Origin of the sequence: Paraburkholderia sp. EG304, assembly GCF_046543485.1 — a bacterium.
Classification (GTDB): Bacteria; Pseudomonadota; Gammaproteobacteria; order Burkholderiales; family Burkholderiaceae; genus Paraburkholderia; species Paraburkholderia youngii.
This window is the reverse complement of the sequence record NZ_JBKGUA010000020.1, coordinates 1-55143: the sequence shown is the minus strand read 5'-3', so window position 1 is coordinate 55143 and position 55143 is coordinate 1. Positions and strand designations below refer to the sequence as shown.

Sequence of the window (55143 nt, the reverse complement as noted above, 5' to 3'; positions counted from 1 at the left end):
CCGCTCGACGCTCGCGGGCTCCGTGCTGTCGACGTGATATTGCCCGCGCGTCGCGCCCACTTCGATCACCTCGTGACGCGCCTTCAACTCCGCGCTGACGGCCTGGCCCAGCGTGCCCGTGGCACCGATGACGACGATCCTTTTCATCCGCAACTCCGTTAAACGAACCAACGTTAAACAAAGCAAAGCACGCACCAGAATAAAACGGTGCGTGCTACGTGAATGCCTGATTTAATCGGAATAAACGCGGTAATTCAAACGCGCGCGTATAAAGGGATGATACGCGCGTCCGCCTATTTCACGCGGTGTAATTCGATAACGCGCGCGGGTCGCAAATGATTGAGCGCGTAGTGAATGCGCCCGCGCTCCTGGCGCTGTCCGACCGGACGCGGGTCGTTGTACTGGTTGTCGGCCGAGTAGACGGCGAGCGGTTCGACCATGCCCTTGTCGATTACCGCATAGCCGGGCTCGAGCGCGAGCAGCAGATGGTTGCCGCCGAGCCGGCTGTCGAAGCCGGCCATGCCGTCGAGCGCCTCGGGCACGCTGTTCTCGAGCGTTGCATTGCTGGTTGTGATTTCGTCGGGCGAGATCGCGCCGTGGCCCGCCAGACGGGCCGCTTCGTGGTTCTTGCCGTCGGTGTCGACGGTGCTGTCATGCGTGCGATCGTTGTGCAGGTCCGTGGTTGGCGGGTCCTTCGGGTCTGGTTTCGTGCCGGCGTTTTCGGGTTTGCTGATCGCGCTGTTCATCGTGCATCTCCTGAAGAGGACATTCGAAGAAAAGAGCAAAAGCCGTTCCGACAGACACGGCGCCGCTGTGCGCGGGAGTCGCGATGCGTTGTCCGCCAAGATTCGATGCGAGTGGCGTTGCCTCGCGATTGAATGGCGATGACGTGCGCGATTCATTTCATTTTTTTTAATGGACGCGTATTTCCTACAGAGTATGATTCTACTCCTGCGACCGACGCGCGGATAAATTGGCGGCATGCTCCGGCTGTTCAGCATGGTCGGAAAAAATTAACAAACAAATGGCCGCGCGACTGAGAAAATGTTACGGGGCTTCAGGGGCGGGTGACTCATGCACTTCGATGCTGCATTCACACATCGCGGCTATCTATTGAATTGCGAACCGGCGCGCTCGGGCGACGGCTCCTGGCAACCGTATGTGGTGATCTCGCGCTCGAGCGACGGCGAACTGGTCGCCAACCGTTTCTTCCCCACGGAACTGCGCTTCTCCGACGAAGCCGCCGCGATCGCGCATGCGCGCGATTGGGCAGTGCGCTGGATCGACGCGAGCAGTCTGACAATCTGAAGTCAGGGAACGATGCGCGCGTGCCGACGCGCGCCGACGCATTGAATCCGGGCCGGTCTGCGCGCTGCCGGGCGGGCAGCGTTAAAACGCGGTAATCTCTGCTGGATAACCACTTTGAACCGTGCACGCTGCACGACGCCGTCCCTTATGCCCAACGAGCCTTCCCCGAACTGGGGCCTTGAACAGATCGTCGCCGACCTGCGCGCCTCGCGCGAGCAATTGCATCGCACGCGGCATCCGCTCGGCATTCGCGAATTGCCGTCGCGCGAAGCGGTGGTCAGTATCGTGACCGGTTTGCGCGCCGCGATGTTTCCGACGCACTACGGCGCGCCCGATCTAACCGACGAGACGGTCGACTACTACGTCGGCCATACGCTCGAAAGCACGTTGCGGCTGCTCGCCGAACAGATTCGCCGCGCGCTGCGCTTCCTGCCCGAGTTCGGCGCGACGCCCGACGCCGAGTTGCGCGAGCGCGCGTTCGCAGTGGCGCGCGAGTTCGCGACGCAGCTGGCGGGCATCCGCGCGCTGCTCGTCAGCGACATCCAGGCTGCGTACACCGGCGACCCCGCCGCGCAGCACATCACCGAAATCCTGCTGTGCTATCCGGGCGTGTGGGCGATGACGCATCACCGGCTCGCGCATGCGCTGCATCGGCTCGGCGTGCCGCTGCTCGCGCGCTTCATCAACGAGATCGCGCACTCGGCGACCGGCATCGACATTCACCCGGGCGCGACGATCGGGCCGAGCTTCTTCATCGATCACGGCACCGGCGTGGTGATCGGCGAGACCGCGATCATCGGCGAGCGCGTGCGCTTGTACCAGGCGGTCACGCTCGGCGCGAAGAGTTTCGCGGCCGACGAGGACGGCACGCTGATCAAGGGCAACGCGCGGCATCCGATCGTCGAGGACGACGTCGTGATCTACGCGGGCGCGACGATTCTCGGACGCGTGACGATCGGGCGCGGATCGGTGATCGGCGGCAACGTGTGGCTCACGCATAGCGTGCCGCCGGGCAGCAGCGTATCGCAAGGCAAGATCCGCGAAGGAGAGCGCACCGACAACGGGCGGCAGTGATGCCCGCCCGGCCGCGGCCGGCTGCATCGCTGAGCTAGCTGATCGGCCAATGGCGTATCCACGGCAACGCATGCATGCCATGCGGCCACACATGCTCGCCGATGAACCACGCGGCCACCCACGACGCGGCGACGACGATCAGATCGCAGTGCCCGCTATTCCATAGATTCAACGAATGTCGCCCGGCGATCCACGGCACGCCGAGCGGATTCGGCCAGTCGGCGAGCAGATGCATCAGGCCGCCGCATGCGAAGCCGAACGCGGGCGCCGCGTAGATCGAATGTCCGAGCATGTGATACGACGCCGCGAGCAGCGCGAGCCAGCCGATGCCCCAATGCGTCAGCGTGCGATGCGCGTGATCCACAGCCGCCGCGCGCGCGACCACCATGCAACTTCGAGCCAGTCCGGCGCGGTGCTGCCGGCCACGCCGGCGATGAAGCTCAGCAGCACGCCAGCGTGAAACGGACCGCCGCCGCTGCGCGCGACGATCGCCGCCGCGATGATGCCGGCTGCGAAACCGGTCGCATGATGCGCTTTGCTGGATGCCATCGACACTCGCGGCACAGGTGCCGCGCCAAAAACAAAGGGCGGCTATGTTCGCAGATGAGCGCGTAAAAAAATAGCCGATGCGCGAGATAAAAAAATCGCGCATCGGCCTTCCGTGAATCGTGCGCACGGCGTTCAGTTGGGCCGCGCCGCTCAGGTCGCGCAGCGCGCGATATCGAAGCGCATTTCCTCTTCGGGCGGATCGTCGGGCGCATTGGCCGGATGCATGACCTTGATGACCGTGCTGCCGTTGAGCGGGGTCAGCGTGACGAAGTACGAGTTGTGCGAATCGGTGCCGACCGCGAGTTCGGTCGCGGCGCCGGTGTGCGAGGTACGCACGCGCGGCAGACGGTCTTCGAGACAGGCAGCGATGGACGCAGGCGTGCGTGAGGACGACACGTACACGAGCGGCGCGGACGCATCGCGCGCGGGGCCGCCCGACGAACCGCAAGCGGCGAGGGTGGCAGTGAGGGCGACAGTGGGGACAAGCAGGAGAAGTCTTTTCATGATCCGATCGTCGGCGTTCCCGGTCATGCATGGGAAGGTGAGGCGCGGGCGAAGCGCGTGCGCTGGCGGACAGCGCGATGCTTCGCGACGAAGCTACCGTGCCGGCGGCGCGCTTTCGCGGCGTCGCACGGCGGCCGGGGCAGTATACCGAGCATGCGTCGAGGTCGTCACTAGCGCGGCGAAGGGTTTATTGGTCTGACGGCAAACCGTAAGGCCCATGAAAAAACCCGCGACGTGATCGTGTCACGCGCAGGTTCGACCGCGGCGCGGAGGGATGGCCGCGCGCCGCAATGCCTGCACGCAGAGCGGGCGAAGAACCGCCGTCAGAAGCGATGCCGCACACCGACTGCCGCGGCCACCTGATTGCCGGTCGACGACGGCGCAAGCGTATTGATCGCCGCGACGTTCGCGCCGAAGTTGCCGAGTGCGCCCGACGCATGCTGGTACACGCCTTCGATATACACGTCGGTGCGCCTGCTCAGCGAGTAATCGCCTTGCAATGACACGGTGTGCCACTTCGGATCGCCCGAGCCGTTGGAGCCGCTCACCTTGCCGTCGGTGAACGTGTACGACGCGGCGAGGTTCACTGCCGGCGTCAGCGCATACCGGCCGTTCACTTCATAGTTGTCCAGATGCAGGTTGGTGCCCGCAATGCCAGGCAGCGTCGCGCCGCCGACGTTCACGCCGGTGATGCCGTCGAGTTGCGTATGTGTATAGACGAAGCCCGCGGTGGCCGGCCCGTAAGAGTAGTTGATGCCCGCGCCGAACGTGCGTTGCAGATCGGCCGCGATTGCCGCGGTGCCGTTTCCTTGCGACACGGCGCCGTTCAGATTCGAGCTGCCCGAGTTGTTCAACTGCAGATAGGCAGCGGCCAGGCTCAACGGACCGTTGTCGTACGAAGCACCCGCGCTCTCCATGCTCGATTGTTGGCGAACTGGCCGGCCGCGTTGCTGAAACCGTACAGGCCGCCGAACTTCAGGCCCGCGTAGTTCGCGCTCGAGTACTTGACGGCATTCCTGATCGAGAACGAGCCGGAAAGATTGTCGTTGTCGAACGGGTGGGCCGCGAGATTATTGCCGTAGCCCCCGCCCGCATCCGATAGCGGCGCCAGGTAGTCGCTGACCGAGTCGTACTGGCGGCCGAGCGTCAGCGTGCCGAACTGATCGCTCTTCAGGCCGACGAACGTCTGGCGATTGAACATCGTACTGCTTTCGGTGTTCTGGCCATTGTTCAACGGCGTGCGGCAAGCCTGCCGTGATGAGAGTTCTTTGCATGTTCGGGATTCACTCAGGGATGACTCGGCATGTTGACTGACGATTTCCGGTGAAGTGTAATTGCCGCTATGCAGATATTTAATTACGCGATTTACAACCGTTTATTTTCGAAGCCGGGATTTATGTGAATTAATCGTGTAAGTGCAGGTCGCCAAAAGCAAATCATTTTTAATGACGAATGGGCGGCTGCGATGTGAAGCCACGATGTTGCCGGACGGTTACGACGCAAAGGCTTCCCGGCGCGCACCGGATGCGCGCATTGGCACCGATTCCCACCATTTTGTGCAACGCAGTCTTACGTAGAAAGCGTTAAATCGCGATGGGATGCCACTTATAATTTCCATAGACCCCTTCGACCAAAGGGTGTCTTTTTCATTTTTACACGCGGCTTTCGGGCCGCGTTTTTTTATCTGACGTTTAAAGCGGTTTTATACATTGTCGCGTAAGGGTAAATAGAATTTTTCACCGCTCGAGCGGCTTCGCCGTTCCGAACGCGCCTTGTCCGTTCGTCAGAGCGAGCGGGGCGAAGCGGGCCGGGCAGGTAGAATCGCGGGTTCGTAATCTGATTGTGCGCCCTGCGAAGTGAGTGAACCTGTGATGAACGACACGCCCTTTCCCTCGACCGACACGAATGCCGGGTCCTTGGCCGACGACTCGTCCGGACCGGACGAAAGCGTGCATGAAGAGCGTCTGTGGCGCGATAACGGCTGGACCGCGCGCATCATCAAGAACGAAGACGACGAAGGCTGGGCCGTCGAAATGATCAAGGACGGCGAGGCGGAGCCCGCGCTCGTCGGACCTTGGACGATGGGTCGCAACAAGAAGGATCCGAAGCCGCTCGACGTATCGGCGTTCAACACGCTGGTGAAAACCGCGGCGGAAGTGCTGCGTCGCCACGAGCAGCAACTGCGCGCGCAACTGCACAAGGCGGTGCGCGTGCCGAGCGCGGACGGCAACGACGAACTCGACATCACGCTCGACATCGTTCCGGACGAGGACGAGCCGTACGCGCTGTTGAGCGCGCTCGATATTTTCGGCGAGCAGATCGCGCAGGTGCAGGTTGCGCCGACCTTCAAGCTCAGCAAGGCGAGCGCCGCCGCGTGGGTGGCGAACGAGTTTCGCCGGCCGGGGTAAGCGGCGGTTGTAGGCGCGGTTGCGTCGTGATCGGATCGTCTTAGGCCATCCGGCTGAGGAGCCAGCGAACGGGAATCTCGCGATAATTTGCGGTCTCCTTTGGCGGCCTCGCGAGGTGGACTTGAAATGGATTTTGATGTTGCGACGAGGGTTTTATCGACGTGGCGAACGTTCGCTATGACCTCGCTCATCTGCTTGCCAGCGCGTTCACTTTCGCGATTCCCGCCTCGCAGCGATTTCCTGCAGTGACGGCAACGGTCCACGTCGAATACACGTCACATTGCGTGTCGTTTGGGAGCGGGCGCGACCGGGCCACTCGATTTCGAAGTGCTCGGCGACGCGCGCACAATATTCGATCATCGCAATGTGGCGCGCGCGTTTTGCCCCGACCGACACCGCTGGTCGCTCAAGCTGCCGGCGATCATCGCGCAGTTGGCAGAACGGCGGTGCTATTTCACTGGCCGCTCCAACTGGCTCGTGATCGAAGATATCGATGATCGTGGCGAAACGGTCGAGTACGAGGTGTTTTTCCGTTTGCGCAGGGCGGCGGCAGCGCAACTGCGGCTCGTGATCGAGAGCGCGTATGTGCGCACCCCGGGCAGCCCGCAAGCGGCAGGCAAGCCGGATATTCCTCGCAACCGCCGGAGCATCGTGCGATTTCGCGTGATGGCGGCCGAGATTTTGAGAGGCGAATCGATCCGCGACCCGAGCCTGAGTCGGCACTAGAAAAGAACTGGATGTGTGAGAGTGGCCTGGCCAGAAACAGGTGAGGTCCCGCGCGGGGGCCTCATGACTTCGCGGGAGCGCTTGATCGGTGCGACCGACGTAACCAGCACGGCTGGACCCTGTTGACCAGGAGGCAGATAGACGCCCTTGCGGAGCCCCGAAAAATCTATCTGCGGCAATTGTACCGTGCCAACCCCTGCTCGGAGCCATCTCAATACCGATGGCCGCAGCCAGCGCGTGCCGCCACCGCCTAGTTGCGCTTGCAAAAAATCGCGGTTATCAGTGGCGCGACGTGATGCACGATCGCCGTGCTGCCGGCGTTCTCGAGTGCGCTTTTAACCTTGTCGTCGCCGCCGAACACGACGGCGCCATACGCGGACTGCGCGACCGGTTCGCCGTCGCCGACCCGGAACATCGGGTCGTCTTTTTCGAAGCCCACCACCGCGAATACGCGGAAACCGAACGCGGTCAGATGCGCACCCGGCATCGGCGAGAACGCGTTGATCGAGTTGCTTTCGACGTGACTTGGCTTCGGGTTGATCAGTTGCTGCTGCATCAGATCAGCAATGAACTGGTGGCCGCTCTCATTGCATACCAGTGGCGCGTCGAGCTCCACGGCGAACGAGGACAGCGGCAGCGCGGCGGCTGCGGCAAACAGCAGAGGGGCAAGAAAACGGTTCATGAGTGTAGGCGGGCGTCCACAGTCGATGTCGTGGATTAGCAACCACTGCGCCATCCCCCGGAGGGAGCTAGCGGTGCTGCACATCGAACAGATTCCACGTGACTGGCACAACTGGATTCGCACTTTACAGCGATTCGGCGAATTCCGCTTTGTGGCGAACACACGAACGGTATCTGCGAAATTGCGGGGAAACATACGACAGAACAGCAAGCTTTCAGAATCCCGTATATATTTCCGCCTTATGACTTCGCAACCCCGACCTCCAATAAACGTCCCGCCTCCACGTACGTGGGACGCCCGGCTCGCCCGCCGGCTCGTGACACCGCTAATCGATACCTGGGTCACCCCGAATCATTTGACCACGCTGCGCCTGCTGATCGGCGTCGCAGGCGCGCTGTGCCTTGCGCATGGGGGATTCGCGTGGGCCAATGCGGGCGCACTTCTGATCGTTCTGTCCAATTTCGTCGATCACACGGACGGCGAACTCGCGCGCGTCGGCGGCAAGTCGAGCCGTATCGGTCATTTTTACGACCTCGCCTGCGATGCGCTCGTGACCGTGATGCTGTTCGTCGGCATGGGTATCGGTGTCGGCGGTGCGCAGATCGATGCTTTGAAGTTCGCTCCCGGCGCGCTCGGCGCGGTTGCGGGTGTCGCGGTTGCCCTGATCTTCTTTTTGCGCATGCGGATCGAGGAAATGGTCGGCAAGGCCGGCACGAAGCAGGCGTCGGTGGGGGGCTTCGAAACCGAGGACGTGCTCTACCTGTTGCCCATCGTCACGCTGACGAATGTCGTCGCGCCGTTCGTGGTGGTCGCGTCGATCGGCGCGCCGCTGTTCGCCGCCTGGGTGGTGATCGACTACTGGCGCGTCGCGCGCCGCAGCGCTCGCCCGACGGCCAAGGCCCCCAGCGCTTCCGAAACCAGTCAACAGTGGGCCGTCAAATGAATCTGCACGCCGAAGACGACGTGATCGCGCCCGTGTCGACAGGCACGCCCGTCGCGGCGCTCACGCCCGCGCCCGATGCCGACCGCGCGGTCGCGAGCCGTACCCGCACGTTCGACAACGCGCGTCTGCGCAAAGACTTCGCCGCGCAGGACGCGTTTCTGTATCTGGAAGATTTCCTCGCGCCGGAAGTCACCGCGCAACTGGTTCAAAGCGCGCGCTCGCTGCTCGACGAGGTGAACCGCAACTATCTGCCGGGCCACAAACAGGGCGGCAGTGTCAGCCGCCATACGATCGACCGTCTCGCGCCGTTCATCGCCGAGCTGTATCGCTCGAAGGAGTTGATCGGCTGGCTCGAGCAGCTGAGCGGCGACCAGTTGCAGGTGTCGCCCGCCGACGATCCGCACGCGTACGCGCTCTACTACTACACGCGCCCCGGCGACCATATCGGCTGGCACTACGATACTTCGTATTACGACGGGCGCCGCTACACGCTGCTGCTCGGCGTGATCGACGAATCGTCGTGCCGGCTCGACTACGAACTGCATACCCGCAATCCGCAGGTGCCGGACCAGCCGGGCTCGGTGCAGATTCCACCGGGCGGCCTCGTGTTTTTCGATGGCGACAAGCTGCGGCATCGCATTACGCCGGCCGGCCCGAACGAGATGCGCGTGTCGCTGACGTTCGAATACGTCACCGATCCCAATATGCGGCCGTGGCGCCGCTTCGTTTCGAACATGAAGGACGCAATCGCGTACTTCGGTTTCCGTCAGGTGTTCCGTCAGATGGCCTCGCGCGGCAAGGACGCCGCATGAGTCGCGCCGCGCTGCTTCTGCTGTCGATCGGCTCGGCGCTGTTCGTCGGCCTGCTCGCGTGGCAGGGCTTCGGCTCGGTGGCGTCGACCTTGCTCGCAGCCGGCTGGGGGCTCGCGGTCGTCGCCGCGTTCCACGTGGTGCCGCTCCTGATCGATGCGGCCGCGATCGCGGTGCTGTTCAAGCGCGCCCACCCGTCCCATGACGGCGCGCATGAAGGTCCGGCAAGCCGCGCGCGAGCCGGACTCTCGCTGCGCGATGCGCTGTCCGCGCGCTGGGTCGGCGAATCGGTGAATAGCCTGCTGCCCGCTGGACAGATCGGCGGTCCGGTGGTGATGGTGCGGCAACTGTCGCAGCGCGGCATGCTGCTGCGCGACGCGGCCGCCGCGATCACAGTCAGCACGACCTGGCAGGCGCTCGCGCAAATCGTGTTCGCGCTCGGCGGCCTCGCGATGTTCGGCGCCTACGCCGCGCACGGCACGCTGCACGACCTGCGCACCGCGACGCTGATCGCGACCTGCGTGCTCGGCGCGCTGATCGCCGGGTTTTATTTCGCGCAGCGGCGCGGCCTGTTCGGCCGTCTGCTCGCCGTGGTGTCGAAGGTGTTCGGCAAGCGCGACTGGTCGTCTCTGATGACGCGCGCGGAAGCCGTCGATGCCGCCGTGCAGTCGCTGTACCGCGAGCGCGGCCGCGTGGCGGCGAGCTTTGCGCTGAGCCTCGTCGGCTGGGTCGTCGGCACGGTCGAGGTTTGGCTCGCGCTGCGTTTTCTCGGCCATCCGGTCGGCTGGATCGACGCGCTGCTGCTGGAAAGCATCGGCCAGGCGATTCGCGGCGCGGCCTTCATGATTCCGGGCTCGCTCGGCGTGCAGGAGGGCGGCTATCTGCTGCTCGCGCCGCTGGTGGGTTTGCCGCCCGACGCGGCGCTGGCGTTGTCGCTCGCCAAGCGTGCGCGTGAAATCCTGCTGGGCCTGCCGGGCCTGCTGGTATTGCACTTCAGCGAACGAAGCTGGCAACGTCGGCGCGCCCCGCGGCGTGTGCCGGTTGCCGATTGACCTCCGTACTTTTTTCAAAGGACCGCGCATGCGCGCCATCATTCTCGCAGCGGGCCTCGGCCTGCGTCTCCAGCAGCCGCCGCAAGCCCAGTTTCCGAAATGCCTGTTGCAGTTCGACGGCATGAGCCTGCTCGAACGGCATCTGCAGATGCTCGAAACCGCCGGCGTGACCGACGTCGTGCTGGCGCTTGGTTTCCAGCCGGAATCCGTGCAGGCGGAACTCGCGCGCATCAACTGGCCGCATAAGGTCGAGACCGTGCTCAATCCGCGTTTCGATCTGGGCAGCGTGCTGACCGTGCATACGGTTGCCGACGCGTTGACGCGCGGCGGCGACGTGCTGCTGATGGACGCCGACGTGCTGTACGACGAGCGCATCCTGAACGCGCTGGTGGCGGGGGAGTCGGTCAACCGTCTGCTGATCGACCGCGATTTCGAAGCGGGCGACGAGCCGGTCAAGCTGTGCCTGAAGGACGGCGTGCCGGTCGAATTGCGCAAGCAGCTCGCGGTCAATCTGGAGTTCGACACGATCGGCGAATCGGTCGGCTTCTTCCGCTTCCGCGAGGAAACCGCGCGACGCTTTACGCAGATCGTCGCCGGCTATATCGACAGCGGCCGCGCGAACATGCCGCACGAAGAGGCGGTGCGCGACCTGCTGCTCGAGCGCAGCCAGGTATTCGACACGGCCGACGTGACCGGCGCGCCGTGGATCGAGATCGACTTCCCGAACGACGTCGCGCGCGCGGCCGACGAAATCCTGCCGCAGTTGCAGCCGCTCGTCAGCGCATCGCGCTAAAGCTTCCGCCGCGCGCCAGCGCGCCTCACGGCGCGCGGCAATCCCCTCGCGCGACAACATTTGTTGCCGCCGCAATGCCATAATCGGCACTTTCCATTGATGGCGGGCCGCCCGTCGCCATGACAATGCTGCTCGCTTTAGGCGCTTTCATCGTTCCGCTGATCGTCGCGTGCGCGATGTTCATGGAAAACGTGGACGGCACGGTCATCGTGACGTCGCTGCCTGTTCTGGCGCGCGACCTCGGTCATGATCGATCACGCTGAAGCTTGCGGTTACCGCGTATGTGATCGGCCTCGGCGTTTTTATCCCGATCTGCGGCTGGGTCGCCGACCGCTTCGGTTCGCGCACCGTGTTCCGAACCGCGATCGGCATCTTCATGGCGGGCTCGCTGCTGTGCGCGGCGTCCACTTCGCTCGATACCTTCGTGCTTGCGCGCTTCGTGCAGGGCATCGGCGGCGCGCTGATGGTGCCGGTGGGGCGCATCATCATCTTCCGTTCGCTGCGGAAGTCGGAGTTCATTCGCGCGATGAACTATCTGTCGGTGCCGGCGTTGCTCGGTCCGGTGGTCGGGCCGCCGCTTGGCGGCTTTATCACGACCTATCTGCACTGGCGTCTGATTTTCGTGATCAATGTGCCGATCGGGCTGCTCGGCATCTGGCTCACCAACAAGTACATCGCCAATACGCGCGAGCCGCATCCAGGCCGGCTCGACTGGTTCGGCTTCTTGCTGTCGGCAAGTGGCGCTTCGCTGTTCATGCTCGGGCTCTCGCTCGTCGGCGGCGAACTGGTGTCGACAGGAGAATCGGTGGGCATGTGCATGACCGGTATCGTGCTGCTGCTGGTTTATGTGCTGTACGCGAGCCGCGTCGCGTTGCCGGTGCTCGATCTGCGTTTGCTGCGCATTCCGAGTTTTCATGCGAGCGTGATCGGCGGTTCGCTGTTTCGTATTGGTCTTGGCGCGGTGCCGTTCCTGTTGCCACTCGCGTTGCAGGAAGGGCTCGGCATGACCGCGTTCAGAGCCGGCGCGATCACATGCGCGTCCGCGTTCGGCTCGATCTTCATGAAGACGGTGGCGTCGCGCATTCTAGAACGCTTCGGCTTTCGCACCGTGCTGATGGTCAACGCCGCGTGTGCGGGTCTGGCGATCGCCGTGTACGGGTTGTTCTTTCCCGGCACGCCGCATTGGGTGATCTGGTGCATCGTGCTGGTGGGCGGCTTCTTTCCCTCGCTGCAATTCACGTCGCTCAATACGCTGGCCTATGCGGATATTCCGAGCAGCGAGGTCGGCCGCGCAACGAGTGTTGCGAGCGTGATCCAGCAGATGTCGCTCGGCCTCGGCGTGACGATCTCGGGCATCGTGCTGCTGATTTCGCATCGTCTGCAAGGGCATCCGAACATCGTGTTCTCCGATTTCTGGCCGGCGTTTCTGGTCGTCGGTCTGTTCTCGTGCCTGTCGATTCCGATTACGCGGCGGCTGCCGCGAGACGCGGGTGATGAGATCGCGCGCGGCAGCCGCGGGCGCGCGTAAGTCAAGATACGGGCGCAGTCTTCTTAGCCCGCCTGCTCCACCGGCGTCACCGTCAACTCCAGCCGCTGCGCGCCGCGCAACACCGTCACGCTGACCGGCTTGTCGATACGCGAAGCGTCGAGCGTGCGTTGCAGACCATCCACATCCTGCACCGGCTGTGCGTCGATCGCGACGATCGTGTCGTCGGTGCGCAAGCCGCCGAGCGCGGCCGGACTGCCTTTGACGATCTCCATGACGTGCACGCCGCTTTGCGTGCCGAGCCCAAAGTAACGCTGCACACGCCGCGACAGCGGCGTCGTCGTGCCGGCCACGCCGATATACGCGCGTCGCACGCGGCCATGCGCGAAGATCTGCATGATGACCCACTTCGCGGTATCGATCGCGGTCGCGAAACAGATGGCCTGCGCGCCAGGAATGATCGCGGTATTCACGCCGATCACCTGACCCGCCGAATTGATCAATGGTCCGCCCGAGTTGCCCGGATTCAACGCCGCGTCGGTCTGGATCACGTCGTAGATCATGCGGCCGGAGTTCGAGCGCAGCGACCGGCCCAGCGCCGAAACGACACCGGCCGTCACGGTCTGCTGCAGCCCCAGCGGGCTGCCGACCGCAATGGCGATCTGCCCGACGCGCAGCTTCGACGATTCGCCGAGTTCGACGTGCGGCAGCGGCTCCGGCGAACCGATGCGCAGCACCGCGAGATCGCTGCCGGGATCGTCGCCGACCAGATCGGCGTCGAACTTCGCGCCGTCGGCCAGCGTCACCTGGATATGCGTCGCGCCATGCACGACGTGGCTATTGGTCAGCAGGTAGCCGTCGGGCGTGAACAGAAAGCCCGAGCCGGTGCCGCCGCGCGCGCCGCGCCCATGCGCGGACGCGTCGCCGGGCAGCCGGCGTTCGACGGCGATAAACGCGACCGCCTGCTGCACGCGCTCCAGTGCGCCGATCACGGTGCGGGAGTAGGCGTCGAGCAGCGCGTCGTCGCCGTTGGTCAAAAGGTCGGTGGATTGGGGCCCGGGGGCGTCGGATGCGGCGCTCGACAGGTCATCGATGAAGCGTGGACGGCTTCCCATAACGATGCTCCGGATAGACGGGCTGCGAGATGCGGGGCGTCGCGCGCGTTTTCAAGGGCGTCTGGGGCGGGGCGCCCGGGGCCGTCGCCGCGGGCCGCACTGGCGGCCATCGCGTGTGAGACACTTTCCGGGGCGGGCCGTCGCTCGCCGCTCGCTCGCGCCACGGAGAACTACTTCATGTCCGCATCTACCGCCTCAGCGCCGCAACCTCCGCAGCCGGATCCACGCATCGAGTCTCTGAGCGCGATCACGCTCGCTACCAGCGACATGCAGCGCGCCGTCGCGTTCTACGAAGCGCTCGGCTTTCCGCTCAAGTACGGCGGTCCGCGCGAGGCGTTCACGTCGTTCGCGTTCGGCAGCTCGTATCTGAACCTGATCGCCGATGCGCGTGCGCCGGTCAACTGGTGGGGGCGCGTGATCATCTACGTGTCGGACGTCGACGCGATCTATGCCAAGGCGCTGGCGGCGGGCTTGCAGCCGTCGTCCGCGCCGGCGGATGCGCCGTGGGGCGAGCGCTATTTTCATATCACCGATCCGGACGGCCACGAATTGAGCTTCGCGCGGCCGCTGCACTAGCGGAGGAGGCCCAGGCAAAACTCGCTATCATGGGTGTTACCACACCTCCGCAGCGGCCGCCCACGCGGTAACACGGCTGACACCTCGCGCTTCGATAATCGAACGCGACCGCGTCGCGCTAGCCGCCGCGCGCCATCCCATTCCTGTTGCGAGGAGAGCCGCAATGAAAGAGCCGGACCCGAGACCCGATTTCGAATTGATGGCGGAGCGGCAACGCCGTTTCGAGGAAGACCTCATCGATGCCTATGACGAAGAACTCGAAATGGAGGTCGACGACCGCATCATCGACGGCCCGGCCGGCTTTACGCCCGAGCATCGCGAGGCGCGCAAGCAGTACTTCCGTGAACTGTTCCGGCTGCAGGGGGAACTGGTCAAGCTGCAGGACTGGATCGTCGCGACCGGACATCGGCTCGTCGTGATCTTCGAAGGGCGCGACGCGGCCGGCAAGGGCGGCGCGATCAAGCGCATCACGCAGCGACTCAATCCGCGCGTTTGCCGCGTGGCCGCATTGCCCGCGCCGAACAATCGCGAGCGCACGCAATGGTATTTCCAGCGCTATGTATCGCATCTGCCGGCGGGCGGCGAAATGGTGCTGTTCGATCGCAGCTGGTACAACCGCGCGGGCGTCGAGCGCGTGATGAACTTCTGCACCGACGAGGAATACGAAGAGTTTTTCCGCTCGGTGCCTGAGTTCGAGAAGATGCTCGTGCGCAGCGGCGTGCAGATCCTCAAGTACTGGTTTTCGATCACCGACGAAGAGCAGGAAATCCGCTTCCAGAACCGCATTCACGATCCGCTGAAGCAGTGGAAGCTGAGCCCGATGGATCTGGAAAGCCGGCGCCGCTGGGAGGCGTATACGCTGGCGAAAGAAGTGATGCTGCAGCGCTCGCATATTCCCGAGGCGCCGTGGTGGGTCGTGCAGGCCGTCGACAAGAAGCGCGCGCGCCTGAACTGCATTCACCATCTGCTGAGCCAGGTGCCGTATCACGACATCGAGCATCCGCACATCGAATTGCCGTCGCGTGTCTATCACGAGGACTATAGCCGCCAGCCGGTGCCTGAGGCGATGATCGTGCCCGAGGTGTACTAAAGCCGGATCGCATGAACGAGCTTGCCAACAAAAAAGCGCGGTACGTATAGAACGTACCGCGCTTTTTTTCGTGCTGCATTCAGCTGGAGCGGCGAACTTAGAACACCGATCGGAACACCCAGTACAACCCGCCCGCGAGCGCGATCGACGCGGGCAGCGTCAACACCCATGCAAGGATCAGGCTGCGCACGGTGGCCCATTGCAGGCCCGAGCCGTTGGCCGCCATCGTGCCGGCCACGCCGGAAGAGAGCACGTGGGTCGTCGACACCGGCAGACCGTAGACGTCGGCGGCACCGATCGTGACCATCGCGACGAGTTCAGCCGACGCGCCCTGGCCATACGTCAGATGCTGTTTGCCGATCTTCTCGCCCACCGTGACGACGATGCGCTTCCAGCCGACCATCGTGCCGAGACCCAGCGCGATCGCGACCGCCACCTTGACCCACGGCGGAATGAACTTGGTCGCGTGATCGATCTGCGTTCTGAAGTTGGCGATGACCTTTGCGTCCTCGGCCGAGAACTGCGGCTGATTGGCCTTCTACATCAGACGGATCGCCTCGGACGTGACATACATGTTGTTGCGCACGTTATCGACGATGCCTTGCGGCACCGCCGCCATCGAGCCGAATTCGCCGACCTGGCGGCCGATCTGCTCGGTCAATTGCCGCAGCGCCGGCAGTGTGGCGGGTGTCAACTGACGGGTGCGCACGAAGGCCTCGACGTCGGCGCGCGGATCTGCGGACGGCCCCGCGCCCTGCGTGTAGCGCGCTAGCGTCGCCGCGGTTTGATGCGCGACCGCGACGAAGTTCTGCGTTTGCTCCGGCGTGACCGCTCGATTCAGTGCGTACGCAGTGGGCACCGTACCGATCAGGATCAGCATGATCAGCGCCCCATGCCTTTCTGGCCATCGTTCGAGCCGTGCGCGAACGACACGCCCGTGCAGGTCAGAATCAGCAGACAGCGAATCCAGAACGGCGGCGGCTCTTTGCCCTTCGGCTCGGCATACAGCGCGGGCACGCGCACGACGGCCTTCAGGATCAGCAGCAGCAAGCCCGCGAGCAGAAAGCCCACGATCGGCGAAAACAGCAGCGACTTGCCGACGCCGAGCGCCTGAGTCCAGTCGACGCCGCTGGTGCCATTCGCACCATGCATCATCTGATTCATCAGGCCCACGCCGATGATCGAGCCGATCAGCGTGTGCGAGCTCGAAGAAGGCAGGCCCAGGGACCACGTGCCGAGGTTCCAGATGATCGCGGCGATCAGCAGCGCGAATACCATCGAGAACCCGGCGCTGCTGCCAACCTGCAGGATCAGCTCGACAGGCAGCAGTTGCAGCACGCCGAAGGCGACCGCACCGCTCGACAACAGCACGCCGAGGAAATTCCACGCGCCGGACCAGACGACCGCGATATTCGGCGTCAGCGAGTGGGTATAGATGACGGTGGCGACCGCATTGGCCGTATCGTGAAACCCGTTGACGAACTCGAAGCCGAGCGCGATCAGCAGCGCGACGCCGAGCAACAGATAGGGCAGCACCGAGCTTTCGCGCACGGGCTGCAGATCGTCTATCAGATGAACGCCGCAGTACACGACGCCCGCGATGAGCAGGCCGGCGAAAATAACCAGGCCTGCGCTACGGCCCTTGCCGCTGGCGGCGCCTGGTTGCGGATACGAAAGTTCCGGCATGACGTGAGCCCCAAAATTGTGGTCGCAGAGTATTCGATGCTGCTTTCGCTGCGTGTCGCAATGATGACAACTGCGTGACGGCAATGGGAGGCAGGAAAATAGACGCGGCGCGGATCATGCCGCGCCGCGCATCCGACTAAGCAAGTGATGAATAAAACCAGACGGTGAGCGCACTACGGTAGCGCCTACGATGCGCTGATGACCTCGCCGCTTGCACTACCACCGAGGGCGCGTTTATAGGCTTGCGCGACGATTTCCGCCGGCACCCCTTGCGACGGATCGCGGCCCATCGATTCGAGCGTTTCGGCGACCCACCCCGGGCTCACCACATTGACGCGGGCTTTGCCGCGCAACTCGAGCGCGGCCGAGCGCGCGAACGCTTCGACACCCGCATTGACGATGCTGACCGCGGCGCTGCCTTCCATCGGCTGTTGCGCGAGCACGCCGCTCGTCAGCGTGAACGAGCCGCCTTGGGACACATGGTCCACGCCGCAGCGCACAACATTGACCTGCCCCATCAGTTTATTGGCAAGACTAAAAGAAAAGTCTTCGTCGCCAAGCGCCGCGAGCGGCGCGAACTTCGCCGAGCCGGCCGCGCAGATGATCGCGTCGAAGCTGCCGGCTTGCGCATACATCGCTTCGATGCTGCGTTTGTCGGACAGGTCGACGTGCAGATCGGAGCCCTTGCGGCTTGCGCCGACCACGTCATGCTCGGTGGCGAGCAGCTTCACGATGTGCGAGCCGAGCAGGCCGGTCGCACCGACAACGAGTATTCGCATACATCCTCCTGGGGGTCTGTTTGGCGGCATTTGCCGCGCTGCACACTGCATCGTCAAATCGGAGCATTCGCCGGACCGCGCGATAAGCGCCCCATCGGTCGAGCATAGGCGCTGTCGACACGACGCGCCAACGCGCAACTGGAAAACCCGCTGATATGCGCGGTGATTCCCTCGTGAGCATCAATTTTGCTACGCTGGAAATACGGTCATGTTTCCGGGAGCATCGATGAAGCAAGACAGCGAAACAGCCAACGAGCCGGTACCGGAAGAATCGGCGCAGCGGGCCTTTGCTTCCTACGCCGAGCCACTCGTCGATGAGGCGATCAGACTCGCCAAAGGCATACACGACGACCCGTCACCCGAAGCGCTGCACAAACTGCGTGTGTCACTGCGGCGTTTGCGTTCGTTGTGGTGGGCGTTCGCACCGCTGCTCGACAAGGGCGAGAATTCTCGCCAGCGCGCGGTGTACAAGTTCCTCGCCACCGCGGCCGGTAAAACGCGCGATTGGGACATCCTGATCGAGTTGCTCAAGCAGGAAGGCGGTGACGCACAAGCGTTGATGCCTAAGCTCGAGCAGACGCGCCGCGATACGCTGGCGACCAGCCGCGAGACGTTGTTGAATGCCGACGTCAAACATCTGTTGCGCGATGCATTAGCCACCACTTCCGGGGAACTGCACGCCACCCACGATGCGGATATTGCGTTGCGCAAATTTGCCGCTCGACGCATCCGGGCGTCGGAGCGCTCATTGAAAAAGCGCATCAAACGCGCGCGCCATGCCAAACGCTCGAATTACGCCGCCTTCCACGATGTCAGAAAAGCGGGCAAGAAACTGCGCTATCTGTTCGAGTTTTTCGGGCCGGTGCTTAAAATCAGCCATAAGCGCACGCTCAAGCGGCTGAAAAAGCTTCAGAAGCGCTTCGGCTTGCTCAACGATACCGTCGCCAGCGAAGCGCTGTTGCGCGACAATGCGGCGTCGCTTGCCGACGCGGATCACACCGAAACCGCGTTGGCCTGGCTCGACAGGAAACGCAAACGCCGCTTGCGCGCGGCGTCGGAGCTACTGGGCTGAGCGAACGCTCTCGTCTCGCTGGCGCGGAGGACCCGCGGCCCAACATGCACGGCGCACCGCGCTGCCGGTCCAAAAGAATCGTCCGCGAAAGGAGGCGAGGAGCGTGGCACAGCATGGGCTTTCGCTGCGTCATCGGTTGCGCCTGACGTTGCATGCCGTTCGAACCGGGATGACCCGCTATGTGGGCAACCGCCCGTGGGTGGCCGGCGTCGCCGGCACGCTCGTCGCGTTGGCGATGTCGATCCTGACCGCGGTGGAGGTCGGCGAAGGTCGCCGTGAAATGCTCGCTCATGCGCGCCAGACCTCGCAAAACCTCGTGTCGATCATTTCCGCGGATCTCGCCCGTAACGTCGAAATCTATAGTCTGTCGTTGCAATCGATGGTGGATGCCGCGCGCGATCCGGATACCTGGACGCTGCCGGTCCCGGCACGCCAGGCGAGGCTGTTCGATCGCGCGACCACCGCCGCCTTTCTCGGCGGTGCGTATGTCGTCGGCGCCGACGGCGAAGTGGCGGCCGCACAGTACGACGACGCGAACACCACCGTCCATCTCGACGACCGCGAATACTTTCAGGTACAGCAGCGCAATCCGGCGGCCGGCCTGTATTTCTCGCATCCGTTCATGTCGCGGCTGCGCGGCGGCAAGCCGTCGATCGCGCTGACGCGGCGCATCGACGATGCGCAGGGCAACTTCGCCGGCATCGCGCTGCTCGCTATTCGCATCGAGTACTTCCAGCACCTGCTCGACCGGATCGACACCGGCGAGCAGGGTTCGGTTTTCATCGTGATGACGGACGGCACGCTGCTCGCGCGCAAGCCCATCGAAGGGCGCGATATCGGCGGGAGCGTCGCAAAGTCGCCGACCTTCTTACCGATGACCGCGCACGACTCCGGCAGCTTCGTAGCGGTCTCGCCGGTCGACGGTGTGCGTCGCATCTTCACATACGCGCACGTGCCCGGCACGCCGCTGATCGTGGCGATCGCGCCCGCCGTCGACGACGTGCTCGCGCCGTGGCAGCATCGCAGCCACGTGGCTGCTGCGCTGACCATCGCGTTCGGTGCGGTGTTCGTGGTCGTGTCGTGGCTGCTCACGTTCGCGCTGCGCGACAAGCAGCGCGCGCAGGCTGCGCTGATGCGTCTCGCGTCGACCGATCCGCTGACCGGGCTCAGCAATCGCCGCGTGCTCGACAAGCGGCTCGACGACGAATGGAAGCGCGCGCGGCGCGACAACAAGCCGCTGTCGGTGCTGTTCATCGATATCGATCACTTCAAGCGTTTCAACGACACCTACGGCCATGAGAGCGGCGACGAGGTGTTGGTCGCGGTGGCGGATTGCATCGCGTCCGTGGCGCGGCGCTCTGTCGATCTGGTCGCGCGCTACGGCGGCGAAGAGTTCGCGGTGGTGCTGCCGGATACCCCGGCGCAGGGCGCGTTCACGGTCGCGGAGCAGATTCGCCGCAAGGTGGAAAACCGCGTCATCGTGCGTGGACACGATGCGCCGCAGGCGGTGACGGTAAGCGTCGGCTGCGCCACGGCGCTGCCGAGCGCCACGGATTTCGCCAATGGAGTCGAGCTGCTGGCCGCCGCTGACGGATAGCTGTACGTGGCGAAGACCGAAGGGCGCAATCGCACCCGGTCGGCACAGTGGGCCGAGTATTCGGCGGCGCAGGGGGCGTCGAGTACAGGCGCGGCGCTCTGACGCCCAGGTATCCGTTCACGTGAGCGCGAGCGCTTTCCCGGCCTGCGTGGGTCGCGACGCAGCGCGAATCAGGCACGCTCCACGCTGCGCGGCGCGAAACCGCGCAACGTCACTGCAGCTGCCGTTTCACCCCACGCCGAACGTGGCTGAGCGGGCGCCGTGCCGGCCGCGTAAGCCAGCGAGCCCACCGGGAAGCCGCGCCGCTGCCATGCATCGAGCCCGCCGCGCAGTGCGCGAATCCGCGTGTAGCCATTGCGGCGCATATGTTGCGAGACTTCGAGCGCGGTCGCGCTGTCCGGACAGATGCAGTAGATGACCACGTCGTGCGCGCGCAGCGCACCGTCGATCAGTTCGGGCGAATGCGGATCGAGCGCGAGGGCGTCGGGAATCTGGCCTCGCAGATCGAGCAGCGGTGCGCCGGGCCGCGCATCGAGCACGCGGGACGGCGCCGTGCGACTCAGGCGACCGGAGTGCCGCCAGCTCCACGGCAGTCTCGATGCGACGCTCGCCGCCGAGGCATGCGTCGGCGCGGCCAGCATCGGCGTGGCCGGGGCCGACGCGGCTCGCGTGAACCGGCGTCGTTCGTCATATCGCAGATACAGCCGGTAGAGCAGATAGGCCAGCGCCACCACCAGAAGAATGTCGGCGAGTGTGCCGCCGCGCCGTTCGACGAATGCGCGCAGCATATGCACCTCGCGCTCCACAGCCGCGCCGCCAAGCAACCAGAAAGTCGCCCACGTGATCACGCTCGCCAGATCCCATAGCGCGTAGAGGCGGATGTCGACAGCGGTCGTGCCCATCAACGGTGGCGTGATCAGGCCGAGCCCAGGCACGAACTTCGAGATCGACACGAGCGGCATGCCATACCGTTCGAATAGCGAGCGCGCCATTTCGAGCCTCGTATCGACGACTGGCGACAGGCTGCCGAGCCATGCGAGTACCTTGCGGCCATACAGCCGGCCGGCCGCGAACCACGTGCCGTCGCCGATCAATGCGCCAAGCACCGCCGCGCCGAGCGTCGGCCAGAACGACAGGTTGCCCGCGGCGATCGCCGAGCCCGCGAACAGCAGCATCGGCACGGCCGGAATCGGTACGCCGAGGCGCGTCAGCAGGACGTTGACGAATACGATCGCGCTGCCCCAGGTTGAAATCGCCGACAACGGAAACTCGACCAATTGACCCGCTCCTGTTGCTGCGGTGAGCTGGCATGCGCACCGTGGATTCAGCATAGCCGATGGCTTGTGGGCGGTGCGGGTGGGGAGGGGGATTGGGCGGCGCGGTGATCAATTAGGGAAGAAGCTTGCGTCGACGGCCGCTGTTGAGCATTGGCCTGTATCGTCAAGACGCAACTAACTGTCAACCCCGCCTGCACCCCACGACATTGCCGGCGAGCGCGAAGAGCATGCGCGCGAGGCCGCACGCCGGATTCGCAGAGGCGGGGGCTGCATCGGCAGCGAACCCTTAACAGCCCCTGCGTTCACCGCATCAGGCATTCGGCATGGCCACCACGCCCGGATTTCCGACGATCGCCAGAAACTCCCGCCGTGTCGACGGATCGGTGCGAAACGTGCCGAGCATGCGCGAGGTGACCATCGTGACGCCCGCCTTATGCACGCCACGCGTCGACATGCACTGATGCGCGGCTTCGAGAATCACGCCGACGCCGGCCGGTTGCAGCACGTCGTTCAGCGTATCGGCGATCTGCACCGTCATCTTTTCCTGGATCTGCAGCCGCTTCGCGAACGCATCGACGAGACGCGCGAGCTTCGAAATGCCGACCACGCGATGATTCGGCAGATACGCGACGTGTGCGCGTCCGATGATCGGCACCATATGGTGCTCGCAGTAGCTTTCGAAGCGGATGTCCTTCAGCACGATCATTTCGTCGTAGCCGTCCACTTCGGAGAAGGTGCGCGCGAGGATTTCGCGCGGATCGACCTGATAGCCCGCGAAGAACTCCTCGTAAGCGCGCGTCACGCGCGCCGGCGTGTCGATCAGGCCTTCGCGTTGCGGATCGTCGCCGGCCCAGCGCAGCAGCACGCGCACGGCTGCCTCAGCTTCTTCGCGGCTCGGGCGTTCGACGGCCGCTGCGGGTTTGGTTTTCTTTGCCTTGCTGCTGGTCATGCGTCGTCCTCCTGGATCGCGTGTCGATGCTGCGCTGCGCGCGGGGTCAGTAACTGAGATCATTGTTCCATGTTTTGCGCCCGAAGGTGCCGATGCCCCTCTCGCTGCCGGGGCGGTCGCGGACTTGCTTCGAGCGGCTACTTCGGCCATTCGTCCATCGCATCGTTGAACAGTTCGGCGACCACGCCGCGCAGCCAGCTGAGGCGCGGATCGTTATGAAACTTGCGATGCCAGTGCTGACGCAGGTCGAAGCGCGGCAACGGCAGCGGCGGCTCGACGAGCATGATCGACGCATGCTCCGACACGTACGCGAAGCCGATCGCGTGCGGGACGGTCGCGAGCAGATCAGTGCGTGCGAGGATGAAAGGCAGGCTCATGAAGTGCGGCGTTTCGAGCACCGCGCGCCGCTTGATGCGCTTCTTTTCGAGGTACTGCTCGAGCACTTCCTGGCTGCGTCCCTCGGCGCGCACGACCGCATGCCCCGACGCCACGTATTGCTCGAGCGTGAGCGGCCCTTTCGACAGCGGGTGTCCGCTGCGCATCAGGCAGATGAAGCGGTGCGTGAAGAGCCGCTGCTGAAAGAAGTTGTTGCCCGCCAGGTCCGGAAAATAGCCGACGGCGAGATCGACATCGCCCGATTCGAGCCCGCGTTCCACCTGCGACGGCGACAGCGTTACCGAGCGCAGATTCGCGGACGGCGCGCGCTCGGCGAACAACTGCAAAAGACGCGGCAGAAACACGATCTCGCCGACGTCGGACAGCGCGATCGAGAACGTGTGCGTGCTCGTCGCCGGATCGAAGTCCTGCACGTCGAGCATGCCTTTCTCGATGCGCAGCAGCGCGTCGCGCGCGGCGGGCAGGATCGCGAGCGCGCGCGGTGTCGGCTCCATGCCTTTCGAGGTGCGCACGAACAGCGGATCGTCGAAGTATTCGCGCAGACGGCCAAGCGCGGTGCTCACGCGCGGCTGGCTCACGCCGAGCTGCTCGGCGGCGCGGCTCACGTTGCGCGTGTCTTCCATCGCGACCAGGTAGGGGATCAGATTCAGATCCAGATGTGTCTCGGACATGCTAGTTATGGCTCGCGGGGCGGGCGAGGCAACGCGGTGCCTATGCCGTATCGCTATAGAGCCTAGTTGATAAATCGCCCATAAGCATAGTGGGATTTCGCGCGGCCGGCTTTTTCGCGCGCAGGGCGAGCACTGGACGAGTGCAACCCGGACCTTCGCCGCCGCGAGCGGCGACCTATGATGAAGGGGGTTTCCCTGCCTTGACAATCCGCCCACAGGACAACCATAATCGCCGAGGCGTTCGCTAAACGAATCACTGTTCATGTAACGAACAAATTCAGAGGCGAATCAATCGAAGGCGCCAGCCCGCTCTCTCCCTCGCGAGCCGTCGCCAGCATGCCCGGAGACTGTTTCCGCGCGAGCTTTGCCGCGACCCTTGTCGGCGAGGGCTGTCAGCCCAGCGGCACGTAGCGCCCCCAAAGGAATTTTCGACATGATCAACAAGATTTTCGAGACACTTCAATCGGCTGTCGCCGATGTCCACGACGGCGCGACCGTCATGATCGGCGGCTTCGGCACGGCCGGCATGCCGTCCGAACTGATCGACGTGCTGATCGAGCAGGGCGCGCGCGAGCTGACCATCGTCAACAACAACGCAGGTAACGGCGACATCGGCCTCGCGGCGTTGCTGAAGGCAAAGCGCGTGCGCAAGATCATCTGCTCGTTCCCGCGCCAGACCGACTCTTATGTGTTCGACGCACTCTATCGCGCCGGCGAAATCGAACTCGAACTCGTGCCGCAAGGCAACCTCGCCGAGCGCATCCGCGCGGCGGGCGCGGGCATCGGCGGCTTCTTCACGCCGACCGCGTACGGCACCAAGCTTGCCGAAGGCAAGGAAACGCGCCTGATCGACGGCCGTCACTACGTGCTCGAAGCGCCGCTGCATGCGGATTTCGCGCTGATCAAGGCGTACAAGGGCGACCGCTGGGGCAACCTGATCTATCGCAAGACCGCGCGTAACTTCGGGCCGATCATGGCGAGCGCCGCGAAGACCGCAATCGTGCAGGTGTCGGAAGTGGTGCCGCTCGGCGGCCTCGACCCGGAAGAAATCGTCACGCCCGGCATTTTCGTGCAACGCGTGATCGAAGTGCCGCAAGCGGCGCATCTCCCCACGCCCAATCCTCACGACGCTGCTGCCTGACCCGGAGACCAACATGAAGAAACTGACCCGCGATGAAATGGCCAAGCGCGTTGCCCAGGACATCCCCGAAGGCGCTTACGTGAACCTCGGCATCGGCGTGCCGACGCTGGTGGCGAACCACCTCGCCGCCGACAAGGAAATCTTCCTGCACAGCGAAAACGGTCTGCTCGGCATGGGCCCGGCACCGGCGAAGGGCGAAGAAGACGACGAACTGATCAACGCCGGCAAGCAGCACGTCACGCTGCTCACGGGCGGCGCCTACTTCCATCACGCGGATTCGTTCGCGATGATGCGCGGCGGCCATCTGGACTTCTGTGTGCTCGGCGCGTTCCAGGTGTCGGCGAAGGGCGACCTTGCGAACTGGCACACCGGCGCGCCCGACGCGATTCCGGCGGTCGGCGGCGCGATGGACCTCGCGATCGGCGCGAAGCAGGTCTACGTGATGATGGAGCACCTGACCAAGCAAGGCGAAAGCAAGATCACCGCCGAGTGCTCGTATCCGGTCACCGGTATCGGCTGCGTGACCCGTATCTATACGGACCTCGCGATGATCGACGTGACGAAGGAAGGCCTCGTCGTGCGCGAGATTTTCACGGACATCGGCTTCGACGAACTGCTGAAGCTGACCGGCGTGCCGATGACCGACGGCACGCAGGCCGCGCGCGCGGCCTGATGCCTGGCTGAGGCGTCGCGGCGGCGGCCTGTTTTGCGGCCGCATCGATGGCGCCTCGTCTGAGGGCAGCATTGCACGAACGGGCCAGCGTTGACGAGGCAAATTCTTCGTCAGCGCTGGCCTGGCAACTTGAGCGACAGCCTGCCCGCGTTTGGCGCACAATACGCAGCACAAAGTGCGGCATACGTACGGCACGAACGCGCTATGAGCGCTGGTTCACCGCGGTGTCTGCTTCGAACCGCCGCGCGCCGCGCCGCTTCTTCACTTCCGATTTCCTCAACATCGTCGTCACCATGCTCGACTCCAGCGCCCGTCTGACTGGCCTTCTTTGCGGCACACAGCCGATGAACGACATCTGGGCGCCGCGTGCCACGCTGCAGCGAATGCTCGACGTCGAAGCCGCGCTCGCGCGTGCCTCTGCCGCGCACAAAGTCATTCCCGAATCCGCCGTTCCCGCGATCGAAGCAGCGTGCCGGGCCGACCAGCTCGACGCCGACGCGCTCGCACGCGACGCCGCGCTCGGCGGCAACCTCGCGATTCCGCTCGTCAAGCAACTGACCGCACGCGTCAAAGCCGCGGACGCCGAAGCGGCCAAATACGTGCATTGGGGCGCGACGAGCCAGGACATCATCGACACCGCGACGGTGCTGCAACTTCGCGACACCTTCGACCTGCTCGACAGCGGCCTGCAAGCCACCTGCGACGCGATCGCGAAACTCGCGGCCACCCATCGCGGGACGCCGATGACCGGCCGCACATGGCTGCAACAGGCGCTGCCGATCACGCTGGGTCTGAAGTTCGCGCAATGGCTAGACGCGCTGCTGCGACATCGCGATAGGCTCGATGCGCTGCGCGAGCGCGTGCTGGTCCTGCAATTCGGCGGCGCGGCAGGCACGCTCGCGAGTCTGCGCGAGGCGGCGCCGCAGGTCACGCAGTCGCTTGCCAGGGAACTCGGGCTCGCGGTGCCGACCCTGCCGTGGCATACGCAGCGCGATCGCATCGCCGAGACGGCGTCGCTGTTCGGCATGCTGATCGGCACGCTCGGCAAGATCGCGCGCGATGTCTCGCTGCAGATGCAAACCGAAATCGACGAACTCGCCGAGCCGGCCGCGGCCGGCAAGGGCGGATCGTCGACGATGCCGCACAAGCGCAACCCGGTCGGTTGCGCGGCAGTGCTGACGGCCGCGACGCGCGCGCCCGGCCTGGTCGCAACCGTGTTCGCCGGTATGGTGCAGGAGCATGAACGCGCGCTCGGCGGCTGGCAAGCCGAATGGGACGCGCTGCCGGATCTCGCACGACTCGCGGGCGGCGCGCTCGCGAACATCGAACAGATCGCGTCCGGCCTGAACGTGAACGTGCCGCGACTCGCGAAGAATCTCGACGTCACACACGGCCTGATCCTCGGCGAAGCGGTGATGCTCGCGCTCGGCGATGCGATCGGCCGGCTCGACGCGCATCATCAGGTGGAGCGCGCGTCGAAGGCGGCGATCCGCGACGGCAAGACGCTGTACGACGTGCTTGCCGCCGACGCGGCCGTGACCGAACATCTTTCGATCGAGCGCTTGAAGCAGCTGCTCGATCCCGCTCAATACGTCGGCCAGGCGCACGCATATGTCGACGCTGCGCTGGCGCTTCACACCACGCGCGCGCAGCGCGCCCATTCCAAGGAGTAACCGGCATGCCCTACGCCGCAGTCAACGGCACCGAGCTTCACTATCGCATCGACGGCGACCGTCACGGCCACGCGCCGTGGCTCGTGCTGTCGAATTCGCTCGGCTGCGATATGTCCATGTGGACGCCGCAGGTCGCGGCGTTGTCGAAGCACTTCCGCGTGCTGCGCTACGATACGCGCGGTCACGGCCATTCAGAAGCGCCGAAGGGGCCGTACACGATCGAGCAACTGACCGGCGACGTGCTCGGTCTGATGGATACGCTGAAGATCGCGCGCGCGAATTTCTGCGGCATTTCGATGGGCGGCCTGACCGGCATCGGGCTCGCGGCGCGTCACGGCGACCGCTTCGAGCGCGTCGTGCTGTGCAATACGGCCGCGCGCATCGGCTCGCCGGAAGTCTGGGTGCCGCGCGCTGCGAAGGCACGCTCGGAAGGCATGCTCGCACTCGCCGACGCGGTGCTGCCGCGCTGGTTCACGGCAGACTTCATCGAGCGCGAGCCGGTCGTGCTGGCGATGATCCGCGACGTGTTCGTGCACACCGACAAGGAAGGCTACGCATCGAACTGCGACGCGATCGACGCGGCCGACCTGCGTCCCGAAACGCCGGGCATCAAGCTGCCGACGCTCGTGATCAGCGGCACGCACGACCTCGCCGCCACGCCCGCGCAGGGCCGCGAACTCGCACAGTCGATTCCGGGCGCACGCTACGTCGAGCTCGACGCTTCGCATATTTCCAACATCGAGAAGGTCGACGAGTTCACGAAGACCGTGCTCGACTTCCTGACGGAGGCAAAATGAACGATGAAGACCGTTACGAAGCCGGAATGGGCGTACGTCGCGCGGTGCTGGGCAACGCGCACGTCGACCGTTCGCTCGCGAACCGCACCGAGCTGACCGAGGAGTTCCAGAACCTGATCACGCGCTATGCGTGGGGCGAGATCTGGACGCGTGAAGGTCTGCCGCGTCATACGCGCAGCTTGCTGACGATCGCGATGATGGTTGCGTTGAATCGCAGCGAAGAACTCGCGCTGCACCTGCGCGCCGCGAAGAACAACGGCGTGACGCGCGAACAGATCAAGGAAGTGCTGCTGCAGACCGCGATTTATGTCGGTGTGCCGGCGGCCAACTCCGCGTTCCACCTGGCCGACAAGCTGTTCCGCGAGGACGATGCGGCGGCCGCGGCGGCGAAGTCGTAAAGACCGCGCGCTCGTAGTTTTCGGAGCCAATCAGCAAACGCGCGACGGATGTTTCCGTCGCGCGTTTTTTTATGCGGCGATCGTCGCTACAACGCTTGCCGGCACCTGCACGCACACCCGGCACAATACAGTCTTCTTGATCACCTCCCGTCAATGCGCGAGCGCCGCGGCGCGCCGGATCAGGTCGAAGCTGACGGCAGGCGTGCTCACGGTAGGAACGCTTGCGGTAGGGGGCGGCCATTTCAGTTCGTCCGTTCAGACCGGACGCGAAAGGTCAGGACTGTCTTGAGTTCAATGCAGGCCAGTGGGCCAGTGCAATGAACCACAGCAGAACGACGTTCACCACCGGAATGAAGGTAAGCAGCGGCCAGGCTCCCGCATATCCCGCCTTCTTCAGGATCAGCCATAGCGGGATTATCTCCGCGATAACGACAACAAGAACGAACACCAGCCAGTGCCAAATGGAAAGAGCGGCCACGCCTACCTCCATCTTTAAAATTGACGGGCAGAGCTAAGTATAACGACGCAAGGCCGAATCCTTGCTCAATGTAAAAAAGACCCACGCGAAGCGGGTCCGCGTCTGACCCGGCGCGAGTCACTCGATCTGCCTGTACCGAGTGTCCCCGCTGACACGCTGCAACTGTTTCGAAACGATAAGAAACTGTTCGTCGCTAATCGTGCACTCCAGTTCGCCTATCTCATACACAGCAACCAGCTTGATCTTATTTCCATTTCGCTCCTCAAAGGTGATCTGATAGACCCCGCGCCACTTTTGTTCGCCATCTTCGTATTTGCCGATCTTCTCGGACGCCAGTCGCACGGCTTTTGTTTTCGTAGCATCGAAATCCAAGGAGAGGATGTCTGTTTTTCTCACCGCCATCTGGGCCACATAGGCCGGAAATCGGTCGCCGCATGGGGGGTATGGGCCGGTTTCCGCCAAGCATAGCGCGGGAAAAGATAGCAGTAGGACTGCAAAAGCGTGTTTCATGGATTCAAAGGGCCTCACTCTATCTGCTTGAACATTCGGTCGTTCTCGACTCTCGGCAACAAATGCTTCGAAACGACAAAGACCTCTACGGAACTCATCGAGCATTCAAATTCGCCAGCGTCGTCCACAGTAATCACCTTGACCTTGTTTCCGTTTTTTTCGTGGAAGGTGATGTGATAGACCTCACGCCACAACTGTTCGCCATCCTCCGATTTTCCAATTTTCTCGGACGCCAGTTGCACGGCTTGGGTTTTCGTATAGTCGATGCTGCCAATCATGCCTGCGTCTTTCAGGCTGTTTTCGGCGATGTTGGTCGGCCACCTGTCGCATGGCGGGTTCGGTCTGGCTTGCGCCAGGCACAGCGCGGGAAGGGATAGCAGCAGGACTGCAAAAATGCGTTTCATGAATGTTCCACCCTAAGCATTCTGTCGCCACTGTTCCAGATCTGCTTGCGATATGGGAGGTGCAGAACGATACATCCATTTGACGCGTTGCCGGGTTCCTTCATGCTGTCGCCGTGGATCATGAAGCCGTCGCGCCCGCCCAGGCTGGTTCCCGCAACGGGGTTGAGCCGCATGGAATGCGGTCCAGTTTTAGGGTGCGGAAATGGTGCGGTAATTTCATACAGGCCAACGGGAATTGGTCCCTGGTCACGGACATACTGGCTACTGTGCTTATTCTTGTGCTCTCCCTTGCCGGAATATCCCTTATCTGTGATTAATTTGTCGTTGTGATACAACAAGTGGCTCTCATGCTTGTAAATCCAAACCATCGTCTTTTTCTCATTGGTTGTACGAACCAACGATTAAACCAGACCGACTGGTTGCACACAATTTTTAAGATATGCGTCAGTTTGATCTGCATCCCGATATGGAGATCGTCTACATCTTCGAGATGAGCACGGGCAGCGCGTGCATGCGCGGGTGGGCGGCCTCGCGAAGGGGGCGGTCGTCGGCAAGGATGGCTTGCGCTGAAACTGAAGCGGTGCGCACCAACTCACGGTAAACGGCAATGCAACGAACCTCGCAGAGCGGAGATGGCGATCAGGCTTCGCAAGCTGTTCGTGCACGCAGACCGTCGAGCCGCCCGCGTGCCGTGCGGTCGCGATTGCGGTGATCGATAATGCGTATGCGGGCCGCTACGAGGGCGAAGCTCGACGCGCTGATCGAAGCCCGCGAGGAACCCGGCGCGCTGCTCGGCAAGCGCTGCGTCGAAGCGATCGGCATCGCGCCCGGCGAAGCGCAAAGCTACGGCAAGGGCGGCGATCGTCGGCGAGGCGGGCGAGCTCGAACGTGCGGTCGCGATCCCGCATCCGAAGCTCGGCGCGCCGCTGCGCGCGGCGGTCGCGAGAGGCGCCGCTCCGTTGCCGTCGGCTAAAGAGATCAGCACGCTCGGCACCGCGACCGACGTGCCGCGCGGCCACAAGGACGCCCTTGGCTTGTTGCCCGGGTGATTTCGCTGGTAGTGTCCTGCCTTTGACGCGGGCGCGCATGGTGCCGCCCGCGCTGCCGAGGGTCACGATGCTTTCGAATCTGCTGGTACAACTGGTCAATGGACTCGCCGACGCGTCGACGCTGTTTCTGGTCGCCGCCGGTTTGTCGTTGATCTTCGGCGTGACGCGCATCGTCAACTTTGCGCATGGCTCGTTCTATATGTTCGGCATCTACGTCGCGTACAGCATCGCGAGCCGCTTTGGCCATACCGCGGGCGGCTTCTGGCTGTCGGTGCTGGCCGCCGCGCTCGCGGTCGGGATGCTGGGCGCGCTCGTCGAAATCGTCGTGCTGCGGCGGATCTATCAGGCGCCCGAGCTGTTCCATTTGCTCGCCACCTTTGCGCTCGTGCTGATCTTTCGCGACGCCGCGCTCTGGCTTTGGGGCCCCGACGATCGGTTCGGCCCCCGCGCGCCCCATCTCGCGGGCGCGGTCGACTTTCTCGGGCATCCGCTGCCCACTTACGACATCGCACTGATCGTGATCGGCCCCATCCTATTGCTGCTGCTGTGGTACGCGTTGACGCGCACGCGTTGGGGCACGCTGGTGCGCGCCGCGACGCAGGATCGCGAGATGCTCGGCGCGCTCGGCATCAATCAGGCGTGGCTGTTTACCGGCGTGTTTTTCGTCGGCGCGTTTCTCGCAGGGCTCGGCGGCGCGCTGCAAGGGCCGCGCATATCGGCGAACCTGTCGCTCGACCTGGAGACGATCGGCAACGCGTTCGTGGTCGTCGTGGTCGGCGGCATGGGTTCGATTCCGGGCGCGTTCATCGCGGCGTTGCTGATCGCCGAAATCAAGGCGCTGTGCATCGGCATCGGCCATGTGACGTTCTTCGGCATCGGTTTGTCGCTAAGCCGCTTTACATTGGTGGCCGAATTCGTCGTGATGGCGGTCGTGCTGGTAGTGCGGCCTTGGGGTCTGCTGGGCCGCGTGAGTGCCGCGGTGCGCGCGATGGGTGCGCCGGAAGCGCCATTGCGTCCCGCGGGCAAGCGTCTGAAGTGGCTCGCCGCCGTCGTGTTGCTGGTGCTCGTCCTGGCGCCGCTCGCGGCCAACGCGTTTCCGTATATGCCGGTGCTGCTCGTCGAAATCCTGATCGCGGTGCTGTTCGCGACGAGCCTGCATTTCATCATGGGCCCGGGCGGTCTGCATTCGTTCGGCCACGCAGCGTACTTCGGACTCGGTGCGTACGGCGCGGCGCTGTTCCTCAAAGTGCTGAATCTGCCGATGGAAGCGGCGTTGCTGCTCGGGCCGCTGCTCGCGGTGGTCGGCGCGCTCGTGTTCGGCTGGTTCTGCGTGCGCCTGTCCGGCGTCTATCTGGCGATGCTGACGCTCGCGTTCGCGCAAATCGTCTGGTCGGTCGTGTTCCAGTGGGACGACGTGACGGGCGGCAGCAACGGCATTCTCGGACTATGGCCGCCGAGTTGGCTGTCGTCGCCGGTCGCGTTCTACTACCTGACGTTAGCGTGCGCGGTGCTCGGCGTGTGGCTGTTGCGCCGCATGCTGTTCTCGCCGCTCGGCTACGCGATGCGTGCGTCGCGCGATTCCGCGCTGCGCGCCGAGGCGATCGGCATCGACGTGAAGCGCGTGCAGTGGGCGTCGTTCGTGATCGCGGCGTTGTTCTGCGGACTCGCCGGCTCGCTGTACGCGTTTTCGAAGGGCAACATCTCGCCCGAAGTGATCAGCGTGAGCCGCTCGGTCGATGGCCTCGTGATGGTGCTGCTCGGCGGCTTGCAGACCTTGAGCGGGCCGATCGTCGGCGCGGCCGTGTTCACGTGGCTGCAGGACACGGTCGCGCGACAGACCGACTACTGGCAGGCGCTGCTCGGCCTCGCAATCCTGCTGCTGGTGATCGCGTTTCCACAGGGAATCGTCGGCTTCATTCGCGAGCGTTTCGGCGACGCGAACGGCGATCAGACCGATAAGTCCAACGGCGGCGCCGCGTCGCCATCGCAACGGACCGCCGCGGTCAAGGAGGGCCTATGAGCCTGCTGCGCGTAAGCGGTCTGTCGCGGTCATTCGGAGGACTGAAGGCGGTCGATGACGTTTCATTCGAGCTCGAAGCCGGTCAACTGCTGGCGCTGCTCGGCCCCAACGGCGCGGGCAAATCGACCTGTTTCAACATGGTCAACGGCCAGTTGCAGCCGTCGTCGGGATCGATCCTGCTCGACGGTCATGAACTCGTCGGCATGCGGCCGCGCGATATCTGGCGGCGCGGTGTCGGCCGCACTTTCCAGGTCGCCGCGACCTTCAACTCGATGACGGTGCTCGAAAACGTGCAGATGGCGCTGGTGTCGCGCGAAAAAAAGACCTTCGGTCTCTGGAAACCGGCGGCTGCGCACCATGCCGGCGAAGCGTCCGCGTTGCTCGAACAGGTCGGCATGAGCGAGCACGCGAAACGCGCGTGCGGGGTGCTCGCGTATGGCGACGTGAAGCGCGTCGAACTCGCGATCGCGCTCGCGAACCGGCCGAAGCTGCTGTTGATGGACGAACCGACCGCCGGCATGGCGCCGAAGGAGCGCAACGAATTGATGGCGTTGACCAGGCGTCTGGTGACCGAACGAAAGATCGGCGTGCTGTTTACGGAGCACAGCATGGACGTCGTATTCGCGTACGCGGACCGGATGATCGTGCTCGCGCGCGGCAAGCTGATCGCCGAGGGCGACGGCGATACGATTCGCAACGACCCGCGCGTGCAGGAAGTCTATTTCGGCACCGGCAAGATGTTCCGGCCGCACGCGGCGCTGCAGGACGCGGACGGCAACGCGCGCAACGGCCGGGGAGCGCAGCAATGAGCGAACCGATGCTGAAAGTCTCCGGCCTCAATGCGTTTTACGGACGCGCGCACATCCTGTTCGACGTCGACCTCGAAGTCGGCCGTGGCGAAGTGATCGCGCTGATGGGCCGCAACGGCGCCGGCAAATCGACGACGATGAAAGCGGTGATGGGACTGCTGCCGCGGCGCCACGGCGAAGTCACGTTTCGCGGCCAGAACATCAGCGCGCTTGCGCCGTACAAGATCGCGCGCATGGGCGTCGGCTTCGTGCCCGAGGACCGCCGCGTGTTCGCGGATCTGTCGGTGATGGAGAACCTCGACACGGGGCGCCAGCCGCCGCGCGAAGGCGCGCCGCAATGGACGCCGGAAAAGCTGTTCCGCCTGTTTCCGAATCTCGGCGAAATGCCGCAGCGCCCCGGCGGCCAGATGAGCGGCGGCGAGCAGCAGATGCTGACCGTGTCGCGCACGCTGATGGGCAATCCGTATCTGGTGTTGCTCGACGAACCGTCCGAAGGCGTCGCGCCGTTGATCGTCGAGCAGATGGCGAACATGATTCTCGAATTGAAGCGCGAAGGGCTATCCATTTTGTTGTCGGAACAGAATCTGCACTTCGCCGAACTGGTCAGCGACCGCGCGTATGTGCTCGAAAAAGGGCAGATCCGTTTCAGCGGCACGATCGGCGAACTCGCACGGAACGAAACGGTGAGGCGCGCTTATCTGAGCGTGTGAATTCATCCAGTAATGCCGGCGAAAGTAGAGGCCGATGGCGCCGATGATAGGCGAGCGCGCGGCTTTTCGGCGCAGATCCGGCGCTCGCGCTGCATACGAACCCGCACGGCGCGGCGCCGGACAACCCGATTCGCGTGATTCTCGACGGCATCGGCTCGCCTGCGCGGCCCGAACTCGGTACGATGCCGGCTTACCGCGAAATTTTAAACGACGCCCAGGTCGCCGGGTTCGTGTCGTACCTGCGCGCGCAGTTCGCGGACGGCAAGCCGGCATGGCGGGACGTCGCCGCGAACGTGGCCAGAATCCGCGCGCAACCGCGCGAGCAATGAGCCGTCGGCCGTCGTCCGCAGGTGCGCGGGTCCGGCGCGCTTGCCCGCCCGTTCGCACGTCTGAAAAAACCACCATTCCTTCTAATTACGGAGTAACGCATGACCACGCGCGCAGGATGGATCTCTCGCCTCATGGTGTCGACCGTGTGCTCGTTCGCCGCGCTCGGCGCGAGCGCCCAGCAGACCATCAAGATCGGCGAGATCAATAGCTACAAGGCGCAGCCCGCCTTTCTCGGGCCTTACAAGCAAGGCTGGAATCTCGCGCTCGAGCAGGTGAACGCGGCCGGCGGCGTGCTCGGCAAGCAACTCGAAGTGATTTCGCGCGACGACGGCGGCAACCCCGGCGACACGATCCGCGTCGCGCAGGAACTGATCGCGCGTGAAGAGGTGCAGTTGCTGTTCGGCGGCTTCCTGTCGAACACGGGCCTTGCGCTCGCCGACTTCGCGAAGCAGAAGAAAATCTTCTTCCTCGCCGCCGAACCGCTGACCGACAAGATCGTCTGGGCCGATGGCAACAAATACACATACCGTCTGCGTCCTTCGACCTATATGCAGGTGGCGATGCTGGTGCCCGAGGCCGCCAAGCTGAAAAAGAAGCGCTGGGCGATCGTGTATCCGAACTACGAGTACGGGCAATCGGCGGTGGCGACCTTCAAGAAACTGCTGACGGCCGCGCAGCCGGACGTGCAATTCGTCGTCGAACAGGCGACGCCGCTTGGCAACGTCGACGCGGGCGCGGTGACCCAGGCGATCGCCGACGCGAAGCCTGACGCGATCTTCAACGTGCTGTTCGCCGCCGACCTCGGCAAGTTCGTGCGCGAGGGCAACACGCGCGGGCTCTTCAAGGATCGTTCGGTGGTGTCGCTCCTGACCGGCGAACCCGACTACCTCGATCCGCTCGGCGCCGAGGCGCCGACCGGCTGGATCGTGACCGGCTACCCGTGGTATTCGATCGATACGGCCGCGAACAAGCAGTTCGTCGACGCGTATCGGGCCAAATATCACGACTATCCGCGGTTGGGCTCGGTGGTCGGCTACTCGGCGCTGATGTCGATCGCGGACGGCATCAAGAAGGCGGGGTCGACCGATCCGGACAAACTCGCCGCCGCGTTCAAGGGGCTCAATGTGCAGACGCCGTTCGGTCCGATCACGTACCGCGCGCAGGACAACCAGTCGACGATGGGCGCGTATGTCGGCGTGACCGGCGTGAAGGACGGCAAGGGTGTGATGACGTCGTACCGCTATGTGGATGGCGCGAGCGTGCAGCCATCGGACGCCGAGGTGAAGAAAATGCGGCCGGCGGATTGAGGACGCGGCGCGCGGCGGTCCGTCGTGACTGCCGCGCGCTGGCCGCGTGAGTGCTGGTGAAGGCGCGTCCGCGGCGGCTTCTGCCGCCGGTGAAACCTACTCTTCCGCGTCGTGCTCCATGACGAAGCGCTTCAGGTAAGCGAGCACGGCCGCTTCCATCGCGCGATGATCGGCGGTGTTTTTCGATCCCGCGTTCTCTTCATCGCCGAACAGGGTGGACGGCGCGTTGTGCACGTCCACCTCTTGCCCCTCGCGAAACACGCGAATTTCGTGGACGTCTTCGACGTACTCGGCGATCCAGTGCACGCCCTCGATATGTGCGCCAGCGCGAACCGTAACTATCTTCATGGCTGTCTCCGTGCAAGCGGTCGATTTGAGTTGGCGCCTCGGCGCTGACTCCCGTCCCATGTCCACAACCATACGCCGTCCCGCCCACGCACGCGAGTCCCGCCCGTAACCGCTGCCGGACCAGGGCGCGGACGGGCGTTGCGGCACGCTCGTTGCTGAACTATAAAGGCTCACCCACAACCGGAGAACCGTCATGCCAGAGCAGAAAACCTTGAAGCGTGCCGCGGCCGATAAACGCGCGGGCAAATCAGCGAGTACCCAAGCGGGAGAGTTCATCAAGGAACAGGTGGACAAGGTCCGCGCCGGCAAGCACGGCGTGCGCTCGCCGAAGCAGGCGATCGCGATCGGGCTGTCCGAGGCGCGGCGCGCCGGCGTCGACGTAAAGCCGCCGAAGAAGGGCGCGACGAGCGAGGCGACCCGCAAGAAAGCGCAGAAGGATAGTGCGGCGGGCAAGCACGCGGGCGCTGCAAAGAAGAGCGCGAGCAAGGAGTCCAGTGCTAAACGCTCGCGTGTGTCGGAAAGCGTGCTCAAGCGTGAGAGCAAGGCTGGGGCGTCGTCGGCGGCGATGTCGAAGCAGGCGAAGTCGGCTGCAGCTAAGCGGCCTGCTGCGAGCCGCTCCGCCGCAGCCAAGAAGGCCGCGGCGACCAAAGGCGCGGCTGGACGCTCCGCTGCCGCGAAAAAGGCCGCGCAAACGCGGGCGTCGCGCGCGCATCACTGAGCCTTGCGGCTCGCAAAGCGGCGGCAATGGAAAAGAGCGGCGGCACGCATGCGCGTGCCGCCGCTCTTTCGTTGTCGCCCGCTGGCGGGCTTGCCCGCCTTCTTACTGCACCGTCGCCAGCACTTCGCCAACCGTGCGGAAGAGCCGCGCAATCTGCTCTTCGTCGATGATCAGCGGCGGCGAGAACGCAAGGATGTCGCCGGTGAAGCGGATCAGCACGCCCGCCTCGAAGCATTTGACGAAAGCCTCGTAGGCGCGCGCGCCCGGCGCGCCGTCGCGCGATTCGAGCTCGATGCCCGCGACGAGGCCGAGATTGCGCACGTCCTTCACATGCTTTGCGCCGCGCAGCCCATGCGCGGCGGTTTCGAACGCCGGCGCGAGACTCGCCGCGCGCTCGAACAGCTGGTCGCGGCGGTACAGATCGAGCGTCGCGATCGCGGCCGCGGCCGCCGCCGGATGCGCCGAATACGTGTAGCCGTGGAACAGCTCGATCGCGCCCGGCGCGCCGCTGCCGACCACCGTGTCATGGATCGTCCGGCTCGCCGCGACCGCGCCCATCGGAATCGACGCGTTGTTGATCGCCTTCGCCATCGTGATCAGGTCCGGGGTGACGCCGAAGTGTTCGCTCGCGGTCGCCTTGCCGAGACGGCCAAAACCGGTGATCACCTCGTCGAAGATCAGCAGGATGCCGTGCTTCGTGCAGATCTCGCGCAGCTTCTGCAGATAGCCTTGCGGCGGAATCAGCACGCCGGTCGAGCCGGCCACCGGTTCGACGATCACCGCGGCGATCGTCGAAGCGTCGTGCAGCGCGACGATGCGCTCCAATTCCTCGGCCAGATGCGCGCCCCATGCCGGCTGGCCCTTCGAGAACGCGTTGTGTTCGAGGTTGTGCGTGTGCGGCAGATGATCGACCGCCGGCAGCAGCGCGCCCGAAAACGTCTTGCGATTCGGCGCGATGCCACCGACCGAAATGCCGCCGAAGCCGACGCCGTGATAGCCGCGCTCGCGGCCGATCAGACGCGTGCGCTGAGCTTCGCCGCGCGCGCGATGGTAGGCGAGCGCGATCTTCAGCGCGGTGTCGACCGATTCGGAGCCCGAGTTCGTGAAGAAGATGCGGTCGAGCCCTTCCGGCATCAGCTCGGCAACCTTGGTCGCCGCTTCGAACGCGAGCGGGTGGCCCATCTGGAAGGTCGGCGCGAAGTCGAGCGTCGACAGCTGCTGCGTGATCGCGGCGACGATTTCATCGCGGCTATGACCGGCGTTCACGCACCACAGTCCCGCGCAGCCGTCGAGAATCTCGCGTCCGTCGGTGCTCCGGTAGTACATGCCCTTTGCCGATTCCAGCAGGCGCGGCGCGGCCTTGAACTGGCGGTTGGCGGTGAAGGGCATCCAGAAGGACGACAGATCGTCGATGACGGGGCGCGAAGTCATGGCATCTCCTCGAAGTGGGGGTCGGTTGGGGCTTTGAGCGTAGCCAAACTGTAGTCCTCGCGGTTTAATGGCGGCATAAACAGTTGACGAAGTGTGGTGCCAACTGTGCTGGCGGATTGGCGCGAACTGTCCCGGTAGGCGGGCGGTCCGCGGTTGGTCTTTTTGCCCCTGGTTTTTCGCCCAAAACATGATCGAACTGGACCTTCAACGCGACCGGCGTGCGGCGCCGACGCTCGTCGAACAGGTTGTGCAAGGCTTCGCGCGCGCGATCGACGCGCAATCGCTGCGCGCCGGCGCATTGCTGCCGTCGGTGCGGCAGCTTGCGCAAAGCCACGCGCTGAGCACCTTCACGGTTACCGAGGCGTACAACCGGCTCGTGTCGATGGGGCTGGTGGTCGCGCGGCGTGGCTCCGGCTATCGGGTGGCGGCGCGCTCGCCGTCCGCGCGCGCGGCCGTCGCTGATTGGACGCCGCCGAGCCTGACCGCGACGTGGCTGCTGTCCGACGTGTTCGCCGATCACTCGGTGCCGATCAAGGCGGGCTGCGGCTGGCTGCCGAGCGAATGGACCAACGAGAGCGGCCTGCAGCACTCGCTGCGCGCGCTGAGCCGGGTGCCAGCCGTGCGTCTCGGCGACTACGGCCATCCGTACGGCTTTGCGCCGCTGCGCGAGCGCATTGCCGAACAACTCGACCGACGCGGGCTGCCGGTCGACGTCGCGAACGTGCTGCTCACGCAGGGCGCGACGCAAGGACTCGATCTGATCGTGCGAACGCTGCTGCGAGCGGGCGATGCGGTGATCGTCGAGGATCCCGGTTACTGCAACCTGCTGCAGATCCTGAAGCTCGCCGGGCTAGTCGTGCATGGCGTGCCGCGCACGCCGGCCGGCGTCGATACGGAGGTGCTCGAAACGCTGGTCGCGCGGCACAAGCCGAAGGCCATCTTCGTCAACACCACGCTGCAGAATCCGACCGGCGCGACCTTCGGCATGTCGGCCGCGTTCCGCTTGCTGCAGATCGCCGAGCGCGAACGCATCTGGGTGATCGAGGACGACGTGAGCCGCGAACTCGCGCCGGCCGGCGCGCCGCTGCTGGCGGCGATGGAAGGCTTGCAGCGCGTGTTGCACGTCGGCGGCTTTTCGAAGACGGTGACGCCGTCGCTGCGCTGCGGCTATGTGGTGGCCGAGCAGGCGGTGCTGCGCGAACTCGCGCGAACAAAGATGGCGGTGGGGCTGACGTCGTCGGAAACGATCGAGCGGATCGTCGACAAGGTGCTGGTGGAAGGGCGTTACGCGCGCCACGTCGAGACGGTCAACGAACGGCTCAAGCTCGCGCACGTGGCGCTCGAAGAGCGGCTCGACGCGCTCGGGCTCGAGGTGTTTCACCGGCCGCGCGCGGGGCTCTTCATGCTGGCGCGCCTGCCGATCGAGGCGGAGCGCGCCGCCGAGGTCGCGACCGCCGCGCTCGCGCACGGCATCTGGCTCGCGCCGGGCTCCTATTTCCGTCCCGACGACGCGCCGAGCGCGTGGTTCCGCTTCAACGCGCCGTATTCGACCGACGACGCGTTGTGGCGCTTCATCGAGCGAGTCGGGCAGGGGGCGTGGTAGACGCGGCGGCGCGTCGGACGCTCAGCCGCCGCGCCCGAACAGCTTCAGCGCGATCGGATACAGCGACCCCACGAGCAGCAGCGCCATCGCGACGTTGAAGATGCGCAGCCGCTTCGGGTTCGACAGGACCTCGCGCATTGCGGTGCCGAAACCGGCCCACACGCAGATGCACGGAAAGCCGATCACATAGAACACCGCGGCCATTGCAATCGCGTTCATGCCGAAGCTGTTGCTCAGATGAATCGTCGTCGCGGCGGTCAGCACCATCATCCACGCCTTCGGGTTGACCCACTGAAACGCGATCGCTTCATGAAAACGCATCGGGCGCCGCTCGCCGTTTCGGAGCTTCAGCTCGCCCGACGTGCCGATCTTCCACGCCAGATACAGCAGATAAGCGACGCTGACGACTTCGAGCACCGTGTACAGCACGGGAAAGTGCACGAACGCTTCGCCGAGGCCGACGCCGACCGACAACATCAACAGCACCACGCCGACGCTGATGCCGGACAGATGCGGCAGCGTGCGGCGAAAGCCGAAATTGACGCCCGAAGCGAGCAGCATCGTGTTGTTCGGACCGGGCGTGATCGAGGTGACGAGCGCGAACAGAACGCCGGCGGGCAGCGCGCTGAGAGTGACGAAAGACATGAGGGATGGGCTCCGGTGTCGCCAAAAAACGGTGAAAGTCATTCTAGCGAGCGCCCCCGGTACAGTACCTGTACGGTTTTGAAAATGGTCTCCAGTACGGATCTATGATGACTTGATGAGCAGGGAAACGCCGTCGCACGGCGTGTCGACACTAATAATTAGATCGCCGCCGCTATTAGTGAGATTTCCGACACCATAGATGAGATTGGATGTGGAAAAGGCGCCGCTGATTAGCTGTCGTTCGTCGGCGCTCCTTTGGAAAAGCTCGGTGAGCAGCCGTAAGCGGACATATCAGCGTCCACACATGAACGACAGCAGTGGCCGAACGTAGCAGTCACGAGCATAGGCAGGTCGGTCACCGACAGGCGTCCGTGGTGGGGTAATGCAGATGCTTTCCTTCGTTTTTCAGCCACGGGTTGAGCTTCGTCTGGAAAACTCCCCTCCACGAACGCCCGCGTCTGCGTCAGATCCGTGCGCGCATAGGCGGCCGTCGTCTGCACCGACGCATGACCGAGCAGCGTCTGCGCCACCGGCAACGGCACCGCGTGATCCACCACCAGGGCGCGAGCATAGCCATGCCGTAACCAGTGCGTCGACGCGGCGCGCAGTAGTGTAAGCGTCTCCAGGTCGCGGGGCGTCACCCTCGTTTCGGCGGCGAGCAGGCCGGCCTTGACCTCGTCGTACAGGCAGCTGTGTCCGAGCGCGTCACGCTTCTCGCTGTGGATCAGGGCGACCCGTTCAAAGGGCGACGGGCAGGCCGGCGAGGCGCGCGCGAGCCGGTAGGCGCGCAGTGCCGGCACGCACACCGAGGGCAGCGGCACCGACCGGCGCTTCCCGCCTTTGCCCTGCACGTGCAGGGTCCACTGGTCCTGCGAATCCACCTCGAGCCGGGGCAGGCCGTCCGCTTCCGACCACACCAGTTCCGCCAGCCGCACGCCGGCATAGCGGTACAGCGACCCGCGCGCGTGAGCCACGCGCGGCCGGCGGCATCGGGCGCGAGCACCGCGAGCCAGCGCGCCGGACTGGAAGGACCGGGTGCGTCCGGATCGGCGAGGGCAGTGACGGCTGTATCCGCAGCGGCCGTGGCGGACACCGTGGGCGTGGCCGCGTCGTCCGGCGCGAACCGGAACCGCCGGTGCTGTCTGAGCAGCCGCAGCAGCACGGTGTGAGGCGTCGGTGCGGTATCGCCTGCGGCGACCCGGAGCCGCCCGCGCTCCCAGTACTCGACCGCGGCATCGTGATCAAGCAGCAGCGCGAACACGAGGGGGTGATCGCGTTTCGCGTCGGCCAGTGACGGACATCCGCGCTTGAGTAATGCGAGTGTCCAGCGCGTGTAGACCGGGTGGCCCAGGGCGTCGGCGACATAGGCGAGCGCCGCGTCAATGGTGTCGGGCAGACGCTGCGGGGGCGCGCTGGCCATGTCGAGCCAGCCGGAAAAGCCTGGCAGGCCGGGTGGGCGGTTCATTTCGGGCGGCGCCGTCTGGTGGTCGCCGGCGTCGGCGACGTGCTGGCCGGTTTGCGGTGGGGCGATGACCCGGCAGCGTGGGCGCGGCCGTCGACGGTGGCCAGCAGCGCACGCTGTTCCGCGACCACCGTGGTCGGCGCCGCGACGTCCGCGGCTGCGCGCAGGGGCGCGTCGCGTTCCGCCGCAAGGTCGCCGAGCAGGCGATCCCGCAGCGCTTCGAGCGCCGCCACGCGCTCCTGCTTTTCGGCAACCTGTCCCGTCAGCCGTTCACGCTCGTTCTGCAGCGCGTGGCGCTGGTGCTCCGTCTCCTGCAGCAGCTGTCGGGACAGCCCTTCATAGCGGGTGTGCACCGCGGCGAATTCCCTGGCATGCGCCTCCTTCATTTCAGTGAGCGCGAGCCGGGCCGCGTCCAGTTGCCCCTGCAGGTCAGCGGCGGCCGTCCGGTACGCGTCCGTCCGCTCGGTCAGGCTGCGGCAGTTGGCCCGCAGCGTCGCCCACGTGGTCTCGCGGGCAACTTTCATGCAACAAAAGACGCAACGACCCGTGCAGTTTGAGATCACGGAGCAAACGCGGCAGAGCGTGGCGGCCTGGATCGCTGCTCAACGACTGAAGCCGGCTGACTATCTTTTTCCAAGTCGCCTACATGCGTCGCCGCACTTGTCGACGCGTCAGTACGCCCGCATCGTTCATCGCTGGGTCGCATCAATCGGACTCGATGACGCAGCGTACGGGACACATACGATGCGCCGCACGAAGGCTTCGCTGATCTATCGACGCACCAAAAATCTTCGTGCAGTTCAGTTGTTGTTGGGCCATACGAAGCTCGAGAGTACCGTGCGGTACCTCGGGATTGAAGTCGACGATGCCCTTGAGATGGCAGAGCAAACTGAAGTCTGATTGCCCTGAGGCCGGTGAGCGGACGCTTGCCGGCCAGGAGCCGCCGGTCGAGGTCGTCGTCCAGTTTGGCTGGACGAGGTCTCATTCGCCCTCGCTCAATGGCCGGTCTCCGGCGAGCAAATTGCGGAGGGCACTGCCTTAACCCGCCCCCCAAGGGGCGACCAACTTTTTCGATAGCGGTCATTCAATTTCATTGCAAAGTTGCGCCGTCCGTTGGTCGCATCCCCGTTGCTTTCGCTTGGTAGCTAGGGTCTACCACAAATTGCCTCGAGCCCTCTACTTCAATGACCAACCCGATAGACGCGACCACTTTGCACGCCTTCCACGCTGCGTCTATAGGCCATTGCCACACGTGTTGCCGGCACGCTTTCGTAGGCGGGAAAGAACGGACCAAACCGGTCCATAGATTCCGTCAGCACTGTCGGGCTAACGGCATTTATGCGGATGCCCCGTGGAAAATCGCATGCAGCAGCACGCACGAATCCTTCAATCCCAGCATTCGACGCTGCGGCGTTGGAACCTTGCGCAATCGGATCATCGACCGCGATGCCGGAGGTCAGCGTGATCGACCCGCCATTGGACAGGTAATGCTGACCAACCAGCGCGACGCGCACCTGACTTAGCAGCTTGTCCTGCAAGCCTTTGTGAAAGTCGGCCGCTGTCATCTTTTCGATGGGAGCCAGAATGACATTGCCCGCGGCAGCGATGATGGCGTCGACTTGTCCGATCTTCTTGAACAGCGCACCCACGCTGTCATCACTGGTGATGTCAACGTGATGGTCACCGTGGGTGCGCCCGACACGAATGATTTCGTGTTTACCGCTGCGAGCAAGTTCATCTGCCACGGAACGACCTACGTCTCCACCGGCGCCGATTACGACGATCTTCATAAAACACTCCTTTTCGAGTTCGGGTTGAATCATCAACATTCTTAACCAAACCATTGAGGTGATAAATGTGCTCTAATTTCCAACACTACTAACCCATAGTTTGCAATATGGACAAACTGCGCGCGATGGAAACCTTCGTTGCCGTCGTGGAGGGAGGCAACTTCACCGAGGCGGCACAACGGCTGCAAATATCGGCCGTAATGGTCGGCAAGTATGTGCGTGAACTTGAAGAGCGTCTCGGCGCGCGCTTGCTGGAGCGCACCACACGACGGCAGAACTTGACTGATGCTGGTCGCGTTTTCTATGAAGACGCCAAGCGTGCGCTTGAACACGTGCGTACGGCTGAGACATCGATCGAACGGTTACGCGCGTCGCCATCCGGCACATTGCGGATAAGTGCTCCGATCACCTTTGGCTCCTGTGTCATCGCTCCTCTAGCCGCGACTTTCCAGCAGATCTATCCGCGCGTGCGCATTGAACTGGAATTGAGCAATCGCGTCGTCGACCTTATTGACGAGAGTTTTGATCTGGCCATCCGAATTGGTGAACTAGGCGACACCGACCTGATAGCAAAACCGTTGACCAGCTACCGCATGGTGATCTGTGCGTCTCCGAGCTACCTCGCCCGACATGGCCGTCCAGAGACGCCGCAGGACCTGAGCGAACATCACTGCCTGTCTCACACGGTGTGGAATGGCCGCAACGGCTGGAAACTGAGGGGTGGGGATGGGCCACAGTCTTCGAAGGATCCGGTTTTCACATGCAACGATGGCAACGGTCTACGTGTAGCTGCCATCGCCGGTGCGGGATTGTTGCTGCAGCCCGAGGTTCTGGTGGCACACGCTCTGGCGAGCGGGGCATTGGTGCCGGTGATGCAGACCTACTTGCCCGACCCGCACCCTATCCACGTCGTGTATCGACACGACCGGCGACCGCTGCCAAAGCTCACCCGCTTTGTTGCGCATTTGCTCGAGCATGTGGCAGAGCGAGAACCATCCTAGCGTGCTTCTTTCGGGGTTAGGGCACCATCCGGGTGATTTTGTGATCTGAGTGTCGACGTCTATCATCGCGGCTCCGGTATACAACCGGCGTCGGCACTCACAGTTCGCTGAGCGGCAGCGGACCTCCAAACATCATTCTGGCTTGGCTGCTTGCGGCCCGCGAGTGGTTCATATGAATCCACATTCGGCTTCAAACCCGAAGTGATACATGGATGAAGATGACGTTATAACTTACAGCGGAACGGCGATTGTCATCGATCCCTGGCTCTACCCCGAACGTCTCATAGGGGCCGATTAGGTGAAGTCGAAACGCCGGACATCGAGCAGGCCATCGCTGATGGTGACGACGCCGGGAGCGACGAGGGCGATGAGGACAGTGAGTTCGAAGAACGGGACACGGCGAGGGCGAACGAAGCGCGTCTGAAACAGCTCACGAGCGACAGCCTCGCTATATTTGCCCGAGTGCGCGAACTGTTCGAGCAGATTTCCGGTTCCTGTGCTGCGCAGGGTAAGGGGCGCGTGACCCACGCTCACCTGTGCGAAGCGATCCAGCGCGAGCTGACGCGACGAATTTCTCGCGCGGCATGCCGCACCGGTCAACGGCAATTTGCAGGATATGCCGCTCGACCGCACGCACCTGTGCGACCTGCTGTTGCACGTCGGTACATAGCCGGTCGATGGTTCGCGCCGTAAAGCGAATGGGTGCCACGTGGACTGAAAACACGGCGGCGGCGTCGCGCGCGTACGGCGACGCGCTCGAACGTAGTCTGCCGGCAATTCAGGCCGAACAGCAGAAGCTTCTCGATATCGAAGCGAAGGTCGGCCTGTCGTTGCAGCAGCTGAAGAAAATCAACCGGCAGATGATGGCGGCTGAGTCAAAGATGCGGCAAGCAAAGCGCGAGATGATCGAGGCCAACCTGCGGCTCGTGATCTCCATTGCGAAAAAATACGTGAACCGGGGCATGCACTTTCTGGATCTCATCCAGGAAGGAAATATCGGCCTGATGAAAGCCGTCGACAAATTCGAATATCGACGCGGCTGGAAGTTTTCAACCTACGCAACATGGTGGGTGCGGCAGGCAGTGACGCGTTCGCTTGCGGATCAGGCCCGCACGATCCGGGTGCCGGTGCACATGATCGAGTCGATCAACAAGCTGAACCGGATTTCCCGCGAGATCCTGCAGCAGACCGGACGCGAGGCTCATCCTGCCGCGTTGGCGCAGCGCATGGAACTGCCGGAAGAGAAGGTTCGCGGCATGTTGAAGGTCGCGAGGCAACCCGTATCGCTCGAGACGCCAGTGGGTGAGGATGCCGACGCGACACTTGGCGATATGATCGAAGACCCGATGGCGGCATCGCCCGCAGATGCGGCCGTGCAGGCGAACCTGCGCGTCGCAATCGATGAGGCGCTCGATGCATTGTCGCCGCGTGAAGCGAAGGTGTCGCGGATGCGTTTCGGGATCGATACATCGACTGACTATACGCTCGAGGAGCTGGGCAAACAGTTCGACCTGACGCGCGAACGCATCCGGCAGATCGAAAGCAAGGCAATGCGAAAACTGATGCACCCGAGTCGCGCCGCCAGGCTTCGGCCATTTCTCGACCATTAACGCGTAGACTCGCGCATAAGCGGGTTGCGCTGTTTCAGGGACGGCAGGCGCTCCCGATCGTCGACCGCATAAGCCGTTGTGGAGCGCACCGGGCCCGGACGGCTCAATGCGCTGCACGCCTCATCGGACAGCGGATCGTCGTACGCTACCGCCGACTCACAGCAGGACTGCCTGCTGCAGAAGTTCCAGAGCCTTCAATTCGTCCAATCGGCCCGTGCGTGCCTTACCTGCCAGCGTCTTGATCAACGCTTCCGCGATTGGCGCGATACCGACAAGGTTGTCCAGGCTGGTGACGGAAGCGGGGAGCGACACGGGGTTTTGCTGCGGGATTGCAGCGGCTGGAAGCAATTCAGCGGTGGGCGGTGTGACCACCGGCAGCTTGCCATCACTGCCTTCAGAGGAGCGACCGGCGGCCTCGGCGGAGGCACCGCTTATGTGATATTGCTGGCTGACGACGATTGCCTCTGTCGCTTCTCCGACATCCGCTGAAGCAGGCGAGGCGCTTTCTGGCTCAACCGGGACGCCCGTCCGCGCGCGCCGCGTGTGCACCTTCGAATTTGCGGGTCTTCCTGACGCATCGTCGTTCGCGGTGGCCGCAATCGGCTCATGTTGATCCGCGGAAGCACGTCCGCGCGAAGCAGGAGTGAGCAGCCGTGACACCGACTCGGGAATCTCCGCTTCCGAGCGCGGCGAGTCCAACCAGCCAGTCGGCAAACCAAGTCGCTCCGTGAAACGGTTCGCCTCGACATCGTCCATGCGCTTCTTGCCATATAGCCGATGTGCCATGTTTGACTTGGTCATGGATAGGACTACACCAAGTCGCGCTTTGGATCCGTTGCGACCCGTGAGGACGTGGAGGTTCTGCCGTCGAATGTTTTCGACCGTAGCGCTGTCGTCTAACGCCAGCGGGTGCTGCCGGGTCGCTTCAGAAGAGGCTCTGGACTTCGGAGATGAATCTTTTCCTGGTGCATGGGTGCCAGTCGGTCTGGCCATTTGGCTTCGACTCTGTTTGACGGTCACCGGCGACCCGCCCGTTGCTCTCTTTGGCATTTCCGTTTCCTCGGACAGGTTATCTTCCAGCATGGGTTGTTGGCCGCCGTTCGGGGCGGAAGTCGGTACTGGCGTTTCAGACTCAACCTCGGGCTCGTCGTCTGATTTGACAAAGTCGAGCGATGACTTCAGACGGGCGATGGTTTCGGGCGCGAGCGCAGGATGGGGCTGATCAAAGAAACCGTGCGGAAGCCCAAGCGTGGTTTCCATATGAAAAGCGGTCTCGGGCGTGAATCTTTCGCCCTTCATCAGTTCGGCCACTCGTGTCATGTTCGAGTCGAGTCCGAGCGCGATATTCTCTGCGCCCACGGCATCGACGAGAAACTGAAATGATCGTGTTTTGAAAATCGACGAAGTCTGAGTGGAGTCTCGAGGCGGTGCCTTCACGTACCGTTGTCCCTGCCTGTTGGGCGGTGACTTTTTCATGTGACGAGGTTGGCGTTGGCCGCTGTCCCGAGGTCCCGCATGTCGTCCGCGGGGTTGACTCATAAAACAGGGCTCCGTGCGATCAATGATGTTCTGGCTCGTGAATTATAGACGAGGGTAAATTTCGAACATCCGATGCGTTAGCCTGTCCATCTAGTGAGAAATACCCCCACGCGGCGCACGAATGATGAAAAGCCCGAATCTATCATTGGCCGCGGCTTGTCATGCGACGCCAATATAGTGTTCGCGGATGTGACTGATGCCGGCTACCCCTCCGTTTCTGCTCGACGCACGCCAGAATATTTTCGTGCGAAGCCGCTCGAGCACCGGTCGGCGGGAATGGTCTTTGCGGCGGGCTAGGCTGCATCATTTTCGCGCCGGTCCTTTGCGACTGGTACCTGCAGATCATCGCATTCGAGGAGACAGTTATGGCGAGCGAAACGCTTCTGGTACTTCCGGGTAATGGAGGCGAGACCGAACGGGCTGCGGTGGGCAGTGCCGAGGGTCGCGCGGCAGTTAATCTTTTTGTCGATGTGGCGGAAAGGTTGTTCGAACTGAACCGCACGGCAGTAAAGACTTCAATTGACGAACAATTTGCGGTCGCATCGAAGGCGCTTGAAGAAAGGTCGCCGCTGGGCGCGTGGCGGCTGCAGGCGAGCTATGTCCTTGCCGGATCGGCGAAAGCGGCTGCCTACTGGCGCCATGCGACCGAAATCCTGCTGGACTCGTTTGCGGATGTCGTGAATGACGCCGAGCAACGCGTGAATCGGGGCTTCCTCGTGATGACAGGTGTGCTCGAAGATGCGACCGTTGGATTCGGGTCCTCGATTCTCACGGGAGACCAGGGGCCCGCGACACACAGCATGCAGGAAACGGCGCAGATTATCTCGCAACCCGAGGACGAAACTCCTGCTCGGCGGCGCGGTAGGGCAGATGGATAGGCCGCGTCAACGTAGTGCGGGTTCGACGCGGACCAGTACGCGCGGCCACCCTCGCTTGGCCGGGGAAGTCGGATCAGACGAAAGAGCGGCGCGGGCGCACGCCGCGGCCGGCGTGCGCGAATCATTTGTGCCTTTACGTGTGCATCGGTACGTCGCGTCGAGAGCCGAACGCATCGGCCGCTCTAACGGAAACCTAGATGATGAACCTGAAACCTGCCGAGCAGAAACCATCATGATCAGCGGTGCGACTGCCTTCAACACCGCGAATAAGTCCTTTAGCCCCGCCGACAAGAAGCGCCAGACCAATCGCCAGTTGGAGGGTAATGGTCGCAAGATTGGTTGGCAGGCCCGTTCGGGAAAGGAACATGGCAACCGTCGCCTCCGTTCGATGCCCTCCCTGGAGCGGTTGTTCCGATGCACGAAAAGTCACCACCTTATAGATGACGTAGACGCCAACCAGTGCGCGGCTAAACAACGCCCGGACGTACGAAATTGGTGTAGCACAAACATGGCGGCGCTTCTCGGCCGCGATGATGGCGGACACCATCATCACGAACGACAGCTCCATCACCGGCAGATACACTTTCCAGTGGGATTCAGGTTGACGGAGACCCGCGTTAGCTTCACCGAACTCACATTTTCGGACCATCATCGGCCCTTGGGAATTGCCCGAAGCGGTCGTTCAGCATAGCGGCTGCATGTCGGTTGCATCGGCAAACTCTGTCTGCCCCTTACCCCGCGTTTTCGCCCGGTACATTGCGCTATCCGCGGCACGCATCAATGTTTGGGTGTCGAGAGAGCTGCCTCCGGTGCCTTCCGTCAGCAGCATGCACACTCCAATGCTGGCCGAAACGGCAGTCCGATGTCCGCCAGCGGTTCGCACGTTGCTCAGGATGACGTGAATACTATCGGCGATTCTGAGCGCGCCTTCCTGGTCGCATACGTGGTGTGCAAGGACTACGAATTCATCTCCGCCCAATCGTGCGAGCGTGTCACCGCGGCGCATCCGGCTTACCAGGGCCATGGCAAAACTCCGCAGCAATTCGTCACCTACCGCATGTCCGTGTGCGTCGTTCACTTCTTTGAAACCGTCCAGGTCTATTAGGAACAAGGCAGTCTGACCGACTTCGGTACCTCGACCGGTCAGCGTTCGCCCAATCACCTGCTCAAGTCGGAGGCGATTGCTTAGCCCCGTCAGGGGGTCAGTGGCAGCCCGCTTTTCGAGTCGATACACCAGCACCGCCAGGTAGAGGGATATTGCTGCAACGCTAAACGTCAAACCCAGTCCGGCCTCGATGTTTGTCCGCCACCACGGTTGCCAATACATCAGGCTTACGAATCCAGCGAGCGCCACCGCACATGACAGCGCCAGCATTCGTCGGCCGTAACGGCAGCCGGCACCCACCAGTAACCAAAAAACCACCCAGAGCAGCGGAAGCGCGGCCCTGCCGCCAATTGCCAGAGCTGTCGTCACCGTTGCCTGGTCGACAACCGTGGCGAGAGTTAACCTGACGTATGAGCGCGCTGGTCCGACCTTCGTGGCGACGTACGTCACGATACCGAACACCACGTAAATCGCGACCGTCACCATCGTTGAGTAGGCGACTGTCGAATGACAAATCAAGGTGAAAGCCAGGTACGCGAGCAGAACCACGGTTCCAAAAACCATGCGCAATATCGCTTGTTCCTTCTCGGGGTTCTTCGGAAACACACGCCACATCGCTTGCTCGCGCCAAGAATGAAGATCCGCCTCGGCCATCCCAACCACCCCGCTAGAGTCCAATAACTGCCGTGTGGGCAAAACTTCGTATTTGTTCACTTGGGGTCTCCACGAGTGAGACCCGCCGTTGGAATCCATCTTAAGATAATTTATGCAATCGCCGTGAATGTTCTACATACGAAATATTTGTGGCTGTAGGAGTGTGCTGACAAGAAAAGATCCACCAAACGTTTGCTTGTCATTGAATTGGATCTTTCCAGCTCACCTTAATCGTTTGCGGAAGAAGGTGATGCCGCCACCTTCGAGAGGTGAATGCACGACAAGTTGCGTGGAAGCTCACCGTAAGACTGACGGGAAGGAGAGGCCGCCTGTCAAACGGCAATGCACAACTGCGGGCGAAGTGTTGGGGTGTTGCGAGGTCTCGCTGCAGCCGCAGTCCCTCAATGTCTCCGGCTGAAGTGCAACTAACGGTCAAAGTCATCCACCACCATGCCGAGGCTTCGCCCGAAAACCAGCTGCCAAAAGGGTGATCAATCCGGACTGTCGTCGCGCCAGGATGCACTTGATTACCGGTCGATGCCGACTGAGCGCACGGCTCTATGGTGCAAGCCGCGGGTTGGAGGCAGACGATGGATGAATCTGACGCAGCATGTCGAAATGGATTAGTCTTGCGAAGGCGAGCGAGGGGCTGTCCCGGGAGTTCCAGTCGGGTATCCTCCTTTCGATGAGACCAGTGAAAGCAGAAACAATGAATGACCTGATACCGCCTGAAGGCGCCTACAGCGACACACTCGCTGACGTGGTCAAGCTGTTGGAGGAGGGTCGCCGGACAGCGGCGCGGAGCATCAATGCGCTGATGACGGCGACATATTGGCTGTCGGGCGCCGGATCGTTGAATCTGAGCAGGGTGGGCAGGGGCGCGCCGCTTACGGGCAGGCGCTCCTGCAGCGACTTTCCGCAGATCTGACGAGGCAGTTCGGTCGGGGTTTCGGTGCAGACAATCTGGAATTGATGCGCCTGTTCTACCAGAGCTATCCGCCGGGTGAGATTTCCGAATCAGTGATTCGGAAATCCCGGACACAGGAGCCCAAGACAAAATCCGAATCGCCGGTTCGGATTTTCTCGCTTCAACAGTTGGCCGAGCGCTTCCCCTTGTCCTGGACGCACTATGTGCGGCTGATGCGACGGACGCGCTCGCCCGAAGAGCGTGCGTTCTACGAAACCGAAGCATTGCGCGGCGGCTGGAGCGTGCGACAGCTCGAACGGCAGATGGACAGTTAGTTCTACACGCGCACATTGCTGTCCAAAGATATGCGTGCGATGCTCAAAAAGGGCACTGTCGCAAAACCCGGCGACCTCGTGACGCCAGAAGAAGCAATGAAGGATCCTTATGTCCTCGAGTTCCTGGACCTCAAGGACGAGTACTCCGAAAGCGACCTTGAAGAAGCGCTACTCCATCGGCTCGAGGACTTCCTGCTCGAGCTGGGTGGCGACTTCACATTAGTCGGGCGGCAGCGGAGATTACGAATCGGCGACAGCTGGTTTCGCGTGGATCTGCTCTTCTTTCACCGGCGGCTGCGATGTCTGGTGATCATCGATCTCAAGCTGACCGAGCTGAATCATGCTGACGTCGGCCAGATGCATATGTACTGCAATTACGCGAAGGAACATTGGACTTTACCCGATGAGAATCCGCCGGTCGGCTTGATCCTTTGCGCGAGAACAAACGCGGCAATCGCGCGCTATGCGCTTGACGGCCTGCCTAACAAAGTGCTTGCCGCGGAGTATCAAACGGTGCTTCCGGAAGAGCAATTGCTTGCTGACGAACTCGCGAAAACCCGCCGTGAATGGGAGGCGCAGCATCCCATCCTGCACGACTCCCAAACCTGACGGACGAGCTACGCACACAATTCGGTCAAAGGCGCCGTTGGAGCGGATCGGTTTTACGTCAGCGCTGCGGCCGATTGCGACATTGTCGGCATGAAGCAAAGGAGCGGCAGCTTTCTACATCCGCGAACTCACACTTTCGACCCACTCCGGTCAGATAGCTTTCTCCGAACCGGTCAGTCAGCCAAATTCAGGTTTTGCGAACCAGGGTGCCGGTAAGCGGCCATTGGCGAGCTGACCCTATCGGCCCGACTACCATCTGCACGATCCGCGCGTCCGCAAGACGAAGACCAACGGACGCACAGTGCCGCACGCTCGAAGAAATAAATACCCCGAAGCAACTGCGACCCGACAAGTTTCGCTATACCGGCGCTCAATCACGGCGGAAAACGGCCCATGCGACAGTGACATAAGGCTCAAACGGCGAGTGAGCCACCGTCAACGTAGAGCTCGACGCCTGCGATATAGCTGCTTTCGGTCGACGCCAGGAAGAGCACGGCGCGCGCTATCTCATCTGGCCGGCCCAAGCGCCCCATCGGCACGAGTTGCTTCAGCATATCTTCGACTCCCGGCCGCGCATCGAGGTAGCTCCGCATTGGGCGTGTCTCGGTGCCGCTCGGCGAGACCACGTTCACGCGGATGCCTCGCTCCCTCAGGTCTGCCGTCCAGCTTCGCGCGAACGACCTCACAGCCGCCTTGCTTGCGTTGTAAAGCGACTGGCCAGGAAAGCCTTTGCTGCCAGCCACCGAGCCATTGAGGACGACAACGCCACCTGACGAAAGTAGCGGCAAAGCCTTCTGCACAGTGAAGAGCATGCCACGCACATTGAGGCCGAAAAGTTGGTCGAACCCCGCCTCGTCGATGGTGCCGAGCGGTCGCGGCTCGACTTCGGCAACGCCAGCATTTGCGAAAACGACGTCGAGTCTACCGTGGTCGCGCCGGATGCGCTCATAGAGTCGATCAAGATCGGCGAGGTTACTTGCGTCCCCCTGAACGCCGACGGCACCGTTGCCGATTTCTCGTATCGCCTCGTCTAGTCGACTTTGCCTGCGGCCCGTGATGTAGACCTGGGCTCCTTCGTCCGCGAAAAGCCTGGCGCTCGCAAGGCCGATGCCCTCGCTGCCGCCGGTGATCGCCACAACCTTGCTCTCGAATCGCTTTGCCATATAGAGGATCTGTAGTTAAGTGGAGAATTGCTCCACTTAGTAATGGAGGCATCATCCACTTATCAAGAGAAATCAAGGCAAGGATGAAGAGCAAGCGTTCCACGACCGACGAAGCACCGCTGCGTGCCGACGCAGCCCGCAACCGGCAGCGCATTCTCGAAGCGGCGGACGCGCTGTTTCTCGAACGCGGCGCTGAGGCCTCGCTCGACGATATCGCGAAGCGTGCCAACGTTGGTATCGGCACGCTCTATCGTCGCTTCCCGACGCGCGACGCGCTCCTCGCCGCGACGAGTGATGAGCGCCTCCTGTCACTCGCCGAAGCAAGCCGCGCACGCGATGACAAGCTGGAACCCAACGCTTCCGTACGGCTTCGTCAAGGAGCTCGTGAACCACGCGACCCACTATCGCGGGTTGGCTGCGTTGCTGGGAACGGTACTGCAGGAAGGTACCGCTGGCTGTCGCGCCGGGCGTGAAGAGGGGCGCCGGCTGCTCCATCGTGCCCAAATGACAGGGACGGTTCGCAAGGACGTCTCGGTAGACGATCTCGTGTGCGTGGTCACGGCGATCGCTCTCGCCGTCGAGCAAGGCGGCGCGACGAAATCGCGCGTTGCCCACCTGGTGGATCTCTTCCTCGACGGTATAGGCAATACCTAGGCGGCGTGAAGACATTAACTTGCTTTTTGCTTTAAACAGGCAGCATGGGCAGTGATTGGATCTGAAGCCGACATGGGCTGGAGGACAGTGAAGGTGCGCTCGGGGTTTCGCTGCGTCAGTCCGCTCCCTGAACCCACCGCTCCGAAGCAATGGGATGGACGCCCCCACCCGAAACGGCATCTGCGTGCCAAAGTGGAGTTGCGTATCAACCACTTCACGGACGGGAGCGCCCATCATGAAGGCTACAACCATTGGTATCGATCTGGCAAAAAACGTGTTCCAGCTTCACGGTGTCGACGGGCACGGCAAGGTAGTTCTGAAGAAGCAGATGAAGCGCGAACAGATGGCGACGTTCTTTGCGAATCTGGCGCCGGCGCTCGTTGGCATGGAGGCTTGCAGTGGTGCCCACTACTGGGCACGCAAGCTGCAAGGCATGGGTCACACCGTAAGACTAATGGCGGCGCAATTCGTCAAACCCTACGTAAAAACGAACAAGAACGACGTTGCTGACGCCGACACACCGTGGAATTGCCGGACCTGGCGCAGGAGATCAACCCTGTGCTCAAAGGGTGGCTGCAATATTATGGCCGCTTCTATCGTTCGGCGCTGTACGCGGTGTTCGATTCGTTGGATCAGTACCTGGTGCGGTGGGTGCGCAGGAAATACAAGCGCCTAAAGGATAAAGTGAGTCGGGCACGGGAACTGGTGGTCAAGATAAGACATCAGCGGCCGGGTCTGTTTGCTCACTGGATTCTGGCGCAGAACGGTGGGCAATAGGAGCCGGATGAATTGAGAGATTCACGTCCGGTTCTGAGAGGGCCTGCGGGTGCGATTCCCGCGGGCTACTCAC

The 55143-nt window shown here is 63.2% G+C and carries 52 protein-coding genes and 13 pseudogenes (1 of these 65 only partly in view); 36 read left to right on the top strand and 29 right to left on the bottom strand.

Going from position 1 to position 55143, the window contains the following annotated elements; translation table 11 throughout:
• Both ACLFKU_RS23330 and ACLFKU_RS23325 read right to left on the bottom strand, forming a co-directional pair.
• Window positions 1-147, bottom strand: partial view of a short chain dehydrogenase gene (locus ACLFKU_RS23330; protein WP_368585122.1) — the 5' portion only. The gene continues 459 nt to the left of window position 1, outside the view; only the first 147 of its 606 coding nucleotides appear in the window; its start codon is at window positions 145-147; its stop codon lies off the left edge, out of view.
• 146 nt (window positions 148-293) lie between these two features.
• Window positions 294-746, bottom strand: coding sequence for a DUF3005 domain-containing protein (locus ACLFKU_RS23325; protein WP_410850620.1), 453 nt, complete (start codon window positions 744-746; stop codon window positions 294-296).
• A gap of 328 nt (window positions 747-1074) precedes the next feature.
• On the opposite strand from ACLFKU_RS23325, the gene ACLFKU_RS23320 reads away from it, so the two are divergent.
• Together ACLFKU_RS23320 and epsC are read left to right on the top strand one after the other, a co-directional pair.
• Complete coding sequence (locus ACLFKU_RS23320; RefSeq protein ID WP_013092363.1) at window positions 1075-1308, top strand: hypothetical protein; 234 nt, start codon at window positions 1075-1077, stop codon at window positions 1306-1308.
• Window positions 1309-1455: 147 nt separating this feature from the next.
• A complete protein-coding gene (gene epsC / locus ACLFKU_RS23315) occupies window positions 1456-2382 on the top strand; it encodes a serine O-acetyltransferase EpsC (protein ID WP_368585196.1) in 927 nt (308 codons plus the stop codon).
• A 34-nt stretch (window positions 2383-2416) separates the two neighbouring features.
• Here the strand turns inward: epsC and ACLFKU_RS23310 are convergent.
• The 3 genes and pseudogenes from ACLFKU_RS23310 to ACLFKU_RS23300 form a co-directional block, all read right to left on the bottom strand.
• A pseudogene (locus ACLFKU_RS23310) lies at window positions 2417-2931 on the bottom strand (metal-dependent hydrolase).
• 150 nt (window positions 2932-3081) lie between these two features.
• On the bottom strand, window positions 3082-3435 hold the full coding sequence (locus tag ACLFKU_RS23305; protein ID WP_410850619.1) for a hypothetical protein: 354 nt from the start codon (window positions 3433-3435) through the stop codon (window positions 3082-3084).
• 323 nt (window positions 3436-3758) lie between these two features.
• Window positions 3759-4669 (bottom strand): annotated as a pseudogene (locus ACLFKU_RS23300) (porin); the annotation flags it as partial.
• A gap of 637 nt (window positions 4670-5306) precedes the next feature.
• Here ACLFKU_RS23300 and ACLFKU_RS23295 point away from each other — a divergent pair.
• Together ACLFKU_RS23295 and ACLFKU_RS23290 are read left to right on the top strand one after the other, a co-directional pair.
• A complete protein-coding gene (locus tag ACLFKU_RS23295; protein ID WP_368585126.1) occupies window positions 5307-5843 on the top strand; it encodes a hypothetical protein in 537 nt (178 codons plus the stop codon).
• Between the two features lie 291 nt (window positions 5844-6134).
• A complete protein-coding gene (locus ACLFKU_RS23290; protein ID WP_410850618.1) occupies window positions 6135-6569 on the top strand; it encodes a hypothetical protein in 435 nt (144 codons plus the stop codon).
• Window positions 6570-6819: 250 nt separating this feature from the next.
• On the opposite strand, the gene ACLFKU_RS23285 is transcribed toward ACLFKU_RS23290, so the two are convergent.
• Window positions 6820-7251, bottom strand: a complete 432-nt coding sequence (locus tag ACLFKU_RS23285) for a hypothetical protein (protein ID WP_368585128.1) — start codon at window positions 7249-7251, stop codon at window positions 6820-6822.
• A 241-nt stretch (window positions 7252-7492) separates the two neighbouring features.
• On the opposite strand from ACLFKU_RS23285, the gene ACLFKU_RS23280 reads away from it, so the two are divergent.
• The 4 genes from ACLFKU_RS23280 to ACLFKU_RS23265 are packed head-to-tail and all read left to right on the top strand — an operon-like array spanning window position 7493 to window position 10848.
• A complete protein-coding gene (locus tag ACLFKU_RS23280; RefSeq protein ID WP_410850617.1) occupies window positions 7493-8194 on the top strand; it encodes a CDP-alcohol phosphatidyltransferase family protein in 702 nt (233 codons plus the stop codon).
• Window positions 8191-9006, top strand: coding sequence for a 2OG-Fe(II) oxygenase (locus ACLFKU_RS23275; protein WP_410850616.1), 816 nt, complete (start codon window positions 8191-8193; stop codon window positions 9004-9006). Before ACLFKU_RS23280 ends, ACLFKU_RS23275 begins: the two co-directional genes overlap by 4 nt.
• Window positions 9003-10055: a lysylphosphatidylglycerol synthase domain-containing protein gene (locus tag ACLFKU_RS23270; RefSeq protein ID WP_410850615.1), complete on the top strand. Its 1053-nt coding sequence runs from the start codon at window positions 9003-9005 to the stop codon at window positions 10053-10055. The genes ACLFKU_RS23275 and ACLFKU_RS23270 overlap by 4 nt, the downstream gene beginning before the upstream one ends.
• Before the next feature lie 28 nt (window positions 10056-10083).
• Window positions 10084-10848: an NTP transferase domain-containing protein gene (locus tag ACLFKU_RS23265; RefSeq protein ID WP_013092354.1), complete on the top strand. Its 765-nt coding sequence runs from the start codon at window positions 10084-10086 to the stop codon at window positions 10846-10848.
• Between the two features lie 25 nt (window positions 10849-10873).
• On the opposite strand, the gene ACLFKU_RS23260 is transcribed toward ACLFKU_RS23265, so the two are convergent.
• Window positions 10874-11056 (bottom strand): hypothetical protein, encoded by a 183-nt coding sequence (locus ACLFKU_RS23260; protein ID WP_410850685.1) that lies wholly within the window; start codon window positions 11054-11056, stop codon window positions 10874-10876.
• Between ACLFKU_RS23260 and ACLFKU_RS23255 the strand changes: the two are divergent.
• Window positions 10974-12376: pseudogene (locus tag ACLFKU_RS23255) on the top strand (MFS transporter). The gene ACLFKU_RS23260 and the pseudogene ACLFKU_RS23255 sit on opposite strands and share 83 nt — an antisense overlap.
• 23 nt (window positions 12377-12399) lie before the next feature.
• Here the strand turns inward: ACLFKU_RS23255 and ACLFKU_RS23250 are convergent.
• Entirely contained in the window at window positions 12400-13449 is a 1050-nt protein-coding gene (locus ACLFKU_RS23250; protein WP_410850614.1) for a S1C family serine protease, read from the bottom strand.
• Window positions 13450-13626: 177 nt separating this feature from the next.
• On the opposite strand from ACLFKU_RS23250, the gene ACLFKU_RS23245 reads away from it, so the two are divergent.
• Both ACLFKU_RS23245 and ppk2 read left to right on the top strand, forming a co-directional pair.
• Window positions 13627-14025: a VOC family protein gene (locus ACLFKU_RS23245; RefSeq protein WP_410850613.1), complete on the top strand. Its 399-nt coding sequence runs from the start codon at window positions 13627-13629 to the stop codon at window positions 14023-14025.
• Window positions 14026-14188: 163 nt separating this feature from the next.
• On the top strand, window positions 14189-15115 hold the full coding sequence (gene ppk2, locus ACLFKU_RS23240) for a polyphosphate kinase 2 (RefSeq protein ID WP_368585135.1): 927 nt from the start codon (window positions 14189-14191) through the stop codon (window positions 15113-15115).
• A 97-nt stretch (window positions 15116-15212) separates the two neighbouring features.
• Here ppk2 and ACLFKU_RS23235 read toward each other — a convergent pair.
• Window positions 15213-16801: pseudogene (locus ACLFKU_RS23235) on the bottom strand (inorganic phosphate transporter).
• Window positions 16802-16986: 185 nt separating this feature from the next.
• Window positions 16987-17580 carry a short chain dehydrogenase gene (locus ACLFKU_RS23230; protein WP_368585137.1) on the bottom strand — a complete coding sequence of 198 codons (594 nt, stop codon included), beginning with the start codon at window positions 17578-17580 and terminating at the stop codon, window positions 16987-16989.
• 226 nt (window positions 17581-17806) lie between these two features.
• On the opposite strand from ACLFKU_RS23230, the gene ACLFKU_RS23225 reads away from it, so the two are divergent.
• Both ACLFKU_RS23225 and ACLFKU_RS23220 read left to right on the top strand, forming a co-directional pair.
• Window positions 17807-18652 (top strand): CHAD domain-containing protein, encoded by an 846-nt coding sequence (locus ACLFKU_RS23225; RefSeq protein WP_410850612.1) that lies wholly within the window; start codon window positions 17807-17809, stop codon window positions 18650-18652.
• Between the two features lie 103 nt (window positions 18653-18755).
• Window positions 18756-20351 (top strand): annotated as a pseudogene (locus ACLFKU_RS23220) (diguanylate cyclase).
• Window positions 20352-20419: 68 nt separating this feature from the next.
• On the opposite strand, the gene ACLFKU_RS23215 reads toward ACLFKU_RS23220, so the two are convergent.
• The 3 genes from ACLFKU_RS23215 to ACLFKU_RS23205 all read right to left on the bottom strand — a co-directional run bounded on the left by ACLFKU_RS23215 (window position 20420) and on the right by ACLFKU_RS23205 (window position 23542).
• Window positions 20420-21526 (bottom strand): VTT domain-containing protein, encoded by a 1107-nt coding sequence (locus ACLFKU_RS23215; protein ID WP_368585141.1) that lies wholly within the window; start codon window positions 21524-21526, stop codon window positions 20420-20422.
• A gap of 310 nt (window positions 21527-21836) precedes the next feature.
• A complete protein-coding gene (folE, locus tag ACLFKU_RS23210) occupies window positions 21837-22475 on the bottom strand; it encodes a GTP cyclohydrolase I FolE (protein WP_176125881.1) in 639 nt (212 codons plus the stop codon).
• Window positions 22476-22612: 137 nt separating this feature from the next.
• Window positions 22613-23542, bottom strand: a complete 930-nt coding sequence (locus ACLFKU_RS23205; protein WP_013092343.1) for a LysR family transcriptional regulator — start codon at window positions 23540-23542, stop codon at window positions 22613-22615.
• Window positions 23543-23975: 433 nt separating this feature from the next.
• Between ACLFKU_RS23205 and ACLFKU_RS23200 the strand changes: the two genes are divergently transcribed.
• The 5 genes from ACLFKU_RS23200 (at window position 23976) to pcaC (ending at window position 28224) form a co-directional block, all read left to right on the top strand.
• A complete protein-coding gene (locus ACLFKU_RS23200) occupies window positions 23976-24683 on the top strand; it encodes a 3-oxoacid CoA-transferase subunit A (protein WP_410850611.1) in 708 nt (235 codons plus the stop codon).
• Between the two features lie 13 nt (window positions 24684-24696).
• Window positions 24697-25356, top strand: a complete 660-nt coding sequence (locus tag ACLFKU_RS23195) for a 3-oxoacid CoA-transferase subunit B (protein ID WP_062131414.1) — start codon at window positions 24697-24699, stop codon at window positions 25354-25356.
• A gap of 293 nt (window positions 25357-25649) precedes the next feature.
• A complete protein-coding gene (locus tag ACLFKU_RS23190) occupies window positions 25650-27029 on the top strand; it encodes a 3-carboxy-cis,cis-muconate cycloisomerase (protein WP_410850678.1) in 1380 nt (459 codons plus the stop codon).
• 5 nt (window positions 27030-27034) lie between these two features.
• Entirely contained in the window at window positions 27035-27826 is a 792-nt protein-coding gene (gene pcaD / locus ACLFKU_RS23185) for a 3-oxoadipate enol-lactonase (RefSeq protein WP_013092339.1), read from the top strand.
• Window positions 27823-28224: a 4-carboxymuconolactone decarboxylase gene (pcaC, locus tag ACLFKU_RS23180; protein ID WP_013092338.1), complete on the top strand. Its 402-nt coding sequence runs from the start codon at window positions 27823-27825 to the stop codon at window positions 28222-28224. The genes pcaD and pcaC overlap by 4 nt, the downstream gene beginning before the upstream one ends.
• Before the next feature lie 274 nt (window positions 28225-28498).
• Here the strand turns inward: pcaC and ACLFKU_RS23175 are convergent, their stop codons facing one another.
• From ACLFKU_RS23175 to ACLFKU_RS23160, 4 genes are all read right to left on the bottom strand, one after another.
• On the bottom strand, window positions 28499-28702 hold the full coding sequence (locus ACLFKU_RS23175) for a hypothetical protein (RefSeq protein ID WP_410850610.1): 204 nt from the start codon (window positions 28700-28702) through the stop codon (window positions 28499-28501).
• 117 nt (window positions 28703-28819) lie between these two features.
• Window positions 28820-29212 carry a hypothetical protein gene (locus tag ACLFKU_RS23170; protein ID WP_410850609.1) on the bottom strand — a complete coding sequence of 131 codons (393 nt, stop codon included), beginning with the start codon at window positions 29210-29212 and terminating at the stop codon, window positions 28820-28822.
• Between the two features lie 14 nt (window positions 29213-29226).
• Window positions 29227-29616: a hypothetical protein gene (locus tag ACLFKU_RS23165; protein ID WP_410850608.1), complete on the bottom strand. Its 390-nt coding sequence runs from the start codon at window positions 29614-29616 to the stop codon at window positions 29227-29229.
• Window positions 29613-29984: a tlde1 domain-containing protein gene (locus ACLFKU_RS23160; protein ID WP_176106670.1), complete on the bottom strand. Its 372-nt coding sequence runs from the start codon at window positions 29982-29984 to the stop codon at window positions 29613-29615. The genes ACLFKU_RS23165 and ACLFKU_RS23160 overlap by 4 nt, the downstream gene beginning before the upstream one ends.
• A gap of 264 nt (window positions 29985-30248) precedes the next feature.
• On the opposite strand from ACLFKU_RS23160, the pseudogene ACLFKU_RS23155 reads away from it, so the two are divergent.
• From ACLFKU_RS23155 to ACLFKU_RS23130, 6 genes and pseudogenes are all read left to right on the top strand, one after another.
• A pseudogene (locus ACLFKU_RS23155) lies at window positions 30249-30644 on the top strand (amino acid synthesis family protein); the annotation flags it as partial.
• Between the two features lie 88 nt (window positions 30645-30732).
• On the top strand, window positions 30733-32685 hold the full coding sequence (locus ACLFKU_RS23150) for an ABC transporter permease (RefSeq protein WP_410850607.1): 1953 nt from the start codon (window positions 30733-30735) through the stop codon (window positions 32683-32685).
• Entirely contained in the window at window positions 32682-33494 is an 813-nt protein-coding gene (locus ACLFKU_RS23145; RefSeq protein ID WP_410850606.1) for an ABC transporter ATP-binding protein, read from the top strand. Before ACLFKU_RS23150 ends, ACLFKU_RS23145 begins: the two co-directional genes overlap by 4 nt.
• Window positions 33491-34204, top strand: a complete 714-nt coding sequence (locus tag ACLFKU_RS23140; RefSeq protein WP_410850605.1) for an ABC transporter ATP-binding protein — start codon at window positions 33491-33493, stop codon at window positions 34202-34204. Before ACLFKU_RS23145 ends, ACLFKU_RS23140 begins: the two co-directional genes overlap by 4 nt.
• A 59-nt stretch (window positions 34205-34263) precedes the next feature.
• Window positions 34264-34533 (top strand): annotated as a pseudogene (locus ACLFKU_RS23135) (c-type cytochrome); the annotation flags it as partial.
• Window positions 34534-34632: 99 nt separating this feature from the next.
• Window positions 34633-35841: an ABC transporter substrate-binding protein gene (locus ACLFKU_RS23130; protein WP_410850604.1), complete on the top strand. Its 1209-nt coding sequence runs from the start codon at window positions 34633-34635 to the stop codon at window positions 35839-35841.
• Window positions 35842-35937: 96 nt separating this feature from the next.
• On the opposite strand, the gene ACLFKU_RS23125 is transcribed toward ACLFKU_RS23130, so the two are convergent.
• Window positions 35938-36189, bottom strand: coding sequence for a hypothetical protein (locus ACLFKU_RS23125; protein WP_176125892.1), 252 nt, complete (start codon window positions 36187-36189; stop codon window positions 35938-35940).
• Window positions 36190-36382: 193 nt separating this feature from the next.
• On the opposite strand from ACLFKU_RS23125, the gene ACLFKU_RS23120 reads away from it, so the two are divergent.
• Window positions 36383-36907 carry a DUF6496 domain-containing protein gene (locus tag ACLFKU_RS23120; protein WP_368585151.1) on the top strand — a complete coding sequence of 175 codons (525 nt, stop codon included), beginning with the start codon at window positions 36383-36385 and terminating at the stop codon, window positions 36905-36907.
• Window positions 36908-37009: 102 nt separating this feature from the next.
• Here the strand turns inward: ACLFKU_RS23120 and ACLFKU_RS23115 are convergent, their stop codons facing one another.
• Complete coding sequence (locus tag ACLFKU_RS23115; protein WP_410850603.1) at window positions 37010-38338, bottom strand: aspartate aminotransferase family protein; 1329 nt, start codon at window positions 38336-38338, stop codon at window positions 37010-37012.
• Between the two features lie 187 nt (window positions 38339-38525).
• On the opposite strand from ACLFKU_RS23115, the gene ACLFKU_RS23110 reads away from it, so the two are divergent.
• Window positions 38526-39941 (top strand): PLP-dependent aminotransferase family protein, encoded by a 1416-nt coding sequence (locus ACLFKU_RS23110; RefSeq protein ID WP_410850602.1) that lies wholly within the window; start codon window positions 38526-38528, stop codon window positions 39939-39941.
• 21 nt (window positions 39942-39962) lie between these two features.
• On the opposite strand, the gene ACLFKU_RS23105 is transcribed toward ACLFKU_RS23110, so the two are convergent.
• Window positions 39963-40586: a LysE family translocator gene (locus ACLFKU_RS23105; RefSeq protein ID WP_410850601.1), complete on the bottom strand. Its 624-nt coding sequence runs from the start codon at window positions 40584-40586 to the stop codon at window positions 39963-39965.
• Between the two features lie 230 nt (window positions 40587-40816).
• A complete protein-coding gene (locus tag ACLFKU_RS23100) occupies window positions 40817-41560 on the bottom strand; it encodes a tyrosine-type recombinase/integrase (RefSeq protein WP_410850600.1) in 744 nt (247 codons plus the stop codon).
• 161 nt (window positions 41561-41721) lie between these two features.
• On the opposite strand from ACLFKU_RS23100, the gene ACLFKU_RS23095 reads away from it, so the two are divergent.
• Window positions 41722-41880, top strand: a complete 159-nt coding sequence (locus ACLFKU_RS23095; RefSeq protein WP_368585156.1) for a hypothetical protein — start codon at window positions 41722-41724, stop codon at window positions 41878-41880.
• Window positions 41881-42047: 167 nt separating this feature from the next.
• On the opposite strand, the gene ACLFKU_RS23090 is transcribed toward ACLFKU_RS23095, so the two are convergent.
• Complete coding sequence (locus ACLFKU_RS23090) at window positions 42048-42572, bottom strand: hypothetical protein (protein ID WP_410850599.1); 525 nt, start codon at window positions 42570-42572, stop codon at window positions 42048-42050.
• On the opposite strand from ACLFKU_RS23090, the pseudogene ACLFKU_RS23085 reads away from it, so the two are divergent.
• A pseudogene (locus ACLFKU_RS23085) lies at window positions 42547-42948 on the top strand (tyrosine-type recombinase/integrase); the annotation flags it as partial. The gene ACLFKU_RS23090 and the pseudogene ACLFKU_RS23085 sit on opposite strands and share 26 nt — an antisense overlap.
• Window positions 42949-43229: 281 nt before the next feature.
• On the opposite strand, the gene ACLFKU_RS23080 reads toward ACLFKU_RS23085, so the two are convergent.
• The gene (locus ACLFKU_RS23080; RefSeq protein ID WP_368585159.1) at window positions 43230-43838 is read right to left on the bottom strand and encodes a short chain dehydrogenase; all 609 of its coding nucleotides are present in this window, start codon (window positions 43836-43838) and stop codon (window positions 43230-43232) included.
• A 107-nt stretch (window positions 43839-43945) separates the two neighbouring features.
• On the opposite strand from ACLFKU_RS23080, the gene ACLFKU_RS23075 reads away from it, so the two are divergent.
• Window positions 43946-44839 carry a LysR family transcriptional regulator gene (locus ACLFKU_RS23075; RefSeq protein WP_410850598.1) on the top strand — a complete coding sequence of 298 codons (894 nt, stop codon included), beginning with the start codon at window positions 43946-43948 and terminating at the stop codon, window positions 44837-44839.
• Window positions 44840-45133: 294 nt separating this feature from the next.
• Here ACLFKU_RS23075 and ACLFKU_RS23070 read toward each other — a convergent pair whose 3' ends face one another.
• Window positions 45134-45439: a hypothetical protein gene (locus ACLFKU_RS23070; RefSeq protein ID WP_410850684.1), complete on the bottom strand. Its 306-nt coding sequence runs from the start codon at window positions 45437-45439 to the stop codon at window positions 45134-45136.
• A pseudogene (locus tag ACLFKU_RS23065) lies at window positions 45399-45548 on the bottom strand (sigma-70 non-essential region-containing protein); the annotation flags it as partial. The pseudogene ACLFKU_RS23065 and the gene ACLFKU_RS23070, both read right to left, overlap by 41 nt.
• A gap of 1 nt (window position 45549) precedes the next feature.
• Here ACLFKU_RS23065 and rpoD point away from each other — a divergent pair.
• Window positions 45550-46449: pseudogene (rpoD, locus tag ACLFKU_RS23060) on the top strand (RNA polymerase sigma factor RpoD); the annotation flags it as partial.
• Between the two features lie 156 nt (window positions 46450-46605).
• On the opposite strand, the gene ACLFKU_RS23055 reads toward rpoD, so the two are convergent.
• Window positions 46606-47886, bottom strand: a complete 1281-nt coding sequence (locus tag ACLFKU_RS23055; protein WP_410850597.1) for a hypothetical protein — start codon at window positions 47884-47886, stop codon at window positions 46606-46608.
• Between the two features lie 467 nt (window positions 47887-48353).
• On the opposite strand from ACLFKU_RS23055, the gene phaP reads away from it, so the two are divergent.
• Window positions 48354-48866, top strand: coding sequence for a TIGR01841 family phasin (phaP, locus tag ACLFKU_RS23050; protein ID WP_410850596.1), 513 nt, complete (start codon window positions 48354-48356; stop codon window positions 48864-48866).
• A gap of 250 nt (window positions 48867-49116) precedes the next feature.
• On the opposite strand, the pseudogene ACLFKU_RS23045 reads toward phaP, so the two are convergent.
• Together ACLFKU_RS23045 and ACLFKU_RS23040 are read right to left on the bottom strand one after the other, a co-directional pair.
• Window positions 49117-49350: pseudogene (locus ACLFKU_RS23045) on the bottom strand (sodium:calcium antiporter); the annotation flags it as partial.
• Window positions 49351-49548: 198 nt separating this feature from the next.
• Window positions 49549-50685 carry a diguanylate cyclase domain-containing protein gene (locus ACLFKU_RS23040; protein ID WP_410850595.1) on the bottom strand — a complete coding sequence of 379 codons (1137 nt, stop codon included), beginning with the start codon at window positions 50683-50685 and terminating at the stop codon, window positions 49549-49551.
• 649 nt (window positions 50686-51334) lie between these two features.
• Here ACLFKU_RS23040 and ACLFKU_RS23035 point away from each other — a divergent pair.
• Window positions 51335-52476: pseudogene (locus tag ACLFKU_RS23035) on the top strand (PDDEXK nuclease domain-containing protein).
• A 413-nt stretch (window positions 52477-52889) separates the two neighbouring features.
• On the opposite strand, the gene ACLFKU_RS23030 reads toward ACLFKU_RS23035, so the two are convergent.
• Window positions 52890-53639: an SDR family oxidoreductase gene (locus tag ACLFKU_RS23030; RefSeq protein WP_410850594.1), complete on the bottom strand. Its 750-nt coding sequence runs from the start codon at window positions 53637-53639 to the stop codon at window positions 52890-52892.
• 83 nt (window positions 53640-53722) lie between these two features.
• On the opposite strand from ACLFKU_RS23030, the gene ACLFKU_RS23025 reads away from it, so the two are divergent.
• The 4 genes and pseudogenes from ACLFKU_RS23025 (at window position 53723) to ACLFKU_RS23010 (ending at window position 55070) form a co-directional block, all read left to right on the top strand.
• On the top strand, window positions 53723-54112 hold the full coding sequence (locus tag ACLFKU_RS23025) for a TetR/AcrR family transcriptional regulator (RefSeq protein ID WP_410850593.1): 390 nt from the start codon (window positions 53723-53725) through the stop codon (window positions 54110-54112).
• A complete protein-coding gene (locus ACLFKU_RS23020; RefSeq protein WP_410850592.1) occupies window positions 54024-54293 on the top strand; it encodes a hypothetical protein in 270 nt (89 codons plus the stop codon). Before ACLFKU_RS23025 ends, ACLFKU_RS23020 begins: the two co-directional genes overlap by 89 nt.
• A 235-nt stretch (window positions 54294-54528) precedes the next feature.
• Window positions 54529-54810 (top strand): annotated as a pseudogene (locus ACLFKU_RS23015) (IS110 family transposase); the annotation flags it as partial.
• 5 nt (window positions 54811-54815) lie between these two features.
• Complete coding sequence (locus ACLFKU_RS23010) at window positions 54816-55070, top strand: group II intron maturase-specific domain-containing protein (RefSeq protein ID WP_410850591.1); 255 nt, start codon at window positions 54816-54818, stop codon at window positions 55068-55070.
• The last annotated feature ends 73 nt before the right edge of the window (window positions 55071-55143 follow it).

Bases quoted from the DNA above. Each gene is read 5' to 3' on its own strand.
- ACLFKU_RS23165 (WP_410850608.1), bottom strand. From the start codon at position 29,616: ATGAAACGCATTTTTGCAGTCCTGCTGCTATCCCTTCCCGCGCTGTGC.
- ACLFKU_RS23275 (WP_410850616.1), top strand. From the start codon at position 8,191: ATGAATCTGCACGCCGAAGACGACGTGATCGCGCCCGTGTCGACAGGC.
- ACLFKU_RS23130 (WP_410850604.1), top strand. From the start codon at position 34,633: ATGACCACGCGCGCAGGATGGATCTCTCGCCTCATGGTGTCGACCGTG.
- ACLFKU_RS23245 (WP_410850613.1), top strand. From the start codon at position 13,627: ATGTCCGCATCTACCGCCTCAGCGCCGCAACCTCCGCAGCCGGATCCA.
- ACLFKU_RS23110 (WP_410850602.1), top strand. From the start codon at position 38,526: ATGATCGAACTGGACCTTCAACGCGACCGGCGTGCGGCGCCGACGCTC.
- ACLFKU_RS23225 (WP_410850612.1), top strand. From the start codon at position 17,807: ATGAAGCAAGACAGCGAAACAGCCAACGAGCCGGTACCGGAAGAATCG.
- ACLFKU_RS23270 (WP_410850615.1), top strand. From the start codon at position 9,003: ATGAGTCGCGCCGCGCTGCTTCTGCTGTCGATCGGCTCGGCGCTGTTC.
- ACLFKU_RS23250 (WP_410850614.1), bottom strand. From the start codon at position 13,449: ATGGGAAGCCGTCCACGCTTCATCGATGACCTGTCGAGCGCCGCATCC.
- epsC (WP_368585196.1), top strand. From the start codon at position 1,456: ATGCCCAACGAGCCTTCCCCGAACTGGGGCCTTGAACAGATCGTCGCC.
- ACLFKU_RS23285 (WP_368585128.1), bottom strand. From the start codon at position 7,251: ATGAACCGTTTTCTTGCCCCTCTGCTGTTTGCCGCAGCCGCCGCGCTG.
- ACLFKU_RS23125 (WP_176125892.1), bottom strand. From the start codon at position 36,189: ATGAAGATAGTTACGGTTCGCGCTGGCGCACATATCGAGGGCGTGCAC.
- phaP (WP_410850596.1), top strand. From the start codon at position 48,354: ATGGCGAGCGAAACGCTTCTGGTACTTCCGGGTAATGGAGGCGAGACC.
- ACLFKU_RS23320 (WP_013092363.1), top strand. From the start codon at position 1,075: ATGCACTTCGATGCTGCATTCACACATCGCGGCTATCTATTGAATTGC.
- ACLFKU_RS23025 (WP_410850593.1), top strand. From the start codon at position 53,723: ATGAAGAGCAAGCGTTCCACGACCGACGAAGCACCGCTGCGTGCCGAC.
- ACLFKU_RS23075 (WP_410850598.1), top strand. From the start codon at position 43,946: ATGGACAAACTGCGCGCGATGGAAACCTTCGTTGCCGTCGTGGAGGGA.
- ACLFKU_RS23265 (WP_013092354.1), top strand. From the start codon at position 10,084: ATGCGCGCCATCATTCTCGCAGCGGGCCTCGGCCTGCGTCTCCAGCAG.
- ACLFKU_RS23230 (WP_368585137.1), bottom strand. From the start codon at position 17,580: ATGCGAATACTCGTTGTCGGTGCGACCGGCCTGCTCGGCTCGCACATC.
- pcaC (WP_013092338.1), top strand. From the start codon at position 27,823: ATGAACGATGAAGACCGTTACGAAGCCGGAATGGGCGTACGTCGCGCG.
- ACLFKU_RS23170 (WP_410850609.1), bottom strand. From the start codon at position 29,212: ATGAAACACGCTTTTGCAGTCCTACTGCTATCTTTTCCCGCGCTATGC.
- ACLFKU_RS23090 (WP_410850599.1), bottom strand. From the start codon at position 42,572: ATGAAAGTTGCCCGCGAGACCACGTGGGCGACGCTGCGGGCCAACTGC.
- ACLFKU_RS23145 (WP_410850606.1), top strand. From the start codon at position 32,682: ATGAGCCTGCTGCGCGTAAGCGGTCTGTCGCGGTCATTCGGAGGACTG.
- ACLFKU_RS23280 (WP_410850617.1), top strand. From the start codon at position 7,493: ATGACTTCGCAACCCCGACCTCCAATAAACGTCCCGCCTCCACGTACG.
- ACLFKU_RS23080 (WP_368585159.1), bottom strand. From the start codon at position 43,838: ATGAAGATCGTCGTAATCGGCGCCGGTGGAGACGTAGGTCGTTCCGTG.
- ACLFKU_RS23260 (WP_410850685.1), bottom strand. From the start codon at position 11,056: ATGACCGTGCCGTCCACGTTTTCCATGAACATCGCGCACGCGACGATC.
- ACLFKU_RS23160 (WP_176106670.1), bottom strand. From the start codon at position 29,984: ATGGTTTGGATTTACAAGCATGAGAGCCACTTGTTGTATCACAACGAC.
- ACLFKU_RS23030 (WP_410850594.1), bottom strand. From the start codon at position 53,639: ATGGCAAAGCGATTCGAGAGCAAGGTTGTGGCGATCACCGGCGGCAGC.
- ACLFKU_RS23140 (WP_410850605.1), top strand. From the start codon at position 33,491: ATGAGCGAACCGATGCTGAAAGTCTCCGGCCTCAATGCGTTTTACGGA.
- ACLFKU_RS23115 (WP_410850603.1), bottom strand. From the start codon at position 38,338: ATGACTTCGCGCCCCGTCATCGACGATCTGTCGTCCTTCTGGATGCCC.
- ACLFKU_RS23200 (WP_410850611.1), top strand. From the start codon at position 23,976: ATGATCAACAAGATTTTCGAGACACTTCAATCGGCTGTCGCCGATGTC.
- ACLFKU_RS23305 (WP_410850619.1), bottom strand. From the start codon at position 3,435: ATGAAAAGACTTCTCCTGCTTGTCCCCACTGTCGCCCTCACTGCCACC.
- ACLFKU_RS23190 (WP_410850678.1), top strand. From the start codon at position 25,650: ATGCTCGACTCCAGCGCCCGTCTGACTGGCCTTCTTTGCGGCACACAG.
- ppk2 (WP_368585135.1), top strand. From the start codon at position 14,189: ATGAAAGAGCCGGACCCGAGACCCGATTTCGAATTGATGGCGGAGCGG.
- folE (WP_176125881.1), bottom strand. From the start codon at position 22,475: ATGACCAGCAGCAAGGCAAAGAAAACCAAACCCGCAGCGGCCGTCGAA.
- ACLFKU_RS23120 (WP_368585151.1), top strand. From the start codon at position 36,383: ATGCCAGAGCAGAAAACCTTGAAGCGTGCCGCGGCCGATAAACGCGCG.
- ACLFKU_RS23150 (WP_410850607.1), top strand. From the start codon at position 30,733: ATGCTTTCGAATCTGCTGGTACAACTGGTCAATGGACTCGCCGACGCG.
- ACLFKU_RS23325 (WP_410850620.1), bottom strand. From the start codon at position 746: ATGAACAGCGCGATCAGCAAACCCGAAAACGCCGGCACGAAACCAGAC.
- ACLFKU_RS23295 (WP_368585126.1), top strand. From the start codon at position 5,307: ATGAACGACACGCCCTTTCCCTCGACCGACACGAATGCCGGGTCCTTG.
- pcaD (WP_013092339.1), top strand. From the start codon at position 27,035: ATGCCCTACGCCGCAGTCAACGGCACCGAGCTTCACTATCGCATCGAC.
- ACLFKU_RS23195 (WP_062131414.1), top strand. From the start codon at position 24,697: ATGAAGAAACTGACCCGCGATGAAATGGCCAAGCGCGTTGCCCAGGAC.
- ACLFKU_RS23105 (WP_410850601.1), bottom strand. From the start codon at position 40,586: ATGTCTTTCGTCACTCTCAGCGCGCTGCCCGCCGGCGTTCTGTTCGCG.
- ACLFKU_RS23205 (WP_013092343.1), bottom strand. From the start codon at position 23,542: ATGTCCGAGACACATCTGGATCTGAATCTGATCCCCTACCTGGTCGCG.